The organism is Stenotrophomonas sp. 96582_Sma (genome assembly GCF_056480905.1).
The window spans coordinates 2,983,271-3,037,215 of record NZ_CM151122.1; the positions used below are offsets into that span (position 1 = coordinate 2,983,271).

Genomic DNA, 53,945 nt, shown 5'->3' on the forward strand with positions numbered 1-53,945 from the left:
GGGTGTGGCACCTGCCGTGCCACCGCGTTCCGATCTGACAGGAAGCCTGCATGTGACCCAGGGAGCTCCTCCACCGTCCTCTTCCACGCGCACTGTGCCACCGCGGAACTCGCCGGGCCTTACCGCTGCCGCATGGAATCGCCACCCGCGCACTGGCCGTGCACTCGGCCTGGAACTTTGGCCGCATTGGCTGCGGGCGGTTCCCGAAACCGAGCGCGCAGGTGTATTGATGCGGCTGTTCGGCGCCCTGTTCCTGCTGCTGCCCGGCATTGCACTGGTGGCTTCAACGTATAGGCACGCCAGCGCTGCGGCGGCCGCTGCTGTGCTCCTGTTCATTGTCGTGCATGCCGCGCTGCATGGGTTGGCGGCATGGCGCGCGGCAACCTCGCGCCCGATGTCACCACTGCTGCGCGTCCTGGATGGTCATGCCACCGGGATGATGATTGCCAGCGCACTGCTGATCGCCATCGGTGCAGGAATGACGAAGCTGCCTGTTCCAGCATTCTTCTGGTTGTTGGCCGGCGCGGTGAGTCAACTCCTCGCTGCGCGATTGGCAGGTCACCGGCTGCGCAATGCACTGCTGGTTCTCGGTAGCGCCCTGCAGTTCATCGCCGTAGCATTGCTCGCCCTTCCTGCCGCACGCTGACACAGCGATAGCCCCGCAAGGTTCACGCAACCCAGCGCATCGAGACTCGACGGCCAACCCCGTCTGCCACGTCAGACGTGTGTCTCTACTGCCGCGAGGACCCGCGATGACCTGTCTCTACTGGATGCTGCGACGATGAGCGCCGCACCACGCAAGCGCCGCCGCGCGCTCATGATTGCTACCGCCCTGCTGTGCAGCGCACTGATTCTGTCCGCATGGTTGCGGCCGACACCACCACCGCAACTGCAGGTTGCACCCGTCGTTCGAGGCAACATCGAACAGGTGGTGGAAGCCACTGGCACGCTGAAGCCCTCGCGGCTGGTCAGCGTGGGTGCGCAGGTCTCCGGCCGCATCGACACCCTGCATGTGAAACTGGGCGACAAAGTGAAAGCCGGCGATCCCATCGCCGATATCGATTCGCGTACTCAGCGCAATGCATTGCTGAGCGCGCAGGCCGCACAGCGCACCGCGCGCGCCAACCGCGATGCACTGGCGACCGACCTGCACCAGTTCGAGTTGACACTGCATCGGCAGCAGCAACTGGCTGCCGCGCAACTGGTGGCCCGCGCCGACTTCGATGCAGCCAAGGCCAAGGTCGACGCCACCCGTGAACAGATCGCCGCGTTGGACGGTGAAGTTGCGCGTCGACAGACCGACGTCGATGTCGCGCAGACCAATCTGGAGTACACCCGCATCACCGCCCCCACCGACGGCACCGTACTGGCCGTGGTCGCGCGCCAGGGGCAGACCGTGAATGCGGTGCAGAGCGCACCGACCATCGTGATGCTGGGCAATCAGGACGTGATGACGGTGTACGCCGAGATCTCCGAGGCTGACGTCGTACACACCTCTGTTGGGCAGGAGGCGTTCTTCACCATTCTTGGTGATGCCGGTCGCCGCTACAGCAGCAGGCTTCGGGATATAGCGCCAGCACCGGAATCGATCACCTACGAAGACAGTTCCAGCCTCGCCGCACCGGCGGTGTCGGGTGGCAGCCGCACGGCCATGTACTACAACGGCCAGTTCGACGTGGACAACGCCGATGGCCGCCTGCGCAGCTACATGACCGCGCAGGTTCGCATCGTGCTGGGCCGCGCCAACGACGTACTGACCATTCCCTCGGCCGCATTGGGTGCGCGCGCCGTCGATGGCAGCTACAGCGTGCAGGTCCGTGGTGCCGACGGCCGCGCCAGCACGCGGCGCATCACCACCGGGCTGGATGACCAGATCCAGGTGGAAGTACGCGACGGGCTGAACGAAGGCGAACAGGTCGTGCTGGCGCAGGCCAACGTCGAAACCACCAACGCACCCGCTCAGCCCAAATGAGTACGACCATGACCGAGCCACTGCTGCGCGTTCGCGGCGTACGCCGTGAATTTGCTGCGGGCGAGCAGACACTGGTGGTACTCGACGGCATCGACCTGGATATTCACGCAGGTGAACTGGTGGCCATCGTAGGCCAATCCGGTTCGGGCAAGTCCACGCTGATGAACATCCTGGGTTGCCTGGATCGCCCTTCCGCTGGCGTCTATCAGATCGCCGAGCGCGAGACCGCGCAGATGTCGCCTGATGAACTGGCCGAACTACGCCGCGAGCACTTCGGCTTCATCTTCCAGCGCTACCACCTGCTGACCGATCTGACTGCACTGAGCAATGTGGAGGTGCCTGCGATCTACGCCGGCATGCCTGCCGAAGCACGCCATGCACGGGCAGCCACCCTGCTGTCGCGGCTGGGTCTGGGCGAGCGTATGCAGCATCTCCCTGGCGAGCTCTCGGGCGGCCAGCAGCAACGCGTTTCGATTGCGCGTGCGCTGATGAATGGTGGCGCGGTGATCTTCGCCGACGAACCCACAGGTGCGCTGGATACGCATTCCGGCAAAGAGGTGATGAAGATCCTCGGCGAGCTGCACGCGGAGGGTCATACCGTGGTGCTGGTCACGCATGACATGGCCGTGGCCGAGCATGCGCAGCGCATCATCGAAATCCGCGATGGGCGGATCGTGGATGATCGTGCAACCGGTACTGCTCTGGCAGCGGGCGTGGCGACGCCAGCCGTGCCCCAATCCGTGGGTAGCAGCGGCTGGCAGGTCTGGCGGGACCGGTTCGCTGAAGCCTTCCGCATGGCACTGCGCGCGATGAACGCCCACCGCATGCGCACCTTCCTGACCATGCTCGGAATCATCATCGGCATTGCTTCGGTCGTGGCGGTGGTAGCACTGGGCACCGGTGCACGGCAGGCCATCCTGTCCAACATCTCCTCGTTGGGTACCAACACGATCGAGATCTATCCCGGTTCCGGTTTTGGCGACCTGCACTCGGCGCGGGTGGAAACACTCACCCCCGGCGACAGCGTGGCCCTGGCCCGGCAGCCATTCGTGGACAGCGCCACCCCGGGTGTTGCCAGCAGCGGCACCGCCCTGCGCGGCAATCGCTCTGCCAGTGTGCAGGTGCAGGGCGTCAGCGAGCAGTACTTCCGCGTGCATGGCCTGAAGCTCGGCGAGGGCGCCTTCTTCGGTCCACCCGGCGTGGCCGGCTACCAGCAGGTGGTGGTGATCGACGCCAATACCCGCGCACGCTTCTTCGCCGCGACCGACAACCCGATCGGGCAGACCCTGCTGCTGGGCAATGTTCCGGTGCGCGTGGTGGGTGTGGTGAAGAAGGACGCCGGTGCGGCCGGTGATGCATCGCTGCTGCGGGTATGGCTGCCCTACACCACCGCAATGGCGCGCGTACTGGGGCAGAGCCACGTCTCCAGCATCACCGTGCGCGTCTCGGATGCGATCAGCATGGAAGCGGCTGAGCAGGCCATCGGGCGACTGCTGACTCGCCGCCACGGCAGCACCGATTTCTACATGAGCAACAACGCGCAGATCCGTAGATCCATTGAACAGACCACCGGCATCCTGACCATGATGATCAGCTCCATCGCTGCCATCGCACTGGTGGTGGGCGGAATCGGGGTCATGAACATCATGCTGGTCTCGGTGACCGAGCGAACCCGCGAGATCGGCGTGCGCATGGCGGTGGGCGCGCGACGCAGCGACATCCTGCAGCAGTTCCTGATCGAATCGGTGCTGGTCTGCCTGCTCGGTGGCGTGCTCGGCATCGGCGTGGCGCTGGCGCTGGGCGCGGTGATGGAGCTGGCCGATGCGGGCTTCAGCCTGGTGTTCTCCGTCAATTCGATTCTGGCTGCATTCGTGTGTTCCAGCCTGATCGGCGTTGGTTTCGGCTTCCTGCCGGCACGCCGTGCCGCACAGCTGGATCCTGTGGAGGCGCTGGTTCGATAGCCGCTGCAATTGCTCGCCCTGACGGCAGGTTCGCGCAATGTCTGCAGGGTGTACTACGGCTACCAACGATGTCCGCACAGGAGCTGGACGATGTTTCTGAAGACAGGAAGAACCGCGCTGATTCTGGCGGTCGCTGCGCAGCTGGTGTTGATGCCGTACGCCGGTGACGCCCATGCGCAGCGTGGCGACCGCTACAACCCGCAGTGGAACCAGGACTACCGCGATCGGGAGCGCGATGCATGGGAACGGCGCGAACGTGAGCGGAATCATGAGCGCGAACGCGAGCGCCGGCACGATGCCAAGACCGCCGGTGTCGTGGTGGGCGTGGTAGGTGCAGCGGTGGTGGCCGGCGTGATTGCCGCTGCCGCCAAACGCGAGCGTGAGACCCGCGAGCGCGCCGACTACTGCATGAACCGCTACGGCAACTACGACCGCCGCAACGACACCTATCGCGGCGCCGACGGCTACACCTATCCCTGCCGCTGACTTGTATCTCTCAAGGAAAAACCACCCATGACCAGGATCACTCTGTTGATCGCGCTGTGCGCTGCTCCGTTGCTGGCCCAGGCCTCACCGACCGACCCGAAGAAGGCCTACATCGACGCCACATTCACCGCCATGGATGCCAACAACGACGGACGCGTTGACAAGGTCGAGTACGCGACATTTCAGCAGGAACGTTTCAGCAAGCAGGCCGATTCCATCGACGCCGCGTTTTCCGCGATGGACAGGAACAAAGACGGCAGGATCAGCAAGGAGGAAGCCAACGTGGTGCCGGAGATCGCGAAGTACTTCGCGGGCCTGGACACCGATGGTGATGGCTATCTGTCGCTGAAAGAGATGCAACAAGCCATGGTGGCCGCTCAGACTGCAGACGCGCCAACAAAGTAAATCCAGGGCGGGGCGCTGAAGATGGATACCCATCCGGGCGCGGTGCGGGTTGAATACACCCTCTTCCCACGTTAGCCTCCGAGGTGCCCAAGGAGGGCTATCAACGGAGTGAAGCATGAAGATTGGATTCAAGCTGTCTGTTGCTATTGCGGCTGCTGCACTGACCCTGGGAATCGGCAGTGCCTCCGCGCAGTCCCGCTGTACCCCGTGCTACACCGCGTACGAGGCCTGCCTCGCAGCGGGCAATGGCGAGAAGGTGTGCTACCCGGCTTTTGCCCGCTGCCTGCGGAACAGCGGCTGCACCATCCCGTAAGTCACGCACTGCCGTGATGTGTGCCGGCCCCCATTTCGGGGGCTGGCATTGGCTGCCACGCGCTGCCCCCTTGCTACTGAAGAGGTTCCATACGCGTGGGCGGAGTGATTTCATCCCATCCGCATCGCGTTATTTTCGCGCGCCTGCACTTCGATATCCTGCTCGCCGCCCTTCACGAAGCGAGGCAGCGCCCCACATGCGCTGCCTCCTGCACTACCGCGATTGCTGTGGCCTCCGAAACGCTGCGGGGTGCGCGGGCCATGTCGACCACACTCGGCGCTACGCTTCAGACCTCAGCAGTCGCTGTCCGTGCTTCTATGGCCACGATAGGTTTCGCCCCACTCGCGCATGGCCAGCAGCACCGGCACCAGCGTGCGCCCGAATTCGGACAGCTCGTACTCGACCTTCGGTGGCACCTCTGCATAGACATGGCGGATCACCACCCCGTCAGCTTCCAGTTCCCGCAGTTGGCTGGTCAGCATGGACTGGGTGGCGTTGGGCACCCGCCGCGTCAGCTCCATGAAGCGACGCTTGCCGGTCATCAGGTGGAAGAGGATGACAGGCTTCCACACGCCACCCATGACCGACAGCGTGACCTCCACGGCGCAACCGCTCTTGCCATCCCAACGCTTGCTACGCATGCATACTCCGGAAAACCATAGTACCTACGGAAAATCATCGTTCTTGTTGCAATAGCGGTGCGAGCCTAGCATGGCCCCATTCCTTGAATGTGAGCCCCTCCATGACGTTCAAAGCACTGCTCGCCCGCAAGACAAACAACCAGGTATCGACCGATCTGGTCGATTTTGATGAGGCCGATCTGATGGACGGCGACGTCCTGGTGCAGGTCGAGTACTCCACGCTCAACTACAAGGATGCGCTTGCCCTCACCGGCAAGAGCCCGGTCATCCGGACGTTCCCGCTCATTCCCGGCATCGATCTGGCAGGCGTGGTGCTGGAATCCAGCAGGGCCGACTTCAAGCCAGGCGACCGCGTTGTGCTCAATGGCTGGGGCCTGAGCATGAGTCACCACGGCGGCCTTGCACAGCGCGCCCGTGTGCGCGGCGAATGGCTCAACCGGATTCCCGGCAACCTGAGCACCCGCGACGCCATGGCCATCGGCACAGCGGGCTATACCGCCATGCTGTGCGTGCTGGCCCTGGAACATGCCGGCGTGACGCCCGACAAGGGCGATGTGCTGGTGACCGGCGCCAACGGCGGTGTCGGCTCGATTGCGGTGGCGATCCTTTCAAAGCTGGGCTATCGCGTGGTGGCCGCCACCGGGCGCCCGGAGCATGCTGAGTATCTGCACAACCTGGGTGCGAGCGAAATCATCGACCGCGCGCAGCTTTCGGAACCACGCGACCGGCCGGTGAGCGCCGAACGCTGGGCCGGCGTGGTGGATGTGGCCGGCGGCCCTACCCTCGTCAACGCCATCGCCGAGACCAAGTACCGCGGTGCCGTGGCCGCGTGCGGCCTGACGCAGAGCGACGCGCTGCACGGCTCGGTGCTGCCTTTCATCCTGCGCAACGTGACCCTTGCGGGCGTGGATTCGGTGAATGCGCCGCAGGACGTCCGCCAGCGCGCGTGGGACCGGCTTGCCACCGACCTGGATCCGCAGAAGCTTGAAAGCACGGTGCAGCTGATTGGGCTTGCCGACGTGCTTGAGGTTTACGAGCAGATCATTCCGGGCAAGGTGCGTGGGCGGATAGTGGTGGATGTGAATGCCTGAGGAAGCCTCCCCAGCGGATTCCATCCGGCAACGAATGGTGAACATGCCGTGAAACCATGCGCGCAGCAATGGCCGCTTGCCACTGCTGCTCGCATACGCTCAGGTTTCCGCCGACTGTGGACACCGCCATGTCAATGACTGCACTCGCACTTGCGACCGCTCTTTCCGGCCTGCCCGACATTGCCTGGGAGCGCGAGCGCGGTGAGGACGCACACCAGCTGATGCTCTGCCAGATCCATCGCGATGAGCTGATGCAGGATGACGCGAAGAGTGATGCCTACCAGCGCGCCAAGGCGGTCTGCGATCTCCTGGCACGTGAGTACAGGAATAAATGGGATTTCGATGCCCAGGAGGCATTGGCGGCATCGGCAGTGGATCTGGATGAGCTGATCCGGCGGGGAGACCTGGTTGAGGTGCCTCCAACAAGGCAGGACCGCGTCTACGAGTGATTCCGTGCCGGCAGGTGCTGGCACCTGGAGCTGCCGCAGGGCAACCAGGTCCAGTGCCGATCGGCGAGGCTAGCGGATGCGACTCCGCGCCAGTGCCAGGCGCCTGATCTCGTCTGGCAGAAACACGACGCCGTCCTCCATTTCGATGCGCATCTGCGAGGCATCACCTTCGTGCCCCTGCATTGCAGCGGTCACCAGAATCTTCAGTGCATCCGTGCGGATATCGTAGCCGCCGACGGTGTGCTTCAAGGTACCCACACTGTTCCAGTCGATTTCCATGATCGGCGTCCACATCCACAGGCTTCATGCTGGCAACGGCCTTCGCCCACGTCAATGAAACCGGTCGCACGGCCGACCATGAAGCGAAAGGCCACGCGCGTGGTCAAGGCCCCTTATCATGGAGGGGTAAGGGCTCTGCAAGCCCAGTTGACGTACGCAAGGCAGTATCTGGATGTCTATGGAATGGCGCCCCTCGGGCTGGGGCCTACGTGTGACCCGCTCGCCGAACTGGTGGCTGCGACTTGACGGCAAACATGTTGAGCTTTTGATTGAAGGTCGCCAGTACCGGCAACACGTAGCTGACGACGAGCGCATGCAGGTCATCCCTGGACTCTTCTGGGCCAAAGTCGTCCTGCAGACCCAGGGCGACGGCGTGCTGACCATGGATGGACTGTCCAACAGCCAGGCTTCCCGGCTTGCGGCAGCGCTGCAGCAGGTGCGCTTTACGGGTACCACGCGCGGGCGCAAGGCACTGTTCGACACGATTCTGGAGCAGATCCAGTCGTGGCTGGCCGAGGCAGATGCCCTCATCGACCGGGGCAGCACCGGCCGCCGCTGGATCACGCACGAACAACAGCAGGCACTGCTGGCCGGTCGCCCCGCCCTGCCGCTCCGGCCGCGCGAGCTGGAACAATTGTTCCTGGATGAGGATGTGCACGAGGACCTGCATTCGCCCAGCCACCGTGCAGCACTGGACGCCCTGGGCGACTGGCAGCTGGACTGGCCCGAGGCGTGGGCCGACGCCAACGCAACCATGGCAGCGCGCGAACGGGTACTGACCAAGGACTTCCTGGACCGGGTCGAGAGCAAGCCGCTGACCGACGAACAGGCCCGCGCCGTCATCTGTTTCGACAACCGCGTGCAGGTCGTCGCCTCCGCTGGCTCTGGCAAGACCTCCACCATGGTCGCCAAGGCCGCTTATGCCATTGATCGCGGCTTTGTCGAACCCGAACGGATCCTGATGCTCGCATTCAACAAGGACGCCGCCAGGGAGCTTGAAGAGCGCGCGCAGCAATGCTTCGACCGGCTCGGCATGGGCGACACCGTGGTTGAAGCCCGGACCTTCCACGCCCTCGGCCTGGCCATCGTCGCCAAGGCCACCGGACGCAAGCCCGACATCCCCGAATGGACCACTGACGCCACGCTGGGCTTCAACAAGCTGGCCGAACTGGTGGACGATCTGAAGGATCGCTCGACCCACTTCCGCACCCAGTGGGATATGTTCCGCCTGGTATTCGGGCGCGACCTGCCGCCATTCGGCGCGGAAATGGAGGCCGATGGCTACGACCGCGATGGCACGCCCTACATCCGTACCCTGCAGGGGGAACGGGTGAAGAGCCTGGAAGAGTGCGTCATCGCCGACTGGCTCTTCTACAACGGCGTGACGTACGACTACGAGCGACGCTACGAGTTCGACACCGCGACAGACACCCATCGCCAGTATCGCCCCGACTTCTATTACCCGGACGCCGGGCTGTATCACGAGCACTTTGCGCTGGATGCTGATGGTCAGCCGCCGAAGCACATTGCCAACTACAGCGAAGGGATGCACTGGAAGCGCCAGCAGCATGTGGCACGCGGCACGGCCCTTGTCGAGACGACATCCTTTGGCCTGCGCAGCGGGCATGCCCTGCTGGACCTCGCAGAGAAGCTTGGCGAGTGCGACATCGAGCTCGACCCGAATCCGGACCGCGAGCTCCCCGAGCAGGGCGCCAAGCCGATGCCGGACGCGGACCTGATCGGCTTGATGCGCACCTTCATTGCCCATGCCAAGAGCAACTGCCTGACGCTGGATGACATGGCCGCGCGCCTGCGGCAGATGCCCGAGGATCAGTTCAAGGAGCGACACCGTCGCTTCCTGGAAATCGCAGGGCCGGTTTTCCAAGCCTGGGACAACGCACTGGCTGAGGAGCGCGGCATCGACTTCGAGGACATGCTCAACATGGCGGCCGGGCTGCTGGAACAGGGCCGCTACGAATCGCCTTACGAGCTGGTGATGGCCGATGAATTCCAGGACGCTTCGCGCGCCCGCGCACGCCTCTGCCGTGCATTGGTCAGCCAACCGGGCCGCTATCTGTTTGCAGTGGGCGATGACTGGCAGTCGATCAACCGCTTCGCCGGGGCCGACGTTTCGGTGATGACCGGATTCCGCGAGTGGATGGGCCATGGCCAGGTGCTGAAACTGGAACAGACGTTCCGCTGCCCACAGGCGCTGTGCGATGTGTCCAGCCGCTTCATCAGCCGCAACCCCGCGCAAATCGCCAAAGCAGTTCGCTCAGCTGCAACGGCCATGGGCCCGGTGCTGCAGGCGCTCCAGATGAATCGGCGTGAGGAGGTGCAGGATGGCGTTCGCCAGTACCTCGCCAAGCTGCATCAGCAGTTGTTGTCCGGGGCGGTGCCGCAAGGGCGCAACGGACGCGTGACGGTCTTCATCCTGGGGCGCTACCGCGCCGATCGCAGCGCGATGCCTTCGGATTGGAAGACAGCCTTCGGCAGCACGATGGAGGTCGAATTCCTGACCGCACATCGATCGAAGGGGCGCGAAGCGGACTACGTGATCCTGCCGGGCATGATCAACCGCAGCTTCCCGAGCCTGCGCGCGGATGACCCGGTGCTTTCCCTGGCAATGCCGGATGGGGATACCTACCCACTGAGCGAAGAACGGCGGTTGTTCTATGTCGCGCTGACGCGGGCGCGACGGTCGGTGGCCATGTTCACCCTGCAGGGGAAGCGCTCGCCGTTCCTGGATGAGCTGGTGAAGGACGGGGCTGTGAAAGTAACCGCAATTTCAGGCGCGGCCATCAATGAAGAACGCTGCCCAGTGTGCAAGGTGGGCGTGTTTGTGGACCGCAATGGGCCGCATGGGGCTTTCCGGTCGTGCTCCAGTTACCCGTTGTGCCACAACAAGCCGAAGGGTGAGCGACGCAGGTAAGCGCGTTCAGCTACACCCATATGCGCCCGCCCATACCAAGCCGTGCAAGCTGGCCTGATGGTTCGATGGCTGGACAGCAGCTGCGGAGGCAGAAAAAAAGGCCCCTGCTCCCAGGGGCCATTTCATGATTCTGGCGAAGAGAACGCCGGCCATGTAGCCGACGTCGCTGGTACCAGCGACGTCGCCAGCTGCACAGACCGTATGGAGATCAATACACGGCTCAACCAATCAGAGAAGCTTGTTGAGGTCGGTCTCTAGTTGGGCTGGAACCCCCAAGCCCTGACGCGACTGAACGGCATTCCGGTGAGCGACTTGCACTCGCCCGGCAGCGGTGTGTCCGAGCGCGCAGACTTGACAATGCCATAACCGGTGTTCTGGAAGAACATTGCAGCACCGCTGTCGCCACCACCACAGGCGAGCGAACTTCCCTCTACCTTGAACCAGACCTCATCGCATTGCATAGACTCGGTGGGCCCACAAATATTTCCAGGACTATGCGCAACCGACGTGACTATTCCACAGCTGTATCCGCTACGCGAGCCACGGAAGCAGATGGTACCGTCTTTCGCTGGAACATTGTAAACGTTCGAAATAAAGCGCGTGGACACGGTTGACGACGCGTACGTCTCCAGCAAAGGAATGTGCGGAGATGGAATTCGATGCCACTGCACATCGGTTTGCGCATCGTTCCTTTGATCCTGGAATATCAAGGGGAACGTAACCAAGGTCCCGTTCTGGCTACTCCCATAGTTGCCATAGATGACGTCGTCGGGGCAATGCGCCGCCGTTATGATTCCCTTTAGACCTGTAGCCGTGTGCTTCACCGTAAATCCGGTGGTGCAGTATGAATTGTTTGACTGCAGTACGGCTCCGCCGATTGCATATATGGAATTGCTTTCAGGAACGTCCGATGTCTTGAAACGGAGCTTTACGCGATAGGCACGTTCGAGCTTGGACAGGATTCCCATATATTTCTGGGCGTCCTGTTCATCCCCACGTATTCTGACCTCAGCCTCGTTATCTCCCGCATATCCGGTCAATCCAACGAATCCCGGGATAGCTGACTGTGCTGCCAGCCGAATTTCCTTCAGTTGCTTGGTGAACTCCTCCTCCGTGAAGAGGTGCCCAGTGGAGAACTCGACACGCGCTTTACCAGCCGCCGTCGTCCATTGCCGCCCTGCAACAGCACCATCTCCCTTGAGCTTCACCGAAACATGAAAGTCAGGCGACTGCTCAATGCTGATTTCCGTCAAGCGCCCGGCGTACTCTCGACGAATGTCCTGGATGCTGGGCACCACTGCTGCCTCCAGCTGAATCCGTCTGATTGCCTCATCAACCGATAGAGACTTGACTCTGGAAAGGAGGGAGCTGACTGCAACCGCAGTCTCCTCATCCAGTCCCTTCAGTTTCTCACTTTCAGAAACATCCTTCTGAGCAAGTGCAGTGGTGGACACAACACTCCCCAAGAGGAGCCCGAACACACTCACGTAAATAGCGCCTGTTTTCACCTAGCCTCCTCCAATGAATGCTGTAGGAATCCTGCGCAGCCTGCTGCAGACTGAGCATGAGTGTACGACGTGATTACGATTGCTATTGAGTAGAGTGTTCCATTTCCAACCGTCAGTGTGTTGTCTTGGCAGCATGCGTGCTCTGCACGACTGCCGCCCCTCCCTGGAACCAAGTAGCTGAATTGATGAACTGACGGGCAGCAAGGCGGGAAAAACAAAAAAGCCCCTGTTTCCAGGGGCTCTTTGAAACAACTGGCGGAGAGAGTGGGACTTCCTTGAGAAGTGCCCTCACCCCTTGGGCGGCTTGGGTTTCACCAATCTGGGTGGTGCCCTGGAATGTGCCCGCGATGAGCATACCCCTTGCGGTGCAACGGATCCAGCCGTTTTTGCCGCCCTTGGGATCGCCAATCTCGATCTTCTCCAAACCGGCGCGATCAGGGCAGATGACCCGTTCGCCCCCACTCTCCGCCGAAAAGGGAAGCAATCCGGTGGACCGCATCCTCATGTATGTCTCAGGGCAATTGGGGCCATGGGACAGGACGCCTCAGCAAACGGTTCTGGACGGAGTCCTTTCAACGGCGGCCTTACGCCATAGCTCCATGGCCGGCTCACCGTCGCCCAAGACGCACTGCAAAGCACGGACTCGCACGCCCAGTCCGGCGCCAGCTCGGAATCGGCGCTCCAGGCCCACCGAGGTGCTCTCGGTAGGTCAGACACTGACTCCGCCTTGGCAATCACTGTTTGCATTGATCGGCGGGGGGCAGATCCGCCACGAATGGCTACCAGGCACTCGCTGCGCATCTCGACGTGGGGCATGTCCTGGAAGCTCTTCCAAGCCCCACCCCACCTCAATCCCGCCTGCTGGGCCAGCTGACCGAAGCGCTGGTAACCCTGCCGCACCTGCTCGTCCCTCAGGTCCCAGGATGGACGGCCGCGCCTGTAGATAACCATATCCGCCGCCCAGCCGTGGTTGTGGCAGCTGCTGCCTGGCCCCACCTGGGTCACGCCCTTTCGGCTAGCGAGCAGCGCGGCCTGGCGCTTTTCAGACCGGTAGCCCTCCATCAGCCGCAGGTCGTAGCCCTCGCCCTTCATCTGCAAGGCGATCCGTTCCAGCGTTGAGCGAAGCTCGGGCTGGACACCGTCCCACTGCGGGGCGTCTTTGTGGCGGTGGAACAGGCGTTTGAAAAACCCTGGCTTTTTCCCGTGGACCTCAACGGAATCGGTGGCTGGCGCGTGGGCGTGAACCATGATGGGAGCGCTGGCCAGTGCCAGCGCAAGCAACAAGCGTTGAATCATGAGTAGGCCTCCTTACTCACATGAGCGATACATCCATGCAAGCGGAGAATCGAAAACGCGCAAGGGGGCTTGCGGAATTTTTTCCCTGTCGTAGAAGAACAGGGGTGGGGAATAGTCGGCCCCACCGCTTCCCGGCGCAACGGCCCCTCCTGCCGTTGCGCCGGGAAGTTTCGTTGGGGGGCTTGCGCATTCCAGGATCTGATCTATTCGTGAGTGCACACGCTCACTCATTTCATACCCAGGAGGCCACCCCATGAAACGCTCCCTCATCCACTGCGCTTTGCTGGCAGGCCTTGTTGCTGGCACGGCGCAAGCCCAGGTTCAAGTGGGCAACGGTGCAGATGCGACTGAGTTAGGTGCCACGGCAGTGGGCGATCTGGCCGGTGCAAAAGGAGGCGGCAACACCGCGCTTGGCTACTCCGCAGATGCGGATGGTGGGCCCACCCCTACTGGCCACTGCATTGGTGCGACCGCAGCGGGTGCTTACGCCTCTGCACAAGGGTGCAATACCTCTTCTTTTGGGGCTTTTAGTCGTGCGACGGTGGGGAACTCCACGGCCGCGGGAGCGTATGCCGAAGCAACCGCGAGCGACGCTGCGGCTTTTGGTCAGTATGCGAAAGCAACGGCACTCAGCACCTTGGCGGTTGGTGGACACGCCCTTGCTGCTGAAATTGGAGGCACCGCCGTAGGCCCCGGCAGTCAAGCCAACGCAGAAAATGCCGCAGCCTTTGGGCTCAGCGCGAAAGCCAACGCCAAAGGCTGCGTCGCCTTGGGCACGGGCACGACCTGCGAACAAGAGAACACGGTTGCTGTAGGTAACCGACGCTTGACGCAAGTTGCCCTGGGGCAGGCGAACAACGACGCCGTGGTCGTCAGCCAACTGCGGACCGCCGTGGAAACCTTGGGCGCTGGCGCTACCGTAGTAACCGGTGTGATCGTGGCTCCGAATTACCAGCTGATCAGCGGGAAACATTACAGCACCGTTGCCGGCGCCATCTACGATCTCGATGGGCGCGTTCACCAACTGGAGCAGAACCCTGGCAGCGGTGGTGGCGGCACCGGTCCACAGGGACCCGCCGGTCCGCAAGGCCCAGCAGGCCAGGACGGTAAGGACGGAGGAAGCAGCACCACGGTGGCCGGGGCAAACATCGAGGTCACGGACAACGGGGACGGCACCCAAACCGTTGCCTTGAAAGACACCATTGAGCTTTCCGAGCAGGGCTCGGTCCAAGTGGCCAAGGCCATCCACAACAGCGACGGCTTCACCGTCCAGGGCGGCCCATCGGTCACCCGATCCGGGATCAACGCCGGCAACCAGCGGGTAACCGGGGTGGCTGCAGGAGCGATCGCTCCAGGGTCCACGGACGCGATCAACGGTGGCCAATTGTGGGATTACCAGCGGGAGCAAGACGACCGCTGGAACCTGACGGACCGCCGTTTTCGCCAGCTCGGCAAGCGGGTGAGCGGTGTGTGCGCCATGGCCCAAGCCAACGCCCAGATGGCCACCTCGACGTCGGCTATCCACGGAGAAAACCGAAACCGCCTGGCCGTGGGCGTCGGTGGCTGCAGCGGCCAAGCCGCCATTTCCATCGGCTACACCCGCGACGTGACCACCCCACGCGGATCCCCATCGGCTTTCTCGATCGGGGTTTCCCGCAGCGGGCGGGACACGGCCGTGGGCGCAGCCTGGGCCATTGGCTGGTAACGAATCAAAGAATGTCAGCGGCGAAAGGAGGTGATCGTATCTCGGCAAGGGCCCTTCGGGGCCCTTGTTCGCGAACTCCAAGCACAAAAACAATTCAAATACAATTGTTTTCGTTGAAAAGCTTCCTCTTTCGCCGTATAATCGCCTCATCCGAATTTGTGGACAGTTCCGGGTGCGAGTCCTGGGTTGTCGCAATGGTCGTAACGTCGTTTGCCATCGCTCTGAAAGCCCTCAGACGATGGGTGGTTAACCTGAAGGCAAAGGAAGAAGTCAAATGTGTTGATAAAAACAATTACAAGGAACCAAAAATGAAAAAGAAGAATGTTGTAAGAAAGACAATTGAACGCTTCAAGAGCACGATTTATCGCTTAAAGAAGCATCCGCTTGGTGTCGCTATCGGCGTGGCACACGAAGTGGTGTATCAGACGACCATTGCGGTAGCGGCTAGCCAGCTGCCCACCGCACACCCGGTGAACGCGCGTTGAGCCACGCTCCCCCGTTGACCGATATGAAAAGCCCGGGCTTTTTCTTTGGAACGCGGCTGCTATCCCCAGCCCCTCCGCTCCGGAAGAGCCGAAACCGCCCAAACCTAGCCCCGTCCTTTCTCCGTTGCCACGAACGCACCATCGGAATGAAGGAGCGCGAACGTGTTCCCCTGGACGTGCTCTGGCCAAACCTGTCCAGGCAGGCCCACGAACTCCAGCGGGAGGTTCGCCTCTTGGTCTGGTTCGAACCCAGCGAACGGGTCAAAGCTCTGCGGCTGCCAGTCCTCGAACTGAAAGTCCCTGTTCCAGACCATTGCAAAGGCCAGCGGATAGGCCTTCAGGACATAGATCGCCGAACTGCCTTTCCCGCCCAAGATGCCCAGCCCGAAGTCGCGAAGAACCGTTCTCCCGCTGTAGGGATACACCCAGTAGTGAAGCCGAACCTGGCGTAGAAGATCTGACCGGTCATCGAACAGGTGCTGGCTGTGGCGTTCTTCGTAGCGATTCAAGCCCACCGATGACATGTGGCCCAGAACTCCCCTTGCCACAAGCTGCGGCTGGATGCGGATGCTCTGGTAGTAGGTGACCTTGCTTCGATCGCGCAAGATCTCCGTTACCTGCCGGCTCATCGATACAAGCGCCTTGTCGTATCGAGAAAGCACCGAGCCGTTGCAGGTCCTGCAGATGCTCCTGAAGCAAACACCATTGGGCATCTTGTGGGACCGCGGCTTCTTCTCTCCACTGATTGCGTCGGCGACGCTGGACACCCTCAGAGCGATGCCTTGAGCCCACGCCTTGGGCGGCACGTGGTTTTCGGTCAGGTCGGTTTCCTGCCCGCATATGTTGCAACGCCCCTTGGAAGGTCCAACCGGGAACTTAAAGGTCACTCGCCCGCCCCATGCTCGCCATGAACTGCGAAGAGATTACACGCAAGCGACGTGTGGCCTCTCACGTCCTTCGCAGCAGGCTTGCCAACTTCAAATTCTGATCTATTCGTGAGTGGGTCGTTTTACTCACGGAGAGACCATGACCCATCGCCACAACCTGGGACGCAGCGAGAAGTATCACGCCCTGCCCCGCACCCTTTACGCCCTGTTGTTCGACGACGGGGGATGCTACGTTGGCCAAAGCTCGAACCCGCAGCAGCGGGAGAAGCAGCACCGCTCCCCCAAAGGCGGCTGGCACCATCCCTTCCGGTTCCATGCGCTGGAAGTGGTGACCGCCACCAGGGCGGAAGCCGAAGCGTATGAGCAGGCGTGGCGGGTGAAGGCCTCCCGAGAGGGGTGGCGCATCTACGCCAAGCCACCGGGGATCGTGGTCAACCCGCACCGGCGGGCAACGCCGCACGTGCGATGGCTGGCCCACCAACGGCGGTGGCAGCTGGGAACACCGGTGAAAGCCCCCTCCGAACGCGTGGGGTGGTGGCCATGGGTAGTGGTGGTGATCAGCGTATTGACACTGGCCCGATGCGTCACCGGGTAAGCCTCATCTCGCGCTGTTTCACGTGCATGCCCGGCAGCTGAGGTTGCGGTTTCAATCCTGCCAGCAGCTCCTCGACGTCTTGGACCAGGTTGCGCACCGGAGCAGCTTGGGTTTCGGACAGTCCGACGCTCAGCGCCATCTCCTTGTGCCGTTCGGTTCCCAGCCGTTCGGCCATGCGCTCCATCATCTCGTCGGTCGTATACATGCGGTAGCTGCCCTTGGTGAGGCGGGTGAACGCCACCAAAGCCGACTGCTGGTCGAGCATGCCCATGTTCGTGGCCAAGTGGTAAACCTCGGATTTCCCTTGTCCTTGCGCCTTGTGGACGGTCATGGCATACCGGTGGGCCAAGGCATTGTGTTCGCTCGTGTTGAATTGCACGATGCGCCCATTCTCCTTCGGATTCGAGCCCTCGATGCGCACCACCACGTCGTAGCCACCGGACTTGTCCTTCCGGATGCTCTCCACCGTGCCCTCGGTGCCGTTGATGACGCCCAGGTCGTTGTTGGTCGCCGTGAACATCACACGATCGCGGCGTGAGAGCGTCAGGTCCTCCCACTGCCCTTTCACGATCGAGCGGAAGGTGAACTCCTCCTTGTCCAGCACGCCTTGTTTCTGAAGCCCCGTTCGGATGCCCGTGGTGAGCGCTTTGACTTCAGAGCGCGTGTGGGCCAAGACCAGCTTTTCGTCCATGGGCGTCTTGTCTTTCAAGTAATCGTCCACCAACGCTTTGATGGCCTGTTTGTCCGTGCCGAAGTCGTCGATGCAGTTGCGTTGCTTGAGGTTGTTCAGGATCTCTGTTCCCATATCAAAGGTGCCTTGGCGGCTGCGGTGCCCGCGGCGCATGTCCTTGACCTTCCCCTGGTGGTCCCGCTCGTAGAAGCTGTTGGCGGTGATCAGGTCACCGGCGTTCTTCTGCCGGCGAATCTCGGTCAGCTTCGTGTCGCCCAAGGCCATTTTCGCCAGCTCAAAGCCGTTGCCCGCAGCGATGGGCTGAAGCTGGTCACTGTCTCCCTGCATGACAAGCTTGGCACCGACCCCCTGGCAGTAGGTCATGAGCTTCAAGGTGTCATCGGTAGCCACCATGCCGGCTTCATCGAGCACCACCACATCCCTCTTCGTCAGCGCCACCTTGCCCTGACGCACCTGGGAAAAGAACTTCGCCACGGACATGCAGGGCATGCCGGACTCTTCTTCCAGCTTAGCCGCGGCTTTACCCGACACGGCCAAGCCCATCAACTGCTTTCCTTCGGCTTCGAAGCACTGCTTGTAGACCTCGGCCACGGTGGTCTTGCCGGTGCCAGCCAACCCCGACATGACCCCCACGCCGGCCGTGCCGTGGGTGAGGTGACCGGTGGCGGCTTTCTGCTCCTCTGTGAGGGTGAACCCCTTTCGCTTCTCATAGGCGGCGATTTCCCGGTCTACGGTGGAGCGGAACAGCTTCAGGTCCGTCTCGTTCTCCCGCTCCTTCGATCGACGGATGATCTCGGCTTCCCATTCGACCATCCACGTGGCGCAGAAGCGATCCTCCCGGTGCTTGCGCGCCAACCGAATGCCCCGATCGTCTTCGTGGAGGTGTTCGGCTTTCACGCGCACCAGGTCGTCCTGCTCGGTGAACTCCTTCACCATATTGAGGATCTCCTCCGCGTTCTTTTGCCCGGCGAACTCCATCCCCAGCTCCCGGACCAGGTCATGCTCGCAGAACATCGCCTCGTTCTCGTGCATGCGCTGCAAGACCTCGTCAAACGTATGCGGGTCCAGATGCTGGCCTTGGGTCTGCTTGAGCGACTGGGTGGTGGGAACCAGGTCTGGCCTTTCTCGGGCAATGTTGGCGAAGGTTTGCTGCCAGTCCTTGACCACCTGCTCGAAGGGCGGTTCTTCCTTCTTTTTGCGGGTGGCCTTGCAGGCCTCGTCGTGGCTGGCGTCGGGGTGTTCTTTGACGTAGTCCAAGATTTCCTGGCGACGGGTCTTCGCTTGGAGCACGAGCTCACGGTCGATGCCGGCGATGGTGGTGAGGATCTGGCCCGTCTCGCGCCCCATCACGTCCACCTCGTGCTCCCGCTGAATCCCATAGCCCAGCGCTTTCATCGCGCTGTAGAGCTCGGCCTTGTAGAGGTGATCGGCCGCATGGCGGTGGCGGTAGATCTCGATGGCATCAAACGTGCCCCAACGGCCGTCCTCCCCCTTCGAAACACCAAAGGCAAGGTGATGGGTGTGCAGATCGCACTGCACGTTTCTGTTGCTTACGTGGTCAGCGGCAGTCCACACCAGGCCTTGCGTTCCAATGACTTCTTTTCCTCCCTCCCCCCGGCGCGTCTCTACCTTGCTCTCGATGTAGCGCATCGCCACGGCGCAGGCCTGGCGGTGCGCTTCCAAGATGGCTAGCTTCTCGCGTTCATCCGCAAGGGCAAACGCCACGCTCACGTCCCCGGGGGCGGAAATGGTCAGATCGAACCCCACCCGGTGGCCGCCCTCCCACTTCTCCATCGGCTTGCCGTCGTCGTCCAACCGCACGTTTCCCCAGCGATCCGTCTTGATGACCAATCGGGCCTCCTTGCCCGCGTTTTTGCACAACGGCCTTCCGGTGGGTGAAAAGCCCTTCCCCAGCTTTTCCATCACCTCGCGGGTGACCGGCCGCCCTTCCAGGCCGAGCTCGGCGGCAAGGCTGCCGCCCCAATTGAGCGTCTGCCTCGGATCAGGACCGCTGCCCGCGTAGTAAGCCACGGCGCTGTCGATGGACAGGCGCTCGGTGGCCAGCATGTAGTCGAACATGTTGCCGTTGCGCTTGTTGTAGCCGCGGGCATCGATGCGGGTGCAATTGATCACAGGGACCTCCTGGAATGTTGATTGAACCAAGGTCCCAGAAAACCACCAATGCGCAAGGGGGGTTTACTTCTCCAGGCGCAGCGTGACCCAACGGCGTTTTATCTCCTCCACGACGGCGGTTACTGGCTCTTCGCCGAAGACTCTCGCGTGCTTGGACTTGGGCACCGAAAGCACCTTGAAACCCAAGCCGATGCTCTGCGCGTTGCTAAGGTAGTAGTTGACCGTGGTCCAGGAGTCCGTGGTCCAACCCTTGGTGCGCTGTTTCGGATGGAGGTGGCCCACCGCGTCGTGCGGGATCCAGCACTTGAAGCGATATGCCCCATCGGTGTCCTTCTTGAACTCCGGGTCAGCGGTATGGCGGACCATCTCGGGATGAATGACGAGGTGATCCGGATGCGGGTCGATGGACATGTCCAGGTCCACTTCCAAGATGTAGTCGTAAACCTTGTCCGTGGTCACCAGCCCGCCGGACAGAACCGCCTCACACGCAGACACCATGTGTTCGTAGCCGGCCTGAGCCATGCGCTGCCGATATTCTGCGGCCACCTCCCGTGGCAAATACCCAAGCATCCTGGGTGGCGCCTGTTGTGTCATGACGGCCACCGCGTTTTGGTCCGCCGTGTTGGTGTTATCGGGATACAGGACGACCAAAGTAAAAATCCGACTGGTGGAGCCCTTTCGATTGTTGGCCACCTCGTCCAGCTCCTCCCGAAAACGCGAGGTCAAGGCTGCCTTCACAGCGTATTCGGCGACTGGCTTCCAAATCGGCACGGTGATCGTTGCCATACTTGCTTCCCTACATGGTGTTTAACGGGAGAATAGCGCGTCGATTTCCTCGGGTGTCATGGTCAACACCCGCTGCACCGCATCGATGCCTTCGGCGGTGGTTGGGAAGGCCGACGCGCCAGCGTTTGAAGGGGACGTTGCCGGCGACGGCCCTTCAGCCTCGGCCACCGGTCCGGCTGGCTTGGAGGTCCACGCAGCGGCCACCTGCCCATCGCGAACCATTGGATGGTTTTTCCCTGGCCATGTCAGCAACAGGACGTCCCCGCCCATCTGCACGATCGCCTCGATGCCCCACCCCTCGGGACCGTAGCGCTTGCCGTTTCGGAAGCCCAGCCGGTCGGTGAGCTCACCGCTGGAAACCAAGGCGCGGCTTTCCTCGTGAACCTGGGCTTTGTCCTCGTGCCCGCGCCACGCGATTTTCCGCTTGACGAGCTGGCTGGCCAGCTTGTCCCGGGTCGCCCCCATCTGCACCTGGCACACCACGTGGGTGCCCACCAGCGACGAGAAGGCCTGGGCGGTCTTGTCCCCGTAAACCAGCTCAACCTGGGAGTGATCCTGGACCGCCATGATGGCCACCACGCCTTTGCTGCGCCCCAATGCCAGCAAGGGATCGATGTTCAAGCGCCCTGCGCTGGTCAGCTCATCGAACACGAAGTAGAGCCCACGCCCGCCCTCGTTGTCCGGCAAGCCTGGCCCAATGAGATCCGGCACGGCCACGTTGATCATGGCGGCGATGTAGGCTTTCGTCAGGGTTGGGTCCGGTCCGGATTGAACAATGACCTGCTTGCGCCCGTTGTAGTCGTCCCGTATCCACTCGGTCATCGAGAAGCGGCGCTTGCCAACCTTGGGCCATGCGGTGGCCAGATCGTCGATGAGGCGGGTGAAGCCCCCCAAGGAAGACAGCACGCTGGACGTGGTTTGACTATCCGGGTCACGCACCAGTGCGGCGCCGCGGGGGTAGTGCGGGCGCATGCCTGCGGCCATCTCTGCGGCGGGGCGGCGCACCAAGGCCGCCAGATCGGGCCACCCCCACTGGCCAGGCCGGGTGTTTTGGAGCTCGCGCACGCACCCGATCAACAAGTCCTGGGCGGCCATGCTCCAGAACTTGGCGTTGCCGTCGCCCTCCGGGATGATCGAGGCAGCAAACGCCGCCGCTTGGGTTGGGGTCCGCACGTCGGCGGCGACGTCCCACACGTGGGATCGCGCATCGAAGGGCGACACGATGATGGGCCTTTTGAGGATCGACGTGAAATCACCCTTGATGTCGTAAAGGAACAACTTTGCGCCCTTCTTTCGCGTCAGTTGTTCCAGGATGTGCTTGAGGATGACGCTCTTGCCTGAACCCACCGAGCCGGTGATCAGGACATGGCGCGCCCAATGCTTTTTTGGCAACAACAGATCCGGATGGAGGGACAGGGCGAAGGGATCCGCCTCGGCTTCCTTGGGTGTCACCGAGCGGTTCCGGGCTTCGTCCACGGCCTCCTTTCCTTCCAATAGCCGCGGTCCGGACAAATGCCAAGTGTTGCTCACCGGCTCGGCTGCCTTGAGGAACGTGCGTAGGCTAAGGCCCGCTGCCAGCAGAAGCGACGCCCCGATCCGGGTCCACGTCGCCGCCGGGTGGTGATACGACACCAGTTCGATGAACTCCCGTGCCGGAGCGCGAGCCGAGATGCCGACGGTCAGGAAGTGAAACGCAGTTACCAGACCGCCTTTCAAGGCATCGGCGAAGCGGATCAGCGTGCCATCGGGATTCGGGATGAGCCAGGCAACGCCCATGCTCCCCACGTAGGCCACGCCAAAAACGAATGCACCGGCAAGAACGGCGCGGTGCCAGTATCGGACCGGCTGGGAAGGCGCAACGCTGCCGGGCACGTCACCCAGCGCGTCAAAGGGCTTGGGTTTGCTCATGTCGGTGCATGCGCGTTGGGGTCCGCCCTCGCCACCCTGGCTGCTCAGGATTGGCGCCGTGGGCCATCAGGTGGAGGCAGGCCCGGGCGTGCTTGTGAAGGGCGGCAAGGTGGAGCGGTGCCCACCCGTGGGCGTTGAGGGCCGCCACGTCGGAGCCCGCTTCAACCAGAGGCGTGACCAGCGAGGCGTGACCAAACCGGGCCGCGTGGTGCAGGGGCGTGTTGCCGCTGGCATCGGGCAGCCGGGCGTCCGCGCCCATGCCGATGCAGGCCAGCAGTGCTGCTTCGTGGCCCGCCCGGGACGCCCCCACGAGCCAGCCCTGCCACGGTGCGTTCTCCCGCAACCGGTTTGCATCGGACTGCCGTGCCCGCGCTTCCTCCACCGCCATCGCCATGCCTTGGAAGAGCGAGGCGTGCTCTGCCATCGACAACCCAGCCACCCTCTCTGCCAAGGTGCTGTAAACCATCGGCTCGTCACGGTCTGCCAAGCGCCTCCCGTAAGCACGCACCAGGTCCCGGGTGGAGTCCCGCCTGGGCGCGTCGAACCCCAGGCGATACAAGCCCCAGCGCAGGTCCACTTGGGGCACATCATCGTGCTCCCGCTGGCGCACCTGCCAAACCAGATCGCCCAACCGACCCTCAACAGGGGCAACGCTCAGTGCGTGGGCGCGCGCCAACACTTGCGAGTAGTGAAGGCCTTTGGATGCGCCGGCTTCGCGCGCGAGCGCGCCCGCCAAGGCCTCCGCTCGTTGGAGGCCCAGGGGACGCAAGAGGTGCATCAGAGATTCTTGGATGTCCATCTCTATTGTTGTAAAGCCGAATCCGCGACCGTCAAGAGAACGTGTTAGCTGTTGAGGCGAGTAGCCACCGCAACACTGAAATGCCGAAGAATCTCAGTGTCATGCCAGAGCTTCTGCCCTGGGCTACTGCTGTCCAGTTCCTGAAGCACATTGTCCAAGCTTCTTCCAGCCAAAACCTGGGAATCCACATACCCGCCGACCAAGGCGAAAGAACTCAAATGCTCGGGAGCAACGTCGGGAAAACGGTGGAAGTTGGTGTTATTGATATTCATCTGGTCCTCCTGCTGTGGTAAGCCGATGTGCCTCATCGGAAAGGTCCAGCTCGATCGCTGGTGAACTAATGGGCTAACGCGTTAAACGCTGTCGGGTGGGCCAAAGACGATCCAAACCAGCATGTAGAGAATCAGCGCGGGATAGAACCAGAAATCAAACCCCTCCCAGTCAAACCGGCGCCAACGCTTCCTGCACCTCGCGCGCAGCCTGAGCCAGCGCCGGCTGCTCACCGGAAGGAACTCTGGACCACCACCCCGATGGTCACAAAGCCCACCGCCGCTATGGCCATTACCTTGAGCAGAACCGGAACGGCCGGGGGGTAGACGAGAACAGCCGCTGCGAAGGCCGCGGTCAGCAGGAACAAGCTGGTCAGCAGTGGAACCGCGTTTTCGAAAGCGAAGTCTTTGAGGGCATTGAACAACGTGGACATGGCGGCTCTCCTTTTGGTTTTATGAGTAGGTCTACCTACTCTTTACAAAACCAGTAAAGCACCATCAAACTGGACGTCAAGACGCAAAAATGCCCGATTCTGCGAAGAACCGGGCAGATTTGAACATCGGTGAAAGATTACTGTCGGAAGACGTTCGGTTGGGCCTGCTTCTGGTGCTTCTCCCAATCGTAATTGGCAGCGTAGTCCTTCATGAAAGCCGCCTCCTTCAACGAACTGCGGGCGTAATCGGCGTATCCCAGGCGCCCAGGTCCGTTCTCCATCCGCTGCTCACGGGTCAACATGGGAGGGGTCTCCTCCCGCTGGGCCCCGCGTTGCTGCCGCCACTGTGCAACGGTCGCATGAACCACCTGCTCGTGCTTGTCGCCCGGCTTTGCATCACGAACCGCTTTGTCGGCCTCCTGGATCTTTGCCTGGAGCGCGGCGATCTGATCGGGCGAGGCCTTCTCTGCCCAATCCAGAACGCGCTGTCGGCGTTGCTCGATGGCGTCTTGGTCTTGGGCCACGTTCTGCTCGAAGTCTGCCCGCGCCGCGCTGTCCTTCTGGGGCGGTGGGCGATCGCCCAGAAGCCGCTCGTTGCGCTGCGCCTGGAGTGCTCGCAGCTCGGTCATTTCTTCGATGGGTTGGGAAAGGGTGTTGCTCATGTTTGTTTCCTCCGCTGGGGTGAATAGGTTCATCGTTGATCAATCCGCAGGTTTGGCAAGGGGGCGAACCCCCTCGCCTATCCGCATCAATCCGCGTCGGGCAGCAGCTCCGCCAAGTCGAATCGCTTGATGCCGGCACGGCTCAGCGCCACGATGGCGTGACCGCGGGGCTCAAGAAGAGCGGAGTATTCTTCCTGCAGGAAGAGCGGCTGCACCTCGCGCTTGCCCCCGGTGGGCATGTCGATGTCGCGCGCGATCTCGTCTTGGCCCAGCGTGTCCTCCGATCCAATCCGCCAGCGGCGGCCCGTCACGGCGTCGATGCGCGAGGCCGTCAATCGCCCGGCCCCTTCCATGCGCATCTTGTCGTAGGCGGACGCGTAGGCATGGTCCGGGTCGTTGAGCACAGAGTGGCGCCAATTGTTCATGCCGCCTTGGTAGTCGATGCCCCGGGTGCGCTGCTTGAACGTGGTCAACGTTGCCTGTCCGAACCGCTTTTCCAGGTATTCGTGGGTGTTGTGCGAGCACTTCAGCGCGATCACCGATTGCATCGTGTTGGCCATCAGCTCTGCCTCGTTGACTGACCCAAAGGCGTTGACCAAGCTTTCAAACCCTTGGGTTGCAAGCACGGGCATCAACCCCAGCGAGCGCGAAACGGAGAACAGGTTGATGTCATCGGCCGTCAACAACAGGTGGGCCTCGTCCATCATCAACATCACCTCGGTTTGCCCAGGCAACGCTTCGCGCCACTTGTCGCCGAATGCACCACGCGCCTTGATTCCGTTCATGACCCGCTGTTTGAGCAGGCGCATCATCATTTCACCCGCTTCACCGAATTGGGTCGGGGGCAAGAAGAGGCCTACCATGGCTCCATAGAGCGCGTCGGACACGTCCACCTCGCCCGTCTCAATCGAATGCCAAGGCATGTCCGTCTTGATGTCACGCAGTTTTTCGCCTCGCAAGAGCTTCTCCAGCAGCCCTCGTGAGTTGAGCGTGAACGATTGCCTCTGTTCCGGATGCATCGCGGGAATCTCCAGGAACGCCCATTCCAGCGAGCTCTGCAGTTGAGACATGGGACGGAAGAGATCCGGGTGGATGGTCTGCGGAGCGCTCTCTTGACGAAGGCGGTGCTGTTGCAGGTAGGCCGCGTAGGCCAGCCGCCCCTCTTCGTCATGGCTCGTGTCCGCCTCTTCCAGGCCCAAGTATTTCACCACCTCCATCAGCTTTGCATTGGCACGAGGCGCGGGGCTGCCGGGAATCACGCGTTCCACAATGGACAACAACTTGGTGTGGTGGAACGGCGTGTAATGCCATTGCCTGTCGTCGCTCACCGGGATTCGATGGATGGCGATCTGCTCGGCAATCCGCTCGAGCAATGCCTCAGTCTCGGCCCCGTCCTCGCCAAGCTTGCGCTGTTTGACCAGCTCAAGCTCCGCGTCCATCTGTGCACGCTCCAACCCTTCCAGCTTGGCCGAGCACCAGGACCTGTAAGCCATCTCGTGATCCACGAGCGCACGAAGGATGATGCCGGTGTGGTAGAGAAACGCGTCACCACCGTCGGTCCAAAGCTTGGATTTCTCGTCCACTCGCCCACCGGCTGCACCGCGCAATGCCCGGACGATCTGATCGGGCGCCAACCCTTCGTAGGGCCCCACGCGCATTCCAGGCTTGACGACGATATCGAACAACCCTTCCAGATCCGCGATGATTGCTCCGTCTTTACCGTCGGCAATGAGAGCACCGCCGGCCAGCTTCTGCCGCGTCAAACGCCCCCTTACATCGCCTTGGTCCGAAGCCACACACGCCATTGTCAAGGCGGCTTTACGGAACCGACGAGCGATGGGTCGCAGTGCGGCATAGGATTTGCCCGAACCGATGGCCCCGAACACGAGCAGGCCCTGCTGGCAATCGCGCCATGAGAACATCATCACGGTGCCCAGGTCGGGCGAGTAGCCATAGCCCTTGTCGGAAAGGTGTCCCGTGGCGCGCCCAATGGTGATCAGCGGGGTCTTGTCCCGCAGGGCCGCCTCGGCTTGCTGTTCACGTGCCTTGACGTGTGAGTTGATCAACGCCCCTTGGGTAGCCAGGTTGTTGTCGTTGTTCTGCAGGTAGAGCCGGGCGGCGTTTTGGACAAAGTTGCCTTCGGCGTATTGCATCGCATACATGCAGGCCAACACGTAAGGTGCCGCCTCGCCCAAGCCAAACGGCAGGACCTTGGCGACAACCAAGGCGGCAAAGATGAGGCCCGCCCACTTCATCGCTTGAATGAAGCGCGCGGCTGTCCCGCCAATGACGCCCCGGTGCGGGTGCGAGGCCGCCGCCACAAAGCAAACCACAAACAGGACGCCGACCAAGCCAAAGGCCCACCACAGGTAGGTCTTGGCCATCTGGGCATACACAGCCATGCCACCGGCTTGCATTGCCACCTCGGTGCCGCCCTTGCTGTCGCCGACCATGAACTGAAGCGCCATCGGGACCCATTGCAGCAGCACCAGGGCTTTCAGCGACTCCTTCATGCCCTCGCCTTGCTTGAGGGCAATGAAGTAAGGAATGGTCAGCAACAGAGCTGCCCAGCCTGCCCAGCCGTTGAGGCTCACCAGGAAGGTTGCCAGAACGCCGATCACGGGGAAGGCGAGATACATCAAGGGAGTGGCCAGGCTGTCGCCGCCCTGCCCCATGTCGTTGCCCTGCAGGAAGCCCTCAGCACGCCGTCCAAGCTTCGTCGTGATGATCCGCGATTGGGTGTCACGCAAATCTTCCGGAACCTTCGGCCACCACTCCTGGAATTCGTCCTCGCTGCGTCCATCGGGCACCTTGAACACTTGGGCGTTCTCGTCCCAGACGGCGCCGCACTCCAGCGCGAAATCCCGGTCAGCCTCTGGCACATCGAGCTCTCGACTACGGACGCGATCAGTCACGTCAAAGCGCCCCACCAGGTTTTCATACTCCTCGGCGGATTTGACGATGATTTCTTCCTTCACGTTCGAAGGCTCGCCGCTCTTCCGCCGGAACTTGCGCCCCAGGCCGCTCGTCCAGTCAAGCACGTTGAACAAACTGATTGCTGCCATCTCTGTCTCCCTCCCCTGTCAGATCAACGAAGCCAATGCGCCAAGACGGCAAGCACCAAGCAAAGCGGCGCGCACGCCAGAAAGCCCGCTTTGGCCACCCAGCGCTCTGCGACCTGCTCAACCTTGCTCGCGTAGAGCCGATCCTTGGTCCATGCGTCATACGCGGCGTCGTCTCTGACCGGAGGCCTGCGATCGGCGCGCAAGTAGTAGAAGGTGCGGCGGACGCCTTCGCTCAGGTGGCCCATGCCAAACGATTCAGGGCTGCCGAGGAACAAGCGCCCGTGCAGGTTCAGCCACTTTGAGCCGAAGTGAAGTTTTCCGGGTTCCCGGTATTGCGTGAAAAACCACTTGAACATGTTTCCCCCTTATTCGTGAGTAGGTCACTTCTTTCTAGATCAAATCCGCAGATGCGCAAGGGGGATCAATCGATCCCCGACTTCTTCGCCCAGGCGTCCAGGTCTGCGTTGGCTTTTTGCTGCCAGTCGTTCCTCGGCTCGGCGGCTGGTGCGGGGGCCTTCTTCGGCAACGGGGCGGTCGCACGTTTCGGCGAAGGCATTGGCTGGGGCGCAATTGGCGCTGTCGTCGTTACCGGGGGAGCGGCGACAGGTGCGGGTTTCTCGATCGTGGCTTCTGGCTTGGCCTGTTCTGAAAGCACTGCTGGAGCGGGCGCGACCACGGGGACTTCCACCACCTCGGGCAACTGCTCGGGAGCGGCTGGAGTGGCCACCGGCGACGCGGGAGCGGGTGTGCTCGTCGGCGCCTGGTCGTTCTTCCCTAGCAAGAAGTGGATCGCCCCCGCGACCAATGCCACCGCCACCACACTAGCCAAGACCCAGGGCCAACGAGAGCGGGGGCTGGGCTGGCTGGGAGTTACCGGCTGCTCTACTGACGCGGCCTCCGGGGGTGTGCTGAACCCTTCAGGAACCGCGGAGAAAGTCTCCGCCGTCTCGGTGAAGACGCTGGGAGCCGTTGATGCCTCGTCAACCTCAAACACCTCTTCGGCTTCTTCATCGGCTTCTGTTGCACGACCTGCGAGCTCATCATAGAAAGCGTCCTTAACCGCTTGAATGAGCTCCTGAGCTTCTTGAGGCGGCAAGCCTTTCGTATTCACGACGGCGCCCCAGCTAGTCTTCGTTACCCTTGCGTCAGGGACGCCCAGCTCATTCGCCACGTCCAAGAATGCAGACGGAGACCAAGCGCCCCCTCGGTTGGCAGGTGTCTCGGCAGCCTCGAATAGCAGAGAATCGGATTCTGATTGAACGGACAGGGCGTCTGTCACGTCCTGCTGCGACAGGTTGACCAGGGGTGCTTCACCTTCACCGGCAATTGCCGCTTGCTCATGGACGGACAATGCGTCGACTAGGTCCTCGGCTGCCAACTCGGCTTCTGTCGGCTGGACCGTCAGGCCAGACTTGGCTTCTGTTGCCTGATCTTTCTCCTCTGCGCTTCTTGCCCGCTTGGCGTCTACGGTCGCCTTGACCTCCTTTGCCTTCTCTGTAGCGGCAGCAACGCCCTTCTGGGTCAACTCGGCAGTGCGCCTGCTGATCACTCCGGCCCAGTGACTGGCAGCTTTCAGGTTCTCTTTCATGCCGTCGGAAACCAGCCGCTCTTCTTGGGTGGGCGATGCGGTCGGGGTTGCCCTGGCACGCTCAAGCAGCTCCTTGCGCTTGCGCTGCAGCATTATTTGGTTCTTTTCTTCTGGGGTCATGTGGGCTCCTTGAATTGGGAAAGGACGCCCGAGCATCGACAGACACCCGGGCGCGAGATCACCGGACGTCAGGCACCGGGGTAACGACGATCACGGGCTCACCGCTGCCGCAGCGGTCGTCCACCGTGACCTTGGACAGCGCACCACGCTTGGCCAGCTCCACGATGGGCACTTGGCAGGCGGCCTTGTCGGCTCCTTGGAACACCACCGTCAACCCGTTGCTGGACTTGTTCAACAGACCCGCGAACTTGTCGAGGAAGGCCCGAGTGTCGCTGTCCAAACGCTTCATGTCGGTGGGGTTGTAGTTCAAGCGCAACGAATCCAGGACGGCTTCCTGCTTGCCCTCCACGGTTTCAGTCTTGGTGACCACTTCGGCCTTCATGCCAGCCGCACGGGCGGCGTCGGCGGCCTGCTCGGCGTGTTCCCGCTGCTGGTTCACGTAAGACGCCGAAGCACCCACTGCAGCACCCGCGGCGCAAGCGCCCAGGGCCTTGTCTTTCTTGCCCGTGAGCAAGGCGATGGCTCCGCCGGCCACACAACCGATACCACCGGCCTTGAACAGACGCCTCTTGTCGGCCTTGGGCTTGCCATGGTCCGCCGCGGCGTGCACTTCGTCAGGGGCGGCTTGGGCGGAAACGTGAAGCGGCATGAACGCCGCCAGGCAGAGAGTGAGAGGAAGGGAAAAACGTTTCATGGGATGGATCTCCTGCTGTGGGGGAAAGTTAGGTGCGTGGAGCAGTCATGGGTCCGGTTGCGGGCACCTTTGCCGCACCAGGATCTTTGGGAGAGGGTTGCGAGAGGGCCGCCGTCACGACCTTGCGAAGCGCTTCTTCGTAGCGCTGAATGGCGCGGTCCTGCTCCGCCTTCGTTTCGTCTCGCAGCCGCCGCAGATCTTCCTGGAGCGCACTCCGGAACAGCGCGTTCTCTTCCCGCAGCTCGTCAATGAGCTGCTCCAAGTGAGCGCTGGAGTTCTCCAACACGCTCACCACTGACGTGGCGGTGTTGTGTCGCTCCAGCGCCTCTCGCACGTAGGCGCTGAACGCGCTGCCCGATTCACGGGCGAGCCGCTGAGCAAGTTTCAGTTGCCGAGGGTCGAGGTTTACGTTTTGACGAACGAACGCCATCGGTCGAGTAACTCCGTTTCGGGATTACTCCACCGATACCGCGAATCTCGGAGTTGGCAAGGCCCCACGTCAGGAGCCTGAAAAACATGGGCCAAACGAGCTAACAAGCACTGACACTGTCTCCATTCGGTGGTGACATGGTCAGGCCTTGATTGCATTGAGGTTTCGGCTGGCGTTACAGCGATTCTTGGGCGAAAAACGCACTCCCACTTCAGTGCGTCATGTGTATGACGACTCTAGGGAACCGTCCGGGCTCCTGCTTCTCTGCCACTGCCGACATTGCTGCCGCCCACGTTGGGCTCTTGCAGTTGCTTCTCGGCGGCCCCTTGCGTGTTGCCCCAGGTGCGCTATTGGTGGTCTACGCCCCCTCGCCCCACAGGACCACCGCCCACGCCATGCCCACACAACGCTCCCGCTCTTCCACCCCTCACGCCAACCGATGCCCCACCTCGGGAATCCGTGCGGAGTTTTCCAGCCCACCGTTCCCCATTCCCCCGAACCCCCAAGACAGGATGCCCTCGCCCACCCGCAGCACCACCCCACGACACCCAAGCCACGTTGGCTTTAGTCAAACGTGTGCAGTGCCCTTGGATACACCGACACCGTGTTCTCCGAAACACAAATGGGGAGCCATGGAATCTTGGAAGGAGACCGCGAAGCCCTCACCGCATTTCGTTTTAGTCAAACGTGGGTGCGCGCCATGGCCGTCACTCACCGCCATTGGCATATCAATGATCCACCTGCTTTCGTTCCAGGAGTGTCCCCATGACCGCCGCTGACGTGGACGCGTTCGCCCGCCGCGTGCTGGCCTTCCATGCCGCCCGTGGGCCTGCCACCCCACGCTGGGCGCTGGACGTGGCCCGCCGTTCTGAGAACCCCGCGTGTGCTTTCTGCACCGCCCCTTTGAACGTGGACCATCGTCATTCGTGGGGGCTTTCGCCGCTCGTTCCATTGAACCAGGGCGGCCCAAGGGACACCGAGAACCTGCGCATGGCTTGCAAGCGCTGCATCACCGAGCGGGGCACCCGTGACCTGTTGGCCTGGCCCGAGTTGAGCCAGCGGCTGCCACCAGAACCCCTGGACGCCCTGCTGGCCGACCGGCTGTTTGTCCTGCAGCGCTCCGACAACCACCTGATCGAGGCGGGGCGCTTTGCCAAGCCAGCCACCGTCCTTGCCCAGCTCCAAGATCGCTGGATGCACCCCCGGTTCGTCGTGCACGCCCAGAGGCATTCGGACGGCTGGATGCTGGGGTGGCCACTGGCCCACCGTGCCGATCTGACGCGAAACGACTTGGCCGCGCTCTTGCGCAACATGCACCAAGGCCAACGGCTGGAACATCCCGACGTGGTGGCCTTCCGGTTAACCGAGGATGTTTTTCAATCGGCGGTGTGGCAACTGATCGCTCTCCACGCCTTGGTCATCCCCCTGCCCCAAGTGGAAGCGCCCCCTCCCGATCAAACCTTTGAGAATCGGTGGATGGCCCGGTATCCAAGCCTGAGCCAGATCCGCCGGCGGCGACAGGGCGCGCACGAAACACCCTGGCCTAGCCAAGGCAAAGACCATGCCCGGACTTACAGCGACAAGCCCAACGCGGTTCGCATGCGGACACAGCGTCAAGCCACTCATCAGGAGGAAACCAAGGCACAGTGGCTCAATGCCCGGCGCCGTTTAGCGAACCGGGACGCTGGGGTGGCCAGTGGGACGTTGAGGGCATGGCTGCCTGGGGAACGGGCCGCGCTGCAGGCCGACGTGGACGATCTGGCGGCGGCGTGGTTGAAAGCCCGCAAGCGCCAGTCGAAGGGGCGCCCGGACACCAGGGATCCCTTACCATTGAGGCAAGCTCAGACAACCAATTGACCGACATGGACGAAAAGGATCAGGACAAGGGAAGCGACAGTAAGGCTAACCGGAGCCCGTCGAAGCCTCAGCGGCGAAAGAAGAAGTGGAAGGAGCAATTTAACAAGCCTTTCAGCAGCCTGTTCACCATTCGCGATAACGAAGATGGAAACCCTCCGGAGCTGGAGGAATACCTTGTTCGTCAACACCTGCAAAAAGGGCTGAGCCACCTCCGGATGAGCAGCCGTGATGTTAGGTCAGCGCTAAAGGTCTTGAGCTTGGGCGAACTGAACCAACTTTGGAGCATGCGCGAAAAGAAACTCAAGTATGTGGAGGACGCCGCACTTCTGTTGGCGCACATCCGGCACCGGTCCGGGATTGACCTTCAGTTGCGCCCTGCATCAGAGCTTTTCAGTCACGATGTGATCCAAGCCCTCCAGGGCGTCCTTGAGGAGAGCGGGCGATTAAGGGTGGAAAAGCCACTGCCCCCCGCTCCTGATGCTGCCGCAGCAGAGGGGAAGCGAATGGAGCAGGTCCTCCGGGTGATCCGAGAGGGCCAGGCCGAGTTTCGAAAACGCCTAGTCGCTCACTACGGAGCGGTGTGCATGGTCACCGGGACCGCCCTGGCCAGCGTCATCGACGCCGCTCACATCGTCCCTTACAACGGAGCTTCCACCAACGCTCTGAACAACGGTCTATTGCTACGAAAGGACATCCACGCGCTGTTCGATGCAGGCCTGTTGACCATCGGTCCGGACCTGGTCGTTTACGTCAGCGCCGTGGTGGACGATCCGTTCTACCGTTCGTTGGACGGAAAGGAGCTCACGTTGGACGCCCCAGCCAAGATGTCCAAGGAGGCCTTGCGAAGGAGGCTGACTGAACACGAGTCATCCAAGTTGAGCAACACGCGCCTACCGATGTAAGCGCCTGACTGGTCCCAGCTGTCTCAAGAGCTCATCAAATTCCCAAGATTTCTAACCACCTTACCCGCGTCTCACTTCTAGGCTGACCGCTCACCCCGATCTCTTGGAAGGACAACACGATGAGCAACAGCAAGAAGACCCCAATGACCCAGGCTGCCCAGCGACGTATCCAAAGCGCGGTGGACCGCCAACCCAGCCCCTCCCCTCAACAACGGGCGTTCAAGGCCAAAGCAGCTTCAGTGGTTGCAAAGCGGAACGGCAAGTGAGCCATGGCGGCTTCGCCTCCCGGTGAGGGGAGCCGCTTCATCTTTTGCGTGTCGAAAACTGGGACCAGTAGGGCTGGACCCACGGGGTCTTCACCCGCCCCTGATTGCACAGAGCATTCCACCATTGGTTGTAGCGCTCACCGGCCAGCTTCACCGCCTCCGCACCCTGCTCTTCCACCCTCCCCCACGCTTGGGCGGCGACATAGAGACGTCGCATGGTCCATGACACGTCTTTCCCCGAAACGTGTCCGACGTGCGCGATCACCGATAGCACGTCCTCTTCTCGAAGCGCCTTGGTTCCATTGCGCCAACGCACCACCCAGGACTGGCCACCGGATTCGGGCGGGCCGCCCATGAGCACGTCCTCAATCTCTCGGACCTTCGGCAAGCTCTCTGGCAGGTCACGCCCGGCCGCAGCAAGCGCCAGGGCGTAATAGATGTCCAAAAGTCGGTGCTGAACCCGCTTCCTCGCCCCACTCCCAGGCGCATCAATCAACAGTGCCACCAAGCTGTTGATCTCACCCGCGTTAGCCATCAGAGGAGTGGTGAGGTCGTGATCCATCTGAGCCAATAGCAGGAGCAACGCATCCATGCTTGGATCCAGCCGGCTATCCGGCTGCATAGCTCCCGCGGGTAGTCCAACCACTTCTGCTGCCGCGTTGACCACGGCCGCTGACATACTCTCCCTGGACAACCGCCCATGCAGGACGTCGGCGGAAACCTCGTCGAATGCAGCCGCCAGTGCTTCCAGCCTATCTCCGCCTGCGATACCAAGCGTGTGGTGGAAGAAGTTACACGGGGGGAGCGTTGGATGTTCGGACAGAGCGCGTGCACCTCGCTCCATCGCACGGGCTTGGCGCTCCGCACACTCCGGCATCAGCTCAGCGTGGCTTTGCCGGACGTAAGCAACCAGGCCATCACAGACCTGCTGCCGCTTCTTAGGCCTGCGCGGAATCCCAGCCTCCCAAGTTTTGGCGGACACCTTAAAAATCTTGATTAACCGATCGGAAAGCGTGCGCTTGTCTGCCCAGATTCCCGTCGAGTGAAGCAGCCAACCGGTCAGCGGTTGAGCCGTCATGCCTGGGACGCGCCAGGTCTTGGCCCAAATGGCGTTCTCTTGATCAGCAGTCAGAGGGCCAAGTGCCACGCTCAGTAAATCTTCCCGTTCCTGCTCATCCCCAAGTTCCGCACCGCCACTCGGGCCGCCTTGCGGTCCTCCGCGTGCTCGTCCACCGGCGAGCTCACGATCAACAGCGTCTTGTCCTGGATGAGTGACGCGGCCGCGTAGTCGGCCAACGCCACCATGGCGGTGGTCAACGCGACTTCACTGCCGGCGTCCTCCGAATCGTCAAAGCCGAACAGCTTGGCGATGTTCTCGCGGAGCTTTGGCGGGATAGTCACCATGGCCCGGTGGTGGCGCAGCCCGTCCTCCCTCCGTCGGTAGTCGTGGAGGGTGACCGATCGGGGCATGACCATGTGAACCCGCTTGCCTCCCACGCTTCCCGCCTTCTGGCTGTCGTCGTAGTCAAAATAGGATTTGCGCTCCGGGTAGTCGCCCGGCCCCAGCAACAGGTGCCCCGGGATGCGGGCAATCGGAACGCTTGCCGCTTTGCTGGCCCGGCGGGGCTTGGCATGGGTCACGTCCTTGACGTCATCCAAGGTGCGCTTGACGGCCTTCTTCGTGGCAGCCTTCTTGGCAGGAGCTTTGCGAGTGGCCATGGGTAGGTCTGGGAGGGAAATCAAAGGAAGCTCCATCATGCCGCAGCCCTCCGGCCTGCACCAGCGGCCAAGGTATCGCGCACCCGGACAGCCAGGGCGTGGATCTCCTCCTGGGCCACCCGGGCCCAGCGGCCGTTGGCGTCGAACACGGTCTTTCCCTCCTCGTAGCAGTCCGCAAACAACGCTCGGTCCCGCACCAGGACGGCGCCCGACATCTTGGGGTGCTCTAGGCGGCGGCGATGGGCTGCCCGCTTCTCGTTGGCCCGGTTGGCGATGGGCAGGTAACGCTTTCCCTTCTTTTCAAGAACATCCACGGTTCGCAGGAAGATGAGGAAGCTGGCCCCGTCGAGCAACGTTGGCACCAGGTAGAGGTCCGCCTCGGGAATCACCTCGTTGTCCGGCAGACGCGGCGGGGTGTCGGTGATCTCCACGTCGAAGCCCGGGGAGCGCGAGCGCCCGACACTGAACGGTGTTTCGTCCGACAGTGAGGCAAACGCGCAGGCCCCGCCTTGGGGGTCCCGGTCATTGACCAGCACACGCAGGCTGGGGTCACGGGCATAGCACCCGGCTAGATTCAGGGCCAGCGTCGTGCGGCCGACGCCACCCTTGAGTGAGAAGTTGCACAGTCGCATAGGACATCCTTTCGTGAGTAGATAGGGGTTCCCCCGAATCTACCCCGACGCCGCCATGGCGCAAGTGCATGTTTTTGCAACCCTTTCGGGCCGTTCAGCCCTTGGATTCTTTTCTATTCTTCCAGAGAGGCGACTGGACGACTGCTGTCCCACCGAATGGTGTGGGCGGTGTTTGACGCAGAGCAATGCAGATCGAACGGCTGAGAGGCCATCCATGCTTTGACAGACGGTGGCGCAGCGCCATGCAGTGCTTCAATGATCGTCCAGCGTTGCTTTGCCGGGCCGAACTCCGCAAACACGTCCGCCCCTGCTTCGGCCAGCATTCCGGCCATCCTGTCGTAGCAATGCCGCTTGCGCGGGGTCATCCAGGTTCACGTGCCATGCCATGCAGGCCACGTGGAACGCGGTCACCCCGTTTGGCCCCACCGGGTGATCCAAGGACGGGAAAGCCGTCAAGCCCCTCCACGCCTTCAGTCGTGCCTCGCGGACAACCGCGATGGCTTCTTCAAGCGCCCAAGGGTTGCGGTGTTCGATGGCATCCAAAAGCCGTTGAGCAAGCCGATCGGCGGTCATTTCCATTGCAACACCTTGCGCAGTTGGCGCTCGAAGTGGCGTTGCTCGCGCGCCAGGCGGGCTTGCCGGCGAAGCTTGCCTTCGGGCAGGAACGCGGGAGCCGTGGGTGGGATGTGCGCGAAGGGAAGGCCAGCAATGGGGCGGGCCGAGCGGGTGGGGCTTTCAATCATGGCGGCGGTCTCATGGGTTGTTTAGAACGGATTTCGTGAGTAGGTCGCCCCACTCCCTTGATCCCATGCAACCAGACCACCGAGCAATGTCAAGATGGAAAATCCAACTTTTTTTGACTAAAAACAGGGGCTTGCGGAAGCCAAGGTGCATCGCATGCTGAATGCATGACGCACACGATCCGCCCCCGCTGTTCGCCCACCCTCACCCGCCTGTCCAAAGGCGTGCGCAGCGCGCTGGGCTTCACCCTCACCGAGGCCTTGCTGGCGCTGGGCTTGTGACCGCCGCAACGGGCGCGATGTTCCTGTTCTTCGGCCAGGTCGATGCAAAGGCCAAGGTGGCCAGCGAAACGCGCAATTTGCGCGAGCTGTCCCGACGTATCGAGAGCAGTTTTGGGATGGTGGGGACGTTCCGCGGGGTGAGCACCTCGGCCGTGGTGGTCGATGGCTTGGCCCCTGAATCCCAACTCGGCGTCGGGGAAAGCGTCTTGACCAACGCTTGGGGCGGCGCGGTAAACGTCCAACCCTACACCGTCGAACGCTTCGGTGATTCGTTCTCCGTCAGCTACGCCGGCCTTCCTCGCCAAGCGTGCGTGGACCTGGTCGCGGCCAACGCGGGCGGGGTGTGGGACGCCCAGGTGTCGGACGTTTCGGTGATTCGAAACACGGGCGGCCAGCTCGACGTGGGATTGCTGGGCCGCACGTGTGCGGACAAATCGCGCGTGGTCTTCGTCTACCACAACGGGTCGTTGGGGGGCGAATGGACCGGATCGCCGCTGGTATTGCCGCCCGCCACGCCCTCGGTCACGCCTCCCGTTTCTCCACCCGTGGGAACCCCAGTAGGGCCCGTGGGGCCGGTCGCGCCTTCCACGCCGATGTCGCCACCATCCGCCCCGCCGGCTAGCGCCCCACCTGCTACACCCCCACCGGTCACGCCGCCCGCTCCCCCGGTGAGCGTGACGCCTCCGGCTCCGCCCACTTCACCGCCGGTCACGCCGCCGCCGATCAGCACCACGACGCCGTGCCAAGAGTGGAGCGAGAACCGAACGATCAACTGCCCAATGGGCCAAGTGGGCCAGGTGTTCCAGAACCGCCGTCACCACTGCGGACCCGACCCGAGCGTTTATGAGGCGTGGGCTGGGTCCACAACGGCCGGCAGTTGGACCACGACCAGCAGCACCTGCGGGCCGTGCCCTGCTCCCGAGACGCGCAACGTGGGATGCCCTGCAGGTCAGTTTGGCGCGATTGGGCAGCAGCGGACCTTCTCGTGCACGGGCACCGGTTCGTGGAACACATGGACCCAAACCAACACCACCTGCGCGGCGTGCCCAGCGCCTTTCCCACAAGCCGAAACCCAGTGGGTCACCACCGCGGCCGCTTGCCCGGCGGGCCAGAGTGGATCGCACACGTGGCAGGCCGAGCAGCGGCGGACGAGGACCGGGACATACAGCTGCCCGGCCACCACGTGGTCGCTGCCCAGCCCGACGTTCACCACTTGGACAAATTGGGCGGAGACTGGGGTTCGTCGCAACGAGGCCAATACATGCACCCCCAACGCACCACCTCCGACGTTTCCCGAATACACCGGGCGATCTTGGCATTCGTGGGGAGACGGAGGGCACTACGGCTGGGCGATCTTCTGCAACGCTCCCCGGACCCTGGCCGAGCTTCAAGCCACCTCGTTGGCATGCACTTGGCAATACGAAACGAACGACACCCCCACGTTTACGCCAGAGCCACCTGGCGTGACCCGCCCAACACCGGCTTTGGAAGCCTGTGTCTACGCGCTGCGTGCCAACTTAACTCCGATGCCAGGTTACGGCTTCGTCAACCACCCAGGCACCGCGGTTTGGCCGGCGGCTTGCTCGTGCAGCGTCGTGGGTCCAGGCGCACGGTTCTACTGGCAAGACCTGGGAGCGAGCGACTGGGTGGGCTTTGAGTTCAAGTGCCCCTGACGGCAAAGAAGGCGGGGGCATCCCTCACGTTCGAAGTGGCAAAGCTTCGGATCTCCAAAACCGACCGGAGGCAATGCCCTCGCACCAAGCGTGCTTTTCAGAAGGCAGGTGGCTTGGCCACCTGCGGCGGCTTCTGGGCTCTTCGCTGTTGTGCCTCGAAGTCAAACCCCAGCCAAGGTTTTCCACATCGCCTTGCCCTGAGCTTCGTGAACCGATGCGTATTGCTGTGGATCCCAACTGGTTCCGGTCAAGAGCAGCCCCAGCTCTGCCACGGTGGCTTGGCGACGATCACCGAAAGCCAAGACCTCATTGAACGTCAACCCAAGCGTGTTGATGTCAAAGGCGCCGGGCTCCTCGTCCAACTTTCGCATTTCCAGGTGGGCATGGTGCTTGTCCCGCAAGGTCTTGATCTTCGCTGCCACGGGATCAGCCGTAAGGCTCACCATTTCATTGGAGACCTTTTCCCAGCCACTATCGAAGCGCGAGTAATTTTCGTCCCGATCGCTCTGTCTGAACTTCTCCTGGAAAACAGCCGAGCTTTCGGGCGGCAGGTCACTGATAGGCTCGTCGTCGAAGTGGTCGAACATTCGACCGTAGGCTTCTCGGTAGTGCCTCTTGATCGCGGGATCTGCCTGGAGCTTGCGCCAAAGGTTCGTCAGGCTTCCGGACCGCCAATGGTTGTCGAGGAAAAGCCGTGACTGATCGCGCACCAAGTCTTGTCCAAGAAGCGGCGCCAGGTGGTTCCAGGCATTGGCACCCGGCGTCTTGTCCAGCTTGGTTTTCAGCCCTGCCTGGATCTCGGGATCTTGAATGAGTGGGGACAGGATGTGCCGGCGCTCGTCGAGGATGTGGCACTCCTGCGTGAGCACCCGAACGAATCCATCGATTTGGCGAATACGTTGCTCCAGTTCCTCAGGCTTCATTCTTGCTCCGCCTCCAGCGGCACTTGCTGGAACCGCACCTGCAGCCGCTTGATGAGCGCCCGGGTTTCCTTGTTGGGCGCACGCGTGCAGACCAAGATCGCCTCCCCGTTGGGCACGTGACGGATCGCCTTCTGCTCGGCCCGAAGAACGGCGCGGTATTTCACCGCTTGGTAAACGCCGCGCTGGAGCTCGTCCTCCAAGCACTTGCTGGTTTTAACTTCCACCGCCAGACGATGTCTTCCGTTATCGAAATGCGCGTCCAGTCGGTCACCCGAGCTCAACAACTTCTCGTTGCTCCCCGCGGGGAAGCTCCCAAAGTCCACGAACTCTTCGGGATGGCTGACCACCCACGCCTTCAACGCTTTGTGCTCATCGCTTTCTGGCCTGCCACCCTCCTGGACTTTAGGAAGGGGAAGAGGCGCATCCGCTGCCACCTCTTCAACCGCCCCGGCGGACGGGGTCAGCATGGTGGCTCCCAGAGCGCGGGCGACCTGGTCCCAATTGGGATAGGTGAAAACGTCTTCCATCGCCTCTCGCAAGTGCGCGCGGCGCTCTTCCTCGGTGTCCAACTTCTTGCCCGCGAAGTAGGCCGGCGAAATCGTTATGGCACCCTCGCCAGGGTGTTTCGTGTTCTTGTTGACGACGATTGCGTGGAGGGGCGGGATGGGTTCCTTCCACTGCTCGCTGAGCCACTGCAGGGCCTGGGCCACTCCCCCGGCGACGGTGCCGTAGAGGTCTTTGCGGGGTTTGATCTCGTGTCCGAAGGTGTCGTGCAGCTCTTGGGCCAGGTCGCTGTAGGAATGAGCTTCGCCCTCCTGCGCCCACCGGATGAGGATGGGCAACGCGTCCGGGATAACCCGGCTCCGCCAGGGTGTGCGTGCAAACTCCACCTTCGACCAATCGAACTTTTCCATCCCCTACTCCTCCCTTGTCGTCTCGCCATGGTAGCGGCGGGACCAGCACGGGAAAACGATGGGGGGCCGATGTCCTGCACCCTCCTTTCTCAATCCTCGTTGGGCAGCATGATGGTGACCACCGGCTCCAGGGCGTCCCCGGGCCCACACAGTGCTTTCAAGGTGACAAGGCGATGGGTCGTCCGCGTCAGGCCAGACCCGGCCTCCGGGTGGGCTTCGTTCGACAACCAGTCGCCGGCATCGGGCAGAGCCACGTGGAGCTGGCAGTGGATCTCCGAACCGTTGCCCTGTTGCCGCTTGATGGCCACGTGGAGCATGAAAAGCACGTCCCAGAGCCGGCCGTCCACCGACTGCCCACGCACCTCCAGTCCCGCTGGCACTTCGACGTAGCGCGTCCACGCAGCACGGGTGATGGCCACGGGCAACTTGAAGCCGGCTTCCTTGGCCACATCGGACACGTCCACCAAGACGCCGCCCTCGATCGCCTGGGCGCGGGTGTAGGAATGGATAAGGTCGAATTCGTCAAACATGGAGCGCACCTCGCTGGTGAGTAATGGCCCGGTCCAGGGCATCCGGTCCGGATGTCCTGGAATGGAAAACCCACCGCCCCAGCGCTCGGCGCGGTCAAGGGAGGAAATGGAAGGGCTGGTGCGGCCCGCAGCGGAGCGAGGACACGGGCCCTGGAATGTCCCTTGACCGGAGAAGCTGGGCGTTGGGGCCGCGCGGAGCGCAAGGGGCTTGCACAGCGTGCCGCGAGCGGCACACCGATTCAGGGTTGAACTTGGGAATGCCGTCAGGCCTGGGTGCAGGTCACAGGGACCCGGTCCATCCACGCGCTCTGCCCCGCGCAGGCTTGAGCGGTGAGCGGGCCCAAACCTCGGATGAAGCGAAGAGACGCAAGTTGGACATCGTCTTGGGGCCAGTAGGGACCATCCGGCGAAAACACGAAGTGGTCCCCTTGAAAGGCCCCGCAGGTGGTGCAATGGTGGGCCAGGTAGGTTTGCCCTGACGTTCGAGTTGTGGCGAAGCGAAGCCAAGGGGCGTGCCCGGCAACGAACGCAGCGGCCCCCTCGTCCATGCACTCGATGTAGCGCAACACAGCGCCCTCTCCCCTGATCCACCAACCCCTCGTCGTCGTGCTCCTCGAACGAGGGCACCCAGACCGCGGCGGTGGGAGTGGGGGCGTGGCAGAAATGGCAATTGGTCAGAGCGAGCAGCAGGCCGTAGGCCGGGGCCCGAAGGGTGGATGGAGGGGCTTCATGGGTCATGGAGCCATTTTGCCCTTCCCCTGTGTCAGACGGTGAGACGTATTCCGGTCTGCTCGGCATTAGAGGCGCACGCGCGACCGAGAGGACTGCACACCCTCTGAAAGCACTTCATCCAGGCGAGCTTGATGTGCTCGACGAGCGGCCTCCTCTGTGAAGGCGCGGATATCACACGTGTGGTCACTCTTGACTTCATGCAGGACTGAATCCTTCAAGTTCCAGCTCATGTCATGAACGAAGCCGGCCATCGCTTTGCCGTAGCGCGAACGAGAGCCTTGGTAGCGATAGTCGGCGAAATGGCTCGCACGGACCTCAAACGTCTGTGCGTATCGGTGACTGGCTCGCCCCAACCTTTCCTCAAACTCCCACGCATTCGATAGAGATAGATAGCCGGTCTTAAGAAGCTCCTTGAGCACCTCCTCTCTTCTCGACAAGTCGAAACGAATGAGGGAAAGGAAGACTGGAATGCCGCGATCCTCGCACACCGCCCTTACTTCAACGATAGCGAAGACCTGATTTCCATCTGTTGCAATGTGAAGAATTTTCATAGGGTCCAGATTGAAATTGGGGAGTAAATTCGCCATGCAGCTGAATGTCTAAGCAACATCAGCCTGCCTGACCATCGGCCGGTTCGCGCCCAGCCACGCCAACCGTTTGTATTCGTCCTTACTGAGTAGTTTTGACACCCCCAACCATTGCACCAGGTGGTAGTGGCAGATGGTGTGGGGGTAACGCTGGATGCCTTCGTGCAGAAGCTTCGGCAGGTAGCAAACCTCGCCGTCCGTGCGCTCGTAGGCGTAGTAAAAATGGCGCACAGGCTTACTCATGGATTCCACCTGCCGCCTAAAGCGTGAACTCCTACGCCGGAAAGCGTCTCACCTGTCGCCTTGAAATGCCCGATCACGGCATCAAACACCTTCCGCTGCATCTCCATTTCTTGTTCGACCTTAAATCTCACATCATCCATGACACTAGGAACCAACCGATCGTCCAACTGGGGCACCCACAACATCATCAACTCAGCAGCTTCGTAATATTTGCCAGGCCACTCGAGGCGATCAAAACGCTGCAGCTGCTCGTTCATCATTGGATCGAGGTGCTGCCTGGATATACATGCTCGGGCGAAATCGACCACCAGTTGCCGATCACCGATCTTCATATACTGCCGCTTAGCAGCATTGATGGCATCGATTGCCGCTGAAGCTTTTGAGGTCACTGTCTTCATGCGAACCTCAGACGGCCCAAGTGGAGTTGTCGATGTAAGCAGCGATGCGAGCCCCGAGCAGTATGCTCAGAGGAAGCACGATGGGTGCAAGCATGGCGAGGATGGAGATGGTCATGTCGGCGGTTCCAGTCGGTGGAAAGAGCGTTGCGTTCTTCCTGATCCCAAGGTAGATCGCCCTGGAAATTTGTCCACGGCTGTAGTGGACAAAATCTTGACTAAAAGTAAAAACTGCGGAGCTATGGCCGCAGTTATTCCTAACATCTCTTCTCGCGCCGAAGGCGTCACCTGCTCTTTTCCACCGCTGCTTCTACAGATGCCGGCGCGCAGCGACCGGTGGCGGCGTTGCGCCGTTGGCTCTACAGCCTTGCCCGCTTTGCACTGACACTTCCCCGGGCTGCCCATGCCTGCTCAAGGTGGACCGCGCGTTGTTCGGCTTCCACCGTGGCCACCACGTGCGGCATCGCCGCCTTCAGCGATGGCGTGTTCCAGAACGGGCTGCCCCGGTGAGGGTTGCCGCCCAGCCGCAACAGCAGCAACGCCGTCTGTTCAAGTCGGCTGCGCTCGTCGGCGTCGTCGCTCAGCTGGTAGTCCGCCGCCAGCTTTTCCAGCGGGCGCTCGCACCAGTGGTTCCTCTCTTGAGGGTGCGCACCAGCTTGCAGGAGGGCTTCGACGATGCGGGGCCAGGCAAGTGCGGAATGGAGCGCGGGGCCTTCGTTGAGGCGCCACGCGTTGGGGTTGGCGCCCTGCTGCAGGGCCTGTAGAGCGCCGAAAAGGCTTCCTTCGACGCACGCGTGAATCAGCTCAGCGCTCGGACTTCCTGGCGGTGGTGGGCGGCGGTCACCCATGGCGGCTGCCCCGAACCTGGTTCCGAAGCAGATGTCCTTGGACGTAGTCCCGGATGATCTGGCGCACCGCTTCTGCGGTTGAAATCCCCGCGTTCACCGCGCCCTGCTCCACCGCCTCCAAGACGCTGCGCTGCAGCGGAAGGTACGCCAGGCGCACGTCCCTCTCCCCACCCAGCCGACGCTTGCTCAGTGCGTAAGGGTGGGCGGCATACATGGCGAGCACTTGGCGCACGGCTTCGTTTCGGGTGACCTGCGCGCGCGCGGCGGCCGCCTGCAAGCGCTCCAAATCACGGGAGTAGCCCCGGGAGGACGGAAGGGTGACAAGTTTTGGGGAAGGGACAGGTTGAAGCACGTCGCGCTCCGGCTTAGGACGCCGCGTCCAACGGCTTGGCGGCCGCCTCTCGGACCACCGCGATGGCACGCCAACGGTTGATCGCAGCGCCGGCGAAATACAGGGCGTCCACCAGTTCTTGCGCGGCCCCCTTCTCAAGCAGGGCCCGGTTGCAGGAGGCGAACCCTGCAAGGATTCCGTAGCGGTCCGCGTCGTCTTTGGCTTTGTTCATGGCTTCCGCAATCTGAACGTTCATGTCGAATCTCCTGATTTTTGCTGGTGGGTGATCGGCGGTTACAGACGCACGCGCTGACGGGGAGCTTCCAGAGCGTCCGCCGGAGCTGGCGCTTGGTTCGGCACCTGTTGGCGCGGGTTCCACACCTGCCCACCGATGATAATGCTCGGACCACCTGCAGCAGGAAGGACCTGCGAAAGCCTGGCTTGCTTCGCTGCGGCGTTGAGCGCACGCGCGGTGTCCTCCTCCATGCTTTTGGCTTCGTAGATCACCGGCCCCTTCAAGTGACCCTGCGCTTCGTCCACGAGGGCGGCAAGGGTTTGGCCGAACTTTGACTTTGGCCCTTGGTTGCGAGCATCGACGTCCCAACGCTCGATCATTTCGAACGCCTTCTCGTGACGGTGGCCAGACTTGTTGAGCTCGCAAAGCGCCGCTTCAGCGTCTTGCACGTTGAAGCGAATGGCGGAGAGCTTCACCGGGTGCGCGTAACCACCACCACTCGATGCCGATTGCGTGATGGCAACCGCTTGGTTTCCGTCGCTGACCAGGTGATGAATTTTCATGTTGATTTCCTTGCTGGTTTTCGGAGGGCGCCATTGCCCATCCACAAATTCAAGGTAGATCGCCCTAGAGATTTGTCCACGGCTACAGCGGACAAAATCTTGACTAAAAGTTAAAACTGCGATGCTGAGGCCGCACTTTTTCCTAGCATCACTTATCGCGCCGAAGGCGTCATCTGCTCTTTTTCCACCCCCGCTTTTACAGAAGCCGGCGCGAGGCGACCGGCAGTAACCCTGGGCTTTTCTCTGCACAAAAAAAAGGCCCCCTGGTGGGGACCTTAAAGGACATGGATTGATCTTGCACGATCAGTTCCTGTCAGCACGTCTCACTCCGCGCACTCCACGCCGATCCATTCTTCATCGAACCATTCGTCCAGCGTCGCCAGGTCTTTGACCTTGCAATTGGTGCCGTAATCCGACCCTTCGGTGTCGAACCCCACTTCATAGAGGAGCTGCCCGTCCTCTTCACGCTGCACATTGACAGAGACGGTTTGCTCAGCCAGCAGCTCGTCGTCTTCGCGTCCCAACTCTGCCCAATTGCGGTTCAGCAGGAAAGCCAGCAATGCGTCTTCTGCGGAAGACTGGAACGCGGGATAGCCCGCGGCGCCGGTCGAATAGGTATACCCAGACAACTGGTCAAACAAAGTGTTGGCAGCGGCATGCGCAGCTTCGTGGGCTTCCTTGACGGTGATGGTGTCGTTTGTGATGAGCATCGTGTGGTTCATGGCGAGATCCTTGTTTGTCGGTTGGCACTATTGCCTTCCCATGTAACCAAGGTAGATCACCATGAAAATTTGTCCACGGTTGTAACGGACAAAACTTTGACTAAAAGCAAAAACTGCGAAGCTAAGGCCGCAGTTTTTCCTAACATCACTTCTCGCGCCGAAGGCGTCACACGCCTTTCTTCCATCGCCGCTTTTCAGAAGCCGGCGCGAAGCGACCGACGGTGGCTCTGGGCTTTGTTTTTTGCACAAAAAAAGCCCCCTCGCGGGGGGCCCCAAAGGACATGGATTGATCTCACAGGCTGGTGGAGCGCCAGAGCTTGCCTACAATCCCACCCACGATCAGCGCCACCGGTATGAGCGCCGTTAGAGCCATCGGGGGCACGGAGGTGAAGAAGTTTCGCTCGCCCTCTTCCAGGCCCGGGTAGAGCAGGCCCACGGCAATGCTGACCAGCTGCAGGGCAACGACGAAGAGCAAGCCCACCAGGGCGCCCTTTCCAAAGCCACCTTTGCGCTGCGAAACCGGGAGCCCGCTGGCCCTTGCCGCGCGCACGCGGGCCGCGCGCCAGTTCAACACGTAGAGCAGAAGCAGCAAGAGCAGCACGGCTGCCCCACCAGCGGCTGCCAGGCCGGCCTGCCAGCCGTAGCCCACGTTCTGGCCGATCTCTTGGGCCCCGGCAAGAAACAGCAAGCCCGCACCACCCAGGATGACGGTGGCCGGTGCCAGCAAGCCCCACTGCATGTGACCGCCGGGGGTGTGGTGAGCGTTGTAAGACATGGGACCTCCTTGAAGTGGTGTTCCCTCAATGCATAGTGCGATTCCGCGCCTTGGCAAGGTCAGCCCTTCTTTTGGGCTCCAACCGGCACCCAGCCGGTGGGCTGCTTCTCAAAGACGAAGTCGTAAGCCGACGGCACGGGAACGGGATCGGGCTTCAACTGCTGCCCGCCCTGGAACCCGACCACGTCCAACGTTCCACCGGTCACGCACGTGGCCCGCTGGGGACCACTGGACGTGCACTCCGCGGTGAGGTCTTTCCAACCCCGAACCTCGATTCGTTGGCCCATTTGGCTGGAGAGGTTGGCATTGGCGTGCGCCTCGTAAGCTTGGGCAACTTGTTCAACGGTGGGCAAATCCGCCTTGCTGCTGCAGGCGGCCAACCCTGCGGTGATCAGGGCGAGGGAAACGAGGGTTGCTTTCATGTTGGAGCTCCTTGCTTATGGGTTAAATCAACGTCGATGGTTTCGTCGCGGTATCCGAGCCGAACCTTCTCTATCGTCACGTCCATCTTCGGCACCGTGCCGTCCACCCAAACCCGGTTGACGGAGAACACCACCAGGTCGTCTCGGTAGCTGCGACCTTGTCGCGCTAGGTTGGCGGCCTCTTGGGCGTCCATTCGGACCAGCAGGTGGAAGCGGCCGGCGTTGGGTGGGCTGGACACCCCTCCGGCGGTGCGGTGCACCCACGGCACAAAGCCCCTGCCTGTGACGCTTTGCCCGGCCGCAGACACCTGAGGCATGGGGATGAATCCTTCCAGCACCCCACGGTCGGCCCGGTAGGCAACATCGCCCAGGGCTTGGAACGTGGGACGAACGGCAAACCGTCGGATGGCCTTGAAGCGCTGCAGGCGCGCGTCGAAAGCGGGCCCATAACGGCGCTCGATGGCTGCCGGATCATCGCCGGAGACACCGTTGGCACCGTGGACCTTCGTGTCCATCAACCACCACTGCCGCAGGCACCACTGGCGCTTGTCGGCCTCGATTCGATACGCCGAATGGGCCATGGCGAGCAGCTGCATGTCGCAAGTGTCCACGCCACCACCGCCTACGGCCGTTACCCCGGCCCGCAGGTGCTGAACCCCTTCCAAGCCTTCCTGATCCAGGTCCCAGTAGGTCCCTGCCGGCTCAAGGTAGGGGCTTCTCACCCTGTCGTTCACCACCTTGGGCGTGCCTTGGATGGCTCGGCCGATCTGGCGAAGCAGGTCCGATCCGGCCCCCGATTGTGCCTGCGCTCCAACCGCCGCAGTCAGGGCAAACGCCCCGGTCAGCACGGCCCTTCTAACTCCCTTCATGGAACCCCCTGTTCCCATCAATAGATTTGGGATCTTGCAGCCAACTTACGTGGCACGTAGAGTCTACCCGGGGCGTAGCCTCTGGGTCATCCTGTCCGCATGCCTGCATTGCATCCGTTCAGCCCGTGACTGCCGCCCCGCCCGCTCCCCGAGCCGTGGTGGCCGCGCGTTTGCGCCAAGCCCGCGTCCTGCGGGGCTTTAGCCAACGCGAGGTCGGAGTGCGGATGGGGATGGACAAGGACGCTGCGTCGGCCCGCATCTCTCGGTATGAATCCGAGGGCATGTCGATCAGCCTGGAAGCCCTCTTCGAGCTGGCCCAGGCCTTGGAGGTGCCCCCGGCCTATCTCTTGGCGACCAGCCCGGCGATGGCCGATGCGATCCTGGCTTTGGGCGAGCAGAGCGCGGCTCAGCAGGAACGTTTTGCCGAACTGCTGGGCGTTTTGGGTGAGCTGCCGGCAAAGAAGCGCAACGCACTCATCGAACAGGTGTTGTCGCCCACCAACGACTAGGAACGTCGGCGAACAAGGACGAATCGACACCATGTGGACATGGATCACCCACCTCTGCCGCCGCAATAGGACGGAGCCCACCCGGTCCGCCGTTGCCATGGCCACGCTGATCGAACTAAACATGCTAGAGCTCAACGCAGCGGAGGCCCGCAGCCGCGTTGCACTGAACCCACCGGGCCATGAAGCAGCACTCCTTGAGAGATTCAAGGCATCTGCCCAGCTTGTCCTCAGCGAAAAGCCTCCATCCGACGCAGCAGACTCAACCTGGGAATCCCTTGGTCAGAAGGCACGCCGCCTAAACCGAGGATTCGCAGACCTCCGATTGCAACTCTCCCCGCCAGCGATCGTTGGTGGGGATACAGAGCCGCGCGACAATGTGCGTCCGGTCCTTTAAGGCGGCCAGGCCAGCTCTTCCATGCGAGCTTTCCTCCGTTGCATGTAGTGCAGCATTCCGCTGGCGCACTGCTCAACAACGGGGCTTTCCTCAAAGGCCCCAACCCCAACCGCTGTCAGTGCTGCAATGACGCACAAGTTGGTTGTGGCCACCGCGTTGACGGTGGTCTGAAAAAGAATGGCTGCCGGCACGTGCGCCCCGATCTGCCCATTGGGATCTTGATACATAACCCGAATGGCCTTCCCGCCATGAACCAGTCCGCAAAGAGGATCCCACGAATTGGTCACCGTCCGAGCCAGCTTCTGAGGCCCATCGTCCTGCCCGATGCGTGCAATGGCCTGCTCCACGTCTGCGGCCAAGTCTTTGAGGGCAATAGCCACCCACTTTCCTTTCTCGTTCTTCTTTCGGGGGCCGCGATCTTCCTGGAGAAAGTCCTCCAGCTGTTCGTCGTCGGCAAGGAACTGGACAAACACCGCCCGCAGGAATTGCTCAATCTGGGAGCGGTGCATTGCCAAGGCCACCGCTGGAAGATCGACGGGATGGGTCTCTAGGAGGAACAGCAACGCACGCCCGTAGTCCATTGACGCCCGCAACAGCTGGAAGGTCACCCGATGGCGCTCACTGCCGGCGGGAACAGTGATGCGGGCCATGCAGGACATGTTCGATTCCAGGCTGGCCTTGGCCTCTCTGGCCTCCTGTGCGATGTCCAACGCCGTGGGCTGCCGCGTGGCAGCACGCGGCTCCAGCGCATCGCGGATCGCATCCTTCAACGAATTGTGCGTCATATCCTTTGCCCTTCATTCGCGCATTTCAAAAGATGCCTCAGAGCTGCGGCACGATCTTCCCAGCAATCTACGTTCCAAGATGGATGGTAGACCCAAGTCATCCACGCCCCCCCGTTGCCATAATCGAGAGACCATACGTGGCGCTCCTCCAGATAGCGCCGCCTCCTGCCCTCTGAGTTTGCATGGCGAGCCTGGAAGGTAGGCTGGTCCGACCGCTTCCCGTGATCGAACATTCGCCAAGCGGTGCGGCCGAGCACCAGAATCACCTCTGGCCGGAGCAGAGGGAGGATCACCTCTACCAACAACTTCCCGCCTTGACTGAAGTCGGTTCCTGACGGACGGTGTCCAGCTCTCGTGCCGGCAAAGCGCTGGGACAAGTTGCAAAATGCAACGTGCTGCCAGGCGTGGGCGGCATCCACAACATTTGGGCTGCTTTGACCAGTCAGCAGGCGATCCAGCTCATCAAAGAACTTGCCACCACCTTTCCTGTTGCAAGTCTGCATGTCGCCAAACGTTTCACGGGTGAAAGGACGAGTGACGACGGGGTCGTCGGTCCACCCAGCCTCCCGGTAGTGGGACTCGCCCAGTAGCAAGACGCGGCGCCCTTCAACTCCCTTCCAGTAGCCGCGGCCGACGTAGGGCACGAAGGCCACCTCAGCCGGCCACGCTTCCATGTTCAACTCAGCCGGATCATCCATGCCATTGACCTTCGTATGATGGTGTCAGGCTACTCCACACCGTGCTGCCATGCAGCTATTGCACGCCATCCCATGCCATCCCATTTTTCCGCCACATTTAGCCGACAAAAAGCTCTTGCATACCGCTCGCACGTGCTTTAACTGTATGGGCCTTCAAGGATCATGCGGAGGCCCCATGACAACTCACCACGGCTGGCAGGCGTGCCGCGCATGCCATGCACCAGGACTTGATGTGCGTGTAGAGGGAGGCTGGCACCTCCGTGCCAATCCCGGCTACTGGGGAACCAGCGTCCCTAAAACCTTGGTCCTGGGGTTTTCCAAGGGGGCCACCCAAATTGCCGCCGCCCAACACGGGAGCTTCGATGGGGTCGCATTCGCGGGTGCTATGCGCCCTCGCCTCGCAGCCGTGTTGCACGAGCTTGGGATCGATCTGGGTGGGCAAACGATCAACGACGCACTGACCGCCGAAAGCCGCCACATGGGCGCCGCCTCCTTGGTGCGCTGCGGGTTGTCGGTGATGGACAACGGCAAGCTGGTCAGCAGTGGCACCATCATGCCCAAGGCCATTCGTTCGTCGTTGCCTTTGGAAGCCATGAAAACATGCGTGGCACGCCACCTGGACCCGTTGCCTGACAGTGTGGAGCGCGTGGTCTTGTTGGGGACCACCGATGCCTACATGAAGGGGGTCAAGGCGCTCATGCGCCAGCAATTCAACGACTTCCGAGAAATCAACGAGGTAGCCTTCAGCGCCCAACGCCGGACATGGGTGTTTGCGTCGCACCCCAGCCCGGCCAACGGGACCTTTCAAGCCTGGATCGACGGTGACACCGCCACCGAACCGGGCCGCAAGAAGCAGCTGGCGCGCCAAGCGTTGGGTCACAAGGCCCCAGCGCAGCCCCTCTCAGCTCCGCCTCGCCCGGCACCGGCACCGGCACCGGCACCGGCACCGGCACCGGCACCGATCCAGCGTGCCACGCCGCCTGACCCGATTTCACCAGCTAGGGCGTCCAACGGCGACCGTTTTGCCCGAGCCTTCCACCTGGTTCGCCACGATGGAAGGGTGATCGTCCCGGTGCGGATGAGGGACCGAGACACGGGAAACGTGGCGTTCCGGGTGGCCAAAATGGGCAACACCAAGGATGGCCAGCGCGAGATCCACGACGAAGCTGAGCTGTTGCGCTTGTGCGAGAGCGGGCAATACCAAGTGCGCGCCCAACCGTTGGACAAGTCCACACCGGCCAACTTTATTCGGCCGCTGCGAAACCACCGGATCGTGAAGACCCCTGCCCGTTGATCGCCGCACGGCGCGCCAATCCCTCACAAAGCAACAAGCGAACCATCTCGCTGACATGCAGCCCCTCCCGGGCTGCCGCCTGTTCCAGCCGGTCTTTCAGCTCCTGTGGCACGCGAACGGCCATCTGCACGTAAGGTGGCCGGCTCACGTGGACAGCCTCGCCAGGGTGAGCACCCACGCCAGCACTAGCCCAGCCAGGATTTGGGCACGCAAGCGGTAACGCACACGAAGCGCCCCGCTGGCGTGCCGTGCATTGACCCAGAAGATGCCAGCCAGGCCCAACACGGTGGCCAGGAACGCTGCAGCCAGGACGGCGGCCAACACCGCGCCCACGGTGGTCATGCCAGCGCCCCTGCCATGGTGGCCAGGACGAACCACTGTCCAGCGATGAGGCCGTAGCCGATGAGCAATCCCTCCAAGCCCGCCCAGCGTTGGCCGGGGGTGCGCAGCAGCGCCGCGCTGTCGTTGAGCAAGGACCACCCGGAGAGGATGGACAGCCACTCAAAATCAATGGTCATAGCGGTCATAGATCGAGCCCTCCCCTCCAGCGGAATTGATGGTGGAGGGCAACATGACCTCCTCGTTTTTCACGCGTCCGAACACGCTGGCAAAAACATCCATGAGCTTGGTGCTTTGCGCCGCGTCCAGTTCGGCCTGGCGCGCATACTCGTCCAACCCCGACGGGAACACCTGGCGTGCGCCGTTGACGGCCCCGCGCAACCCGCTGGCGTTGGGCATGTTCGCCCCAAAGGTGCGGTTCCACGTGTCGGAAAACCGGTCCAAGCCGTCCATGCCCATGAACAGCAATCGCGCCAGCACCAGGGCAACCACGACGTTGACGACAAGCCGCTTCGTCAGTCTGAATCCAATGAACATCTCTCCCCCTTTGCATTTCGTTGGTCGGTGTCAGACGCACGCATCACGAACGTCATACATCTGGGATACACCGACACGCGAAACCCACAAGGGGGTTATTTTGACTAAAGCTAAAAATTGGGAGAAAAGCCCGATCACGCTGCAGGCGCGGCTGCACTTGCCCGTCAGCCGGCGCTCGACTGGGGCAATGCTTTGAATGGTCCGAGTGACCAAATTGGCAGGGCTAAATCGGGCCCAAGTCTTTGACCACCGCCTGGCCAGGCTTCAAAAAGCCCAATAGCAACCGTCCGCCAGCGACGGTCCGCCCCATGCTGGCGTTGAGGTATCGAGCCTGGAGCTGCGCTGCCACCAGCAGGTCCTGGGTGGCCATGCTGGCGATCGCCGGGCTCACGGCCTATTGCTGTACAGTTCAGACGCAGATGCATGGTTGTTCGATCGAGGCTTGCAAGCCAGTGGAGCTGGGGCTGAAGTTCATGGAAAGCTTGCCGATAAATCTGTAACAAGGTAAATGAGGCGAGAAGCCAAACGAAGCGATGGCGCGTTTCAGATCGGGGGTTGCTTTGAGCGTTCGAGAAAATCGGCGTCGCTACGTCTTGACCGTAATAGGAGCCACGGCGGTGTGCCTCTTGGCGATGCTCGCGGTCGCCCAAGCCATCCTCTACGTGCGTGACAAGGAAGGGGCGGAGGCAGTGGCGGAAGCCGCGGTGACGCGCGCGGAGGCCATATCTCGTAACCGGCGCGTAGCGGCCGAACAAGCCTCTCGCATCGGACAGCCGCCTTGCTCCGACACCGACATCGACTCACTAAAGGAGATCGCGTTCCGCTCCATCTACATGAGCGACATCGGTCGCATCCGAGACGGACGCCTTGTCTGCAGCGCTCTCTGGGGGCGCTCGCGCCCCTACACCCTCCCCGCCCCACGCTTCTCCAGCGGCGCTGTCCGGCTTTGGCACGCGTCGGATCTCGTTGGCTCCCCCTACACCGGGTCCAATCTGATCGCCCAAGGCGACACGTTCACCGTGTCCTCCCCGTCTGCCTTCGAGAGCTTGGACCCTGCGCGCAGCAGCTCCATCAGCATCGAAACGAAGGACCGATCGTTTACATTCCGCACCTTGTCCCCGACCAGCCGCGTCGGCACCCCGTCTCTCGTCCAAGCTCAACATTGCAGCCGGGTGGCCGACGTTTGCGCGTTCGTTACCAGCCCTAGGCACGTGGTGTCCGAACTGCCCTCGGCGTTGCTCACCACCATCCTGGCAGCGGGTGCCTCGGTAGGGCTGTTGCTCGCGTTCTTGCTGATCAAACACCAAATCACGGCTCGGCAAACCATCCAGCAACGGTTGGTGCTTGCACTGAAGCGCAGCGAGATCGAACTGGCCTACCAGCCACTGCGTCGAATTGGCACGCGGGAGCTCGTGGGATTTGAAGCGCTCAGCCGCTGGCGCCCGCCGGGAGACGATGAAATCCCGCCGGCCATCTTCGTGCCCATTGCCCACCGATTCGGCCTGAGTCCTGATCTTTTTCGATACGTGCTGGCCCGTGCCATGAATGATCTCGCCCCCGCGCTGAGGGAGCATAGGAACCTCTACGTAAGCATCAATGCCGAGCCCGTGGACATGGCCCAAGAGTGCGTCGTTCGCTACATCGG

General features: G+C 62.0%; 62 protein-coding genes (1 of these 62 cut by a window edge). 19 read left to right on the forward strand and 43 right to left on the reverse strand.

Translation table 11 applies throughout. From position 1 onward, the window contains the following. Positions 1–229 precede the first annotated feature (229 nt). From ACZK2R_RS13845 to ACZK2R_RS13870, 6 genes are all read left to right on the forward strand, one after another. Positions 230–646, forward strand: a complete 417-nt coding sequence (locus ACZK2R_RS13845) for a hypothetical protein (RefSeq protein ID WP_125893894.1) — start codon at positions 230–232, stop codon at positions 644–646. Positions 647–781: 135 nt separating this feature from the next. Beyond that, complete coding sequence (locus ACZK2R_RS13850; protein ID WP_125893892.1) at positions 782–1,972, forward strand: efflux RND transporter periplasmic adaptor subunit; 1,191 nt, start codon at positions 782–784, stop codon at positions 1,970–1,972. Continuing rightward, on the forward strand, positions 1,969–3,933 hold the full coding sequence (locus tag ACZK2R_RS13855) for a MacB family efflux pump subunit (RefSeq protein ID WP_125893890.1): 1,965 nt from the start codon (positions 1,969–1,971) through the stop codon (positions 3,931–3,933). Before ACZK2R_RS13850 ends, ACZK2R_RS13855 begins: the two co-directional genes overlap by 4 nt. 90 nt (positions 3,934–4,023) lie before the next feature. Next, on the forward strand, positions 4,024–4,419 hold the full coding sequence (locus tag ACZK2R_RS13860) for a hypothetical protein (protein ID WP_049398244.1): 396 nt from the start codon (positions 4,024–4,026) through the stop codon (positions 4,417–4,419). Positions 4,420–4,446: 27 nt separating this feature from the next. Continuing rightward, a complete protein-coding gene (locus ACZK2R_RS13865) occupies positions 4,447–4,824 on the forward strand; it encodes an EF-hand domain-containing protein (RefSeq protein WP_125893888.1) in 378 nt (125 codons plus the stop codon). A 115-nt stretch (positions 4,825–4,939) separates the two neighbouring features. Beyond that, positions 4,940–5,137 (forward strand): hypothetical protein, encoded by a 198-nt coding sequence (locus ACZK2R_RS13870; protein ID WP_032128612.1) that lies wholly within the window; start codon positions 4,940–4,942, stop codon positions 5,135–5,137. 293 nt (positions 5,138–5,430) lie between these two features. On the opposite strand, the gene ACZK2R_RS13875 is transcribed toward ACZK2R_RS13870, so the two are convergent. After that, the gene (locus ACZK2R_RS13875) at positions 5,431–5,778 is read right to left on the reverse strand and encodes a winged helix-turn-helix transcriptional regulator (RefSeq protein ID WP_125893886.1); all 348 of its coding nucleotides are present in this window, start codon (positions 5,776–5,778) and stop codon (positions 5,431–5,433) included. 101 nt (positions 5,779–5,879) lie between these two features. Between ACZK2R_RS13875 and acuI the strand changes: the two genes are divergently transcribed. Together acuI and ACZK2R_RS13885 are read left to right on the forward strand one after the other, a co-directional pair. Continuing rightward, complete coding sequence (gene acuI / locus ACZK2R_RS13880) at positions 5,880–6,869, forward strand: acrylyl-CoA reductase (NADPH) (protein ID WP_125893950.1); 990 nt, start codon at positions 5,880–5,882, stop codon at positions 6,867–6,869. A gap of 128 nt (positions 6,870–6,997) precedes the next feature. Next, a complete protein-coding gene (locus ACZK2R_RS13885; RefSeq protein ID WP_049463018.1) occupies positions 6,998–7,318 on the forward strand; it encodes a hypothetical protein in 321 nt (106 codons plus the stop codon). A gap of 69 nt (positions 7,319–7,387) precedes the next feature. Here the strand turns inward: ACZK2R_RS13885 and ACZK2R_RS13890 are convergent, their stop codons facing one another. After that, on the reverse strand, positions 7,388–7,612 hold the full coding sequence (locus tag ACZK2R_RS13890) for a hypothetical protein (RefSeq protein ID WP_049463017.1): 225 nt from the start codon (positions 7,610–7,612) through the stop codon (positions 7,388–7,390). Between the two features lie 163 nt (positions 7,613–7,775). Between ACZK2R_RS13890 and ACZK2R_RS13895 the strand changes: the two genes are divergently transcribed. After that, positions 7,776–10,529: a UvrD-helicase domain-containing protein gene (locus ACZK2R_RS13895; RefSeq protein WP_180837954.1), complete on the forward strand. Its 2,754-nt coding sequence runs from the start codon at positions 7,776–7,778 to the stop codon at positions 10,527–10,529. A 254-nt stretch (positions 10,530–10,783) separates the two neighbouring features. Here the strand turns inward: ACZK2R_RS13895 and ACZK2R_RS13900 are convergent, their stop codons facing one another. The 3 genes from ACZK2R_RS13900 to ACZK2R_RS13910 form a co-directional block, all read right to left on the reverse strand. Next, a complete protein-coding gene (locus ACZK2R_RS13900) occupies positions 10,784–12,037 on the reverse strand; it encodes a chymotrypsin family serine protease (RefSeq protein ID WP_180837944.1) in 1,254 nt (417 codons plus the stop codon). A gap of 112 nt (positions 12,038–12,149) precedes the next feature. After that, positions 12,150–12,542: a hypothetical protein gene (locus ACZK2R_RS13905; RefSeq protein ID WP_478487315.1), complete on the reverse strand. Its 393-nt coding sequence runs from the start codon at positions 12,540–12,542 to the stop codon at positions 12,150–12,152. Next, a complete protein-coding gene (locus ACZK2R_RS13910) occupies positions 12,539–13,333 on the reverse strand; it encodes a M15 family metallopeptidase (RefSeq protein ID WP_478487317.1) in 795 nt (264 codons plus the stop codon). Before ACZK2R_RS13910 ends, ACZK2R_RS13905 begins: the two co-directional genes overlap by 4 nt. A gap of 253 nt (positions 13,334–13,586) precedes the next feature. On the opposite strand from ACZK2R_RS13910, the gene ACZK2R_RS13915 reads away from it, so the two are divergent. After that, entirely contained in the window at positions 13,587–15,038 is a 1,452-nt protein-coding gene (locus tag ACZK2R_RS13915; RefSeq protein WP_478487318.1) for an adhesin, read from the forward strand. 308 nt (positions 15,039–15,346) lie between these two features. Continuing rightward, the gene (locus ACZK2R_RS13920; RefSeq protein WP_005410152.1) at positions 15,347–15,523 is read left to right on the forward strand and encodes a hypothetical protein; all 177 of its coding nucleotides are present in this window, start codon (positions 15,347–15,349) and stop codon (positions 15,521–15,523) included. A gap of 104 nt (positions 15,524–15,627) precedes the next feature. Here the strand turns inward: ACZK2R_RS13920 and ACZK2R_RS13925 are convergent, their stop codons facing one another. Beyond that, the gene (locus ACZK2R_RS13925; protein WP_180843104.1) at positions 15,628–16,410 is read right to left on the reverse strand and encodes a hypothetical protein; all 783 of its coding nucleotides are present in this window, start codon (positions 16,408–16,410) and stop codon (positions 15,628–15,630) included. A 139-nt stretch (positions 16,411–16,549) separates the two neighbouring features. On the opposite strand from ACZK2R_RS13925, the gene ACZK2R_RS13930 reads away from it, so the two are divergent. Then, the gene (locus ACZK2R_RS13930) at positions 16,550–17,005 is read left to right on the forward strand and encodes a GIY-YIG nuclease family protein (RefSeq protein ID WP_107432775.1); all 456 of its coding nucleotides are present in this window, start codon (positions 16,550–16,552) and stop codon (positions 17,003–17,005) included. Here ACZK2R_RS13930 and mobF read toward each other — a convergent pair. From mobF to ACZK2R_RS13990, 12 genes are all read right to left on the reverse strand, one after another. Then, entirely contained in the window at positions 16,995–19,829 is a 2,835-nt protein-coding gene (gene mobF / locus ACZK2R_RS13935; protein WP_478487321.1) for a MobF family relaxase, read from the reverse strand. The genes ACZK2R_RS13930 and mobF overlap by 11 nt on opposite strands. 63 nt (positions 19,830–19,892) lie before the next feature. Next, a complete protein-coding gene (locus ACZK2R_RS13940) occupies positions 19,893–20,615 on the reverse strand; it encodes an HIRAN domain-containing protein (protein ID WP_164078626.1) in 723 nt (240 codons plus the stop codon). 21 nt (positions 20,616–20,636) lie between these two features. After that, entirely contained in the window at positions 20,637–22,523 is a 1,887-nt protein-coding gene (locus ACZK2R_RS13945) for a helicase HerA-like domain-containing protein (protein ID WP_478487323.1), read from the reverse strand. Then, positions 22,501–23,259 (reverse strand): ankyrin repeat domain-containing protein, encoded by a 759-nt coding sequence (locus tag ACZK2R_RS13950; RefSeq protein ID WP_478487324.1) that lies wholly within the window; start codon positions 23,257–23,259, stop codon positions 22,501–22,503. Before ACZK2R_RS13950 ends, ACZK2R_RS13945 begins: the two co-directional genes overlap by 23 nt. A gap of 107 nt (positions 23,260–23,366) precedes the next feature. Beyond that, a complete protein-coding gene (locus ACZK2R_RS13955; protein WP_005410158.1) occupies positions 23,367–23,594 on the reverse strand; it encodes a hypothetical protein in 228 nt (75 codons plus the stop codon). Between the two features lie 227 nt (positions 23,595–23,821). Continuing rightward, positions 23,822–24,025, reverse strand: a complete 204-nt coding sequence (locus ACZK2R_RS13960; protein WP_180843108.1) for a hypothetical protein — start codon at positions 24,023–24,025, stop codon at positions 23,822–23,824. A 137-nt stretch (positions 24,026–24,162) separates the two neighbouring features. Continuing rightward, positions 24,163–24,687, reverse strand: coding sequence for a hypothetical protein (locus ACZK2R_RS13965; protein ID WP_180843109.1), 525 nt, complete (start codon positions 24,685–24,687; stop codon positions 24,163–24,165). 86 nt (positions 24,688–24,773) lie between these two features. Beyond that, entirely contained in the window at positions 24,774–27,752 is a 2,979-nt protein-coding gene (locus tag ACZK2R_RS13970; protein ID WP_478487325.1) for a TraM recognition domain-containing protein, read from the reverse strand. Between the two features lie 23 nt (positions 27,753–27,775). Beyond that, on the reverse strand, positions 27,776–28,108 hold the full coding sequence (locus ACZK2R_RS13975) for a hypothetical protein (RefSeq protein ID WP_088475699.1): 333 nt from the start codon (positions 28,106–28,108) through the stop codon (positions 27,776–27,778). A gap of 65 nt (positions 28,109–28,173) precedes the next feature. Then, entirely contained in the window at positions 28,174–29,460 is a 1,287-nt protein-coding gene (locus ACZK2R_RS13980) for a hypothetical protein (protein ID WP_478487327.1), read from the reverse strand. Positions 29,461–29,518: 58 nt separating this feature from the next. After that, complete coding sequence (locus tag ACZK2R_RS13985; RefSeq protein WP_478487329.1) at positions 29,519–30,154, reverse strand: hypothetical protein; 636 nt, start codon at positions 30,152–30,154, stop codon at positions 29,519–29,521. A gap of 28 nt (positions 30,155–30,182) precedes the next feature. After that, positions 30,183–30,584: a hypothetical protein gene (locus ACZK2R_RS13990; RefSeq protein ID WP_414611905.1), complete on the reverse strand. Its 402-nt coding sequence runs from the start codon at positions 30,582–30,584 to the stop codon at positions 30,183–30,185. 765 nt (positions 30,585–31,349) lie between these two features. Here ACZK2R_RS13990 and ACZK2R_RS13995 point away from each other — a divergent pair. The 3 genes from ACZK2R_RS13995 to ACZK2R_RS14005 all read left to right on the forward strand — a co-directional run bounded on the left by ACZK2R_RS13995 (position 31,350) and on the right by ACZK2R_RS14005 (position 33,609). Then, the gene (locus ACZK2R_RS13995; protein ID WP_478487330.1) at positions 31,350–32,441 is read left to right on the forward strand and encodes an HNH endonuclease; all 1,092 of its coding nucleotides are present in this window, start codon (positions 31,350–31,352) and stop codon (positions 32,439–32,441) included. Between the two features lie 5 nt (positions 32,442–32,446). Beyond that, complete coding sequence (locus tag ACZK2R_RS14000; RefSeq protein ID WP_478487332.1) at positions 32,447–33,343, forward strand: HNH endonuclease; 897 nt, start codon at positions 32,447–32,449, stop codon at positions 33,341–33,343. Between the two features lie 119 nt (positions 33,344–33,462). Then, complete coding sequence (locus ACZK2R_RS14005) at positions 33,463–33,609, forward strand: hypothetical protein (protein ID WP_154583035.1); 147 nt, start codon at positions 33,463–33,465, stop codon at positions 33,607–33,609. Positions 33,610–33,646: 37 nt separating this feature from the next. On the opposite strand, the gene ACZK2R_RS14010 is transcribed toward ACZK2R_RS14005, so the two are convergent. The 5 genes from ACZK2R_RS14010 to ACZK2R_RS14030 form a co-directional block, all read right to left on the reverse strand. Next, positions 33,647–34,687: a hypothetical protein gene (locus tag ACZK2R_RS14010; RefSeq protein ID WP_414611908.1), complete on the reverse strand. Its 1,041-nt coding sequence runs from the start codon at positions 34,685–34,687 to the stop codon at positions 33,647–33,649. A gap of 71 nt (positions 34,688–34,758) precedes the next feature. Continuing rightward, entirely contained in the window at positions 34,759–35,328 is a 570-nt protein-coding gene (locus ACZK2R_RS14015; RefSeq protein WP_414611909.1) for a hypothetical protein, read from the reverse strand. A gap of 35 nt (positions 35,329–35,363) precedes the next feature. Beyond that, a complete protein-coding gene (locus ACZK2R_RS14020) occupies positions 35,364–35,960 on the reverse strand; it encodes a ParA family protein (protein WP_024958779.1) in 597 nt (198 codons plus the stop codon). 113 nt (positions 35,961–36,073) lie between these two features. Beyond that, entirely contained in the window at positions 36,074–36,325 is a 252-nt protein-coding gene (locus tag ACZK2R_RS14025) for a hypothetical protein (protein WP_478487334.1), read from the reverse strand. A gap of 204 nt (positions 36,326–36,529) precedes the next feature. Then, positions 36,530–36,703 carry a hypothetical protein gene (locus ACZK2R_RS14030; RefSeq protein WP_478487336.1) on the reverse strand — a complete coding sequence of 58 codons (174 nt, stop codon included), beginning with the start codon at positions 36,701–36,703 and terminating at the stop codon, positions 36,530–36,532. Positions 36,704–37,098: 395 nt separating this feature from the next. Between ACZK2R_RS14030 and ACZK2R_RS14035 the strand changes: the two genes are divergently transcribed. Next, positions 37,099–38,655, forward strand: coding sequence for a type 4 pilus major pilin (locus tag ACZK2R_RS14035; RefSeq protein ID WP_478488035.1), 1,557 nt, complete (start codon positions 37,099–37,101; stop codon positions 38,653–38,655). Positions 38,656–38,816: 161 nt separating this feature from the next. Here ACZK2R_RS14035 and ACZK2R_RS14040 read toward each other — a convergent pair whose 3' ends face one another. The 14 genes from ACZK2R_RS14040 to ACZK2R_RS14105 all read right to left on the reverse strand — a co-directional run bounded on the left by ACZK2R_RS14040 (position 38,817) and on the right by ACZK2R_RS14105 (position 47,744). Next, on the reverse strand, positions 38,817–39,578 hold the full coding sequence (locus ACZK2R_RS14040; RefSeq protein WP_478487338.1) for an AbiU2 domain-containing protein: 762 nt from the start codon (positions 39,576–39,578) through the stop codon (positions 38,817–38,819). Further along, positions 39,575–40,492, reverse strand: a complete 918-nt coding sequence (locus ACZK2R_RS14045) for a hypothetical protein (protein WP_049430688.1) — start codon at positions 40,490–40,492, stop codon at positions 39,575–39,577. Before ACZK2R_RS14045 ends, ACZK2R_RS14040 begins: the two co-directional genes overlap by 4 nt. Positions 40,493–40,581: 89 nt before the next feature. Next, positions 40,582–41,022 (reverse strand): DUF6573 family protein, encoded by a 441-nt coding sequence (locus ACZK2R_RS14050; protein WP_231347414.1) that lies wholly within the window; start codon positions 41,020–41,022, stop codon positions 40,582–40,584. 797 nt (positions 41,023–41,819) lie between these two features. After that, positions 41,820–42,341, reverse strand: a complete 522-nt coding sequence (locus ACZK2R_RS14055; protein WP_164078560.1) for a hypothetical protein — start codon at positions 42,339–42,341, stop codon at positions 41,820–41,822. A 12-nt stretch (positions 42,342–42,353) separates the two neighbouring features. Further along, positions 42,354–42,584, reverse strand: coding sequence for a hypothetical protein (locus tag ACZK2R_RS14060; protein ID WP_143578693.1), 231 nt, complete (start codon positions 42,582–42,584; stop codon positions 42,354–42,356). After that, positions 42,581–42,982, reverse strand: a complete 402-nt coding sequence (locus ACZK2R_RS14065; RefSeq protein ID WP_049430698.1) for a hypothetical protein — start codon at positions 42,980–42,982, stop codon at positions 42,581–42,583. Before ACZK2R_RS14065 ends, ACZK2R_RS14060 begins: the two co-directional genes overlap by 4 nt. Positions 42,983–43,338: 356 nt before the next feature. Next, complete coding sequence (locus ACZK2R_RS14070; RefSeq protein ID WP_049430700.1) at positions 43,339–43,827, reverse strand: hypothetical protein; 489 nt, start codon at positions 43,825–43,827, stop codon at positions 43,339–43,341. Further along, complete coding sequence (locus tag ACZK2R_RS14075) at positions 43,820–44,179, reverse strand: hypothetical protein (protein ID WP_133120053.1); 360 nt, start codon at positions 44,177–44,179, stop codon at positions 43,820–43,822. The genes ACZK2R_RS14070 and ACZK2R_RS14075 overlap by 8 nt, the downstream gene beginning before the upstream one ends. Positions 44,180–44,192: 13 nt before the next feature. Then, on the reverse strand, positions 44,193–44,414 hold the full coding sequence (locus ACZK2R_RS14080; RefSeq protein ID WP_024956690.1) for a hypothetical protein: 222 nt from the start codon (positions 44,412–44,414) through the stop codon (positions 44,193–44,195). Positions 44,415–44,452: 38 nt separating this feature from the next. Further along, entirely contained in the window at positions 44,453–44,956 is a 504-nt protein-coding gene (locus ACZK2R_RS14085; RefSeq protein WP_049430704.1) for a hypothetical protein, read from the reverse strand. 323 nt (positions 44,957–45,279) lie between these two features. Next, positions 45,280–45,678: a hypothetical protein gene (locus ACZK2R_RS14090; RefSeq protein WP_049406706.1), complete on the reverse strand. Its 399-nt coding sequence runs from the start codon at positions 45,676–45,678 to the stop codon at positions 45,280–45,282. Positions 45,679–45,970: 292 nt separating this feature from the next. After that, positions 45,971–46,453 carry a hypothetical protein gene (locus tag ACZK2R_RS14095; RefSeq protein WP_049396648.1) on the reverse strand — a complete coding sequence of 161 codons (483 nt, stop codon included), beginning with the start codon at positions 46,451–46,453 and terminating at the stop codon, positions 45,971–45,973. Positions 46,454–46,512: 59 nt separating this feature from the next. Then, complete coding sequence (locus ACZK2R_RS14100; RefSeq protein WP_049396649.1) at positions 46,513–46,875, reverse strand: hypothetical protein; 363 nt, start codon at positions 46,873–46,875, stop codon at positions 46,513–46,515. Next, on the reverse strand, positions 46,872–47,744 hold the full coding sequence (locus ACZK2R_RS14105; protein WP_049430708.1) for a hypothetical protein: 873 nt from the start codon (positions 47,742–47,744) through the stop codon (positions 46,872–46,874). Before ACZK2R_RS14105 ends, ACZK2R_RS14100 begins: the two co-directional genes overlap by 4 nt. Positions 47,745–47,974: 230 nt before the next feature. Between ACZK2R_RS14105 and ACZK2R_RS14110 the strand changes: the two genes are divergently transcribed. Further along, complete coding sequence (locus tag ACZK2R_RS14110) at positions 47,975–48,253, forward strand: helix-turn-helix domain-containing protein (protein ID WP_414715565.1); 279 nt, start codon at positions 47,975–47,977, stop codon at positions 48,251–48,253. Positions 48,254–48,643: 390 nt separating this feature from the next. Here ACZK2R_RS14110 and ACZK2R_RS14115 read toward each other — a convergent pair whose 3' ends face one another. Together ACZK2R_RS14115 and ACZK2R_RS14120 are read right to left on the reverse strand one after the other, a co-directional pair. Next, the gene (locus tag ACZK2R_RS14115; RefSeq protein ID WP_049396653.1) at positions 48,644–49,432 is read right to left on the reverse strand and encodes a DUF6988 family protein; all 789 of its coding nucleotides are present in this window, start codon (positions 49,430–49,432) and stop codon (positions 48,644–48,646) included. Continuing rightward, positions 49,429–50,130, reverse strand: a complete 702-nt coding sequence (locus ACZK2R_RS14120) for a uracil-DNA glycosylase family protein (protein ID WP_049396654.1) — start codon at positions 50,128–50,130, stop codon at positions 49,429–49,431. Before ACZK2R_RS14120 ends, ACZK2R_RS14115 begins: the two co-directional genes overlap by 4 nt. Positions 50,131–50,305: 175 nt before the next feature. On the opposite strand from ACZK2R_RS14120, the gene ACZK2R_RS14125 reads away from it, so the two are divergent. Continuing rightward, a complete protein-coding gene (locus ACZK2R_RS14125) occupies positions 50,306–51,424 on the forward strand; it encodes a hypothetical protein (RefSeq protein WP_478487344.1) in 1,119 nt (372 codons plus the stop codon). A gap of 144 nt (positions 51,425–51,568) precedes the next feature. Here the strand turns inward: ACZK2R_RS14125 and ACZK2R_RS14130 are convergent, their stop codons facing one another. The 4 genes from ACZK2R_RS14130 to ACZK2R_RS14145 all read right to left on the reverse strand — a co-directional run bounded on the left by ACZK2R_RS14130 (position 51,569) and on the right by ACZK2R_RS14145 (position 52,691). Continuing rightward, complete coding sequence (locus tag ACZK2R_RS14130; RefSeq protein ID WP_046272122.1) at positions 51,569–51,766, reverse strand: hypothetical protein; 198 nt, start codon at positions 51,764–51,766, stop codon at positions 51,569–51,571. Continuing rightward, positions 51,763–51,942 (reverse strand): hypothetical protein, encoded by a 180-nt coding sequence (locus ACZK2R_RS14135; RefSeq protein ID WP_046272123.1) that lies wholly within the window; start codon positions 51,940–51,942, stop codon positions 51,763–51,765. The genes ACZK2R_RS14130 and ACZK2R_RS14135 overlap by 4 nt, the downstream gene beginning before the upstream one ends. Then, positions 51,932–52,300, reverse strand: coding sequence for a hypothetical protein (locus ACZK2R_RS14140; RefSeq protein WP_071227536.1), 369 nt, complete (start codon positions 52,298–52,300; stop codon positions 51,932–51,934). Before ACZK2R_RS14140 ends, ACZK2R_RS14135 begins: the two co-directional genes overlap by 11 nt. A gap of 223 nt (positions 52,301–52,523) precedes the next feature. Beyond that, entirely contained in the window at positions 52,524–52,691 is a 168-nt protein-coding gene (locus tag ACZK2R_RS14145) for a hypothetical protein (protein WP_153643641.1), read from the reverse strand. A 241-nt stretch (positions 52,692–52,932) separates the two neighbouring features. On the opposite strand from ACZK2R_RS14145, the gene ACZK2R_RS14150 reads away from it, so the two are divergent. After that, positions 52,933–53,945 carry the 5' portion of an EAL domain-containing protein gene (locus tag ACZK2R_RS14150; RefSeq protein ID WP_049430810.1) on the forward strand. It continues 433 nt past the right edge of the window, so the window shows 1,013 of its 1,446 coding nt (coding positions 1–1,013); its start codon is at positions 52,933–52,935; the stop codon falls past the right edge of the window.

Bases quoted from the DNA above. Each gene is read 5' to 3' on its own strand.
- ACZK2R_RS13875 (WP_125893886.1), bottom strand. From the start codon at position 5,778: ATGCGTAGCAAGCGTTGGGATGGCAAGAGCGGTTGCGCCGTGGAGGTC.
- ACZK2R_RS13860 (WP_049398244.1), top strand. From the start codon at position 4,024: ATGTTTCTGAAGACAGGAAGAACCGCGCTGATTCTGGCGGTCGCTGCG.
- ACZK2R_RS13970 (WP_478487325.1), bottom strand. From the start codon at position 27,752: ATGGCAGCAATCAGTTTGTTCAACGTGCTTGACTGGACGAGCGGCCTG.
- ACZK2R_RS14130 (WP_046272122.1), bottom strand. From the start codon at position 51,766: ATGACCACCGTGGGCGCGGTGTTGGCCGCCGTCCTGGCTGCAGCGTTC.
- ACZK2R_RS13905 (WP_478487315.1), bottom strand. From the start codon at position 12,542: ATGAGGATGCGGTCCACCGGATTGCTTCCCTTTTCGGCGGAGAGTGGG.
- ACZK2R_RS13890 (WP_049463017.1), bottom strand. From the start codon at position 7,612: ATGTGGACGCCGATCATGGAAATCGACTGGAACAGTGTGGGTACCTTG.
- ACZK2R_RS13990 (WP_414611905.1), bottom strand. From the start codon at position 30,584: ATGGCGTTCGTTCGTCAAAACGTAAACCTCGACCCTCGGCAACTGAAA.
- ACZK2R_RS13915 (WP_478487318.1), top strand. From the start codon at position 13,587: ATGAAACGCTCCCTCATCCACTGCGCTTTGCTGGCAGGCCTTGTTGCT.
- ACZK2R_RS13940 (WP_164078626.1), bottom strand. From the start codon at position 20,615: ATGGCAACGATCACCGTGCCGATTTGGAAGCCAGTCGCCGAATACGCT.
- ACZK2R_RS14005 (WP_154583035.1), top strand. From the start codon at position 33,463: ATGAGCAACAGCAAGAAGACCCCAATGACCCAGGCTGCCCAGCGACGT.
- ACZK2R_RS14015 (WP_414611909.1), bottom strand. From the start codon at position 35,328: ATGGCCACTCGCAAAGCTCCTGCCAAGAAGGCTGCCACGAAGAAGGCC.
- ACZK2R_RS14055 (WP_164078560.1), bottom strand. From the start codon at position 42,341: ATGGCGAATTTACTCCCCAATTTCAATCTGGACCCTATGAAAATTCTT.
- ACZK2R_RS13985 (WP_478487329.1), bottom strand. From the start codon at position 30,154: ATGAAACGTTTTTCCCTTCCTCTCACTCTCTGCCTGGCGGCGTTCATG.
- ACZK2R_RS14070 (WP_049430700.1), bottom strand. From the start codon at position 43,827: ATGGGTGACCGCCGCCCACCACCGCCAGGAAGTCCGAGCGCTGAGCTG.
- ACZK2R_RS14115 (WP_049396653.1), bottom strand. From the start codon at position 49,432: ATGACGCACAATTCGTTGAAGGATGCGATCCGCGATGCGCTGGAGCCG.
- ACZK2R_RS14100 (WP_049396649.1), bottom strand. From the start codon at position 46,875: ATGAAAGCAACCCTCGTTTCCCTCGCCCTGATCACCGCAGGGTTGGCC.
- ACZK2R_RS14040 (WP_478487338.1), bottom strand. From the start codon at position 39,578: ATGAAGCCTGAGGAACTGGAGCAACGTATTCGCCAAATCGATGGATTC.
- ACZK2R_RS13895 (WP_180837954.1), top strand. From the start codon at position 7,776: ATGGAATGGCGCCCCTCGGGCTGGGGCCTACGTGTGACCCGCTCGCCG.
- ACZK2R_RS14080 (WP_024956690.1), bottom strand. From the start codon at position 44,414: ATGAACGTTCAGATTGCGGAAGCCATGAACAAAGCCAAAGACGACGCG.
- ACZK2R_RS13865 (WP_125893888.1), top strand. From the start codon at position 4,447: ATGACCAGGATCACTCTGTTGATCGCGCTGTGCGCTGCTCCGTTGCTG.
- ACZK2R_RS14045 (WP_049430688.1), bottom strand. From the start codon at position 40,492: ATGGAAAAGTTCGATTGGTCGAAGGTGGAGTTTGCACGCACACCCTGG.
- ACZK2R_RS13975 (WP_088475699.1), bottom strand. From the start codon at position 28,108: ATGTTCAAGTGGTTTTTCACGCAATACCGGGAACCCGGAAAACTTCAC.
- ACZK2R_RS13885 (WP_049463018.1), top strand. From the start codon at position 6,998: ATGTCAATGACTGCACTCGCACTTGCGACCGCTCTTTCCGGCCTGCCC.
- ACZK2R_RS14090 (WP_049406706.1), bottom strand. From the start codon at position 45,678: ATGAACCACACGATGCTCATCACAAACGACACCATCACCGTCAAGGAA.
- ACZK2R_RS13945 (WP_478487323.1), bottom strand. From the start codon at position 22,523: ATGAGCAAACCCAAGCCCTTTGACGCGCTGGGTGACGTGCCCGGCAGC.
- ACZK2R_RS14050 (WP_231347414.1), bottom strand. From the start codon at position 41,022: ATGTTTGACGAATTCGACCTTATCCATTCCTACACCCGCGCCCAGGCG.
- ACZK2R_RS13870 (WP_032128612.1), top strand. From the start codon at position 4,940: ATGAAGATTGGATTCAAGCTGTCTGTTGCTATTGCGGCTGCTGCACTG.
- ACZK2R_RS14135 (WP_046272123.1), bottom strand. From the start codon at position 51,942: ATGACCATTGATTTTGAGTGGCTGTCCATCCTCTCCGGGTGGTCCTTG.
- acuI (WP_125893950.1), top strand. From the start codon at position 5,880: ATGACGTTCAAAGCACTGCTCGCCCGCAAGACAAACAACCAGGTATCG.
- ACZK2R_RS14065 (WP_049430698.1), bottom strand. From the start codon at position 42,982: ATGAAGACAGTGACCTCAAAAGCTTCAGCGGCAATCGATGCCATCAAT.
- ACZK2R_RS14095 (WP_049396648.1), bottom strand. From the start codon at position 46,453: ATGTCTTACAACGCTCACCACACCCCCGGCGGTCACATGCAGTGGGGC.
- ACZK2R_RS14060 (WP_143578693.1), bottom strand. From the start codon at position 42,584: ATGAGTAAGCCTGTGCGCCATTTTTACTACGCCTACGAGCGCACGGAC.
- ACZK2R_RS13850 (WP_125893892.1), top strand. From the start codon at position 782: ATGAGCGCCGCACCACGCAAGCGCCGCCGCGCGCTCATGATTGCTACC.
- ACZK2R_RS13855 (WP_125893890.1), top strand. From the start codon at position 1,969: ATGAGTACGACCATGACCGAGCCACTGCTGCGCGTTCGCGGCGTACGC.
- ACZK2R_RS13930 (WP_107432775.1), top strand. From the start codon at position 16,550: ATGACCCATCGCCACAACCTGGGACGCAGCGAGAAGTATCACGCCCTG.
- ACZK2R_RS13845 (WP_125893894.1), top strand. From the start codon at position 230: ATGCGGCTGTTCGGCGCCCTGTTCCTGCTGCTGCCCGGCATTGCACTG.
- ACZK2R_RS14030 (WP_478487336.1), bottom strand. From the start codon at position 36,703: ATGATTGAAAGCCCCACCCGCTCGGCCCGCCCCATTGCTGGCCTTCCC.
- ACZK2R_RS14000 (WP_478487332.1), top strand. From the start codon at position 32,447: ATGGACGAAAAGGATCAGGACAAGGGAAGCGACAGTAAGGCTAACCGG.
- ACZK2R_RS14010 (WP_414611908.1), bottom strand. From the start codon at position 34,687: ATGACGGCTCAACCGCTGACCGGTTGGCTGCTTCACTCGACGGGAATC.
- ACZK2R_RS13995 (WP_478487330.1), top strand. From the start codon at position 31,350: ATGACCGCCGCTGACGTGGACGCGTTCGCCCGCCGCGTGCTGGCCTTC.
- ACZK2R_RS13980 (WP_478487327.1), bottom strand. From the start codon at position 29,460: ATGACCCCAGAAGAAAAGAACCAAATAATGCTGCAGCGCAAGCGCAAG.
- ACZK2R_RS14025 (WP_478487334.1), bottom strand. From the start codon at position 36,325: ATGACCCCGCGCAAGCGGCATTGCTACGACAGGATGGCCGGAATGCTG.
- ACZK2R_RS14105 (WP_049430708.1), bottom strand. From the start codon at position 47,744: ATGAAGGGAGTTAGAAGGGCCGTGCTGACCGGGGCGTTTGCCCTGACT.
- ACZK2R_RS14110 (WP_414715565.1), top strand. From the start codon at position 47,975: ATGGACAAGGACGCTGCGTCGGCCCGCATCTCTCGGTATGAATCCGAG.
- ACZK2R_RS13965 (WP_180843109.1), bottom strand. From the start codon at position 24,687: ATGAGCAACACCCTTTCCCAACCCATCGAAGAAATGACCGAGCTGCGA.
- ACZK2R_RS14085 (WP_049430704.1), bottom strand. From the start codon at position 44,956: ATGAAAATTCATCACCTGGTCAGCGACGGAAACCAAGCGGTTGCCATC.
- ACZK2R_RS13960 (WP_180843108.1), bottom strand. From the start codon at position 24,025: ATGTCCACGTTGTTCAATGCCCTCAAAGACTTCGCTTTCGAAAACGCG.
- ACZK2R_RS14120 (WP_049396654.1), bottom strand. From the start codon at position 50,130: ATGGATGATCCGGCTGAGTTGAACATGGAAGCGTGGCCGGCTGAGGTG.
- ACZK2R_RS14035 (WP_478488035.1), top strand. From the start codon at position 37,099: ATGGTGGGGACGTTCCGCGGGGTGAGCACCTCGGCCGTGGTGGTCGAT.
- ACZK2R_RS13920 (WP_005410152.1), top strand. From the start codon at position 15,347: ATGAAAAAGAAGAATGTTGTAAGAAAGACAATTGAACGCTTCAAGAGC.
- ACZK2R_RS13910 (WP_478487317.1), bottom strand. From the start codon at position 13,333: ATGATTCAACGCTTGTTGCTTGCGCTGGCACTGGCCAGCGCTCCCATC.
- ACZK2R_RS13955 (WP_005410158.1), bottom strand. From the start codon at position 23,594: ATGAATATCAATAACACCAACTTCCACCGTTTTCCCGACGTTGCTCCC.
- ACZK2R_RS14140 (WP_071227536.1), bottom strand. From the start codon at position 52,300: ATGTTCATTGGATTCAGACTGACGAAGCGGCTTGTCGTCAACGTCGTG.
- ACZK2R_RS14125 (WP_478487344.1), top strand. From the start codon at position 50,306: ATGACAACTCACCACGGCTGGCAGGCGTGCCGCGCATGCCATGCACCA.
- ACZK2R_RS14020 (WP_024958779.1), bottom strand. From the start codon at position 35,960: ATGCGACTGTGCAACTTCTCACTCAAGGGTGGCGTCGGCCGCACGACG.